Source organism: Vibrio sp. 10N.222.47.A9 (assembly GCF_963872585.1).
GTDB classification, from domain to species: domain Bacteria; phylum Pseudomonadota; class Gammaproteobacteria; order Enterobacterales; family Vibrionaceae; genus Vibrio; species Vibrio splendidus.
The window spans coordinates 1-57,671 of sequence record NZ_CAWNBB010000059.1 but is presented as its reverse complement, the minus strand read 5'-3'; the positions used below and the strand labels follow the sequence as shown (position 1 = coordinate 57,671).

55 protein-coding genes and 1 riboswitch (1 of these 56 running past the window's edge) are annotated in these 57,671 nt (G+C 44.0%); of the genes, 26 read left to right on the top strand and 29 right to left on the bottom strand.

The window, feature by feature from the left end:
- The 7 genes from AACT19_RS19895 to AACT19_RS19865 form a co-directional block, all read right to left on the bottom strand.
- A protein-coding gene (locus AACT19_RS19895; RefSeq protein WP_004730338.1) for a substrate-binding domain-containing protein crosses the window boundary here: on the bottom strand, positions 1-158 show its start. The gene continues 844 nt to the left of window position 1, outside the view; only the first 158 of its 1,002 coding nucleotides appear in the window; it begins with the start codon at positions 156-158; the stop codon falls past the left edge of the window.
- Positions 159-263: 105 nt separating this feature from the next.
- Positions 264-1,208 (bottom strand): ribokinase, encoded by a 945-nt coding sequence (rbsK, locus tag AACT19_RS19890; RefSeq protein WP_076648383.1) that lies wholly within the window; start codon positions 1,206-1,208, stop codon positions 264-266.
- Positions 1,209-1,400: 192 nt separating this feature from the next.
- The gene (rbsB, locus tag AACT19_RS19885) at positions 1,401-2,279 is read right to left on the bottom strand and encodes a ribose ABC transporter substrate-binding protein RbsB (RefSeq protein WP_009844904.1); all 879 of its coding nucleotides are present in this window, start codon (positions 2,277-2,279) and stop codon (positions 1,401-1,403) included.
- A 149-nt stretch (positions 2,280-2,428) separates the two neighbouring features.
- Positions 2,429-3,415: a ribose ABC transporter permease gene (rbsC, locus tag AACT19_RS19880; protein ID WP_004730344.1), complete on the bottom strand. Its 987-nt coding sequence runs from the start codon at positions 3,413-3,415 to the stop codon at positions 2,429-2,431.
- Positions 3,412-4,917, bottom strand: a complete 1,506-nt coding sequence (gene rbsA / locus AACT19_RS19875) for a ribose ABC transporter ATP-binding protein RbsA (protein WP_076648381.1) — start codon at positions 4,915-4,917, stop codon at positions 3,412-3,414. Before rbsA ends, rbsC begins: the two co-directional genes overlap by 4 nt.
- An 89-nt stretch (positions 4,918-5,006) precedes the next feature.
- Complete coding sequence (gene rbsD / locus AACT19_RS19870) at positions 5,007-5,426, bottom strand: D-ribose pyranase (protein ID WP_076648401.1); 420 nt, start codon at positions 5,424-5,426, stop codon at positions 5,007-5,009.
- A gap of 234 nt (positions 5,427-5,660) precedes the next feature.
- Positions 5,661-6,062 (bottom strand): winged helix-turn-helix domain-containing protein, encoded by a 402-nt coding sequence (locus AACT19_RS19865; RefSeq protein WP_076648399.1) that lies wholly within the window; start codon positions 6,060-6,062, stop codon positions 5,661-5,663.
- A gap of 389 nt (positions 6,063-6,451) precedes the next feature.
- Between AACT19_RS19865 and AACT19_RS19860 the strand changes: the two genes are divergently transcribed.
- The gene (locus AACT19_RS19860; RefSeq protein ID WP_017092018.1) at positions 6,452-7,072 is read left to right on the top strand and encodes a porin family protein; all 621 of its coding nucleotides are present in this window, start codon (positions 6,452-6,454) and stop codon (positions 7,070-7,072) included.
- A gap of 181 nt (positions 7,073-7,253) precedes the next feature.
- Here AACT19_RS19860 and AACT19_RS19855 read toward each other — a convergent pair whose 3' ends face one another.
- The gene (locus AACT19_RS19855; protein ID WP_076648379.1) at positions 7,254-8,297 is read right to left on the bottom strand and encodes an endonuclease/exonuclease/phosphatase family protein; all 1,044 of its coding nucleotides are present in this window, start codon (positions 8,295-8,297) and stop codon (positions 7,254-7,256) included.
- 191 nt (positions 8,298-8,488) lie between these two features.
- Here AACT19_RS19855 and bla point away from each other — a divergent pair, with 191 nt between their 5' ends.
- The 6 genes from bla (at position 8,489) to AACT19_RS19825 (ending at position 15,988) form a co-directional block, all read left to right on the top strand.
- Positions 8,489-9,352, top strand: coding sequence for a class A beta-lactamase (gene bla / locus AACT19_RS19850; RefSeq protein WP_076648377.1), 864 nt, complete (start codon positions 8,489-8,491; stop codon positions 9,350-9,352).
- A 257-nt stretch (positions 9,353-9,609) separates the two neighbouring features.
- Entirely contained in the window at positions 9,610-11,505 is a 1,896-nt protein-coding gene (locus AACT19_RS19845) for an extracellular solute-binding protein (RefSeq protein WP_076648375.1), read from the top strand.
- 12 nt (positions 11,506-11,517) lie between these two features.
- Positions 11,518-12,606 (top strand): microcin C ABC transporter permease YejB, encoded by a 1,089-nt coding sequence (locus tag AACT19_RS19840; RefSeq protein ID WP_004730359.1) that lies wholly within the window; start codon positions 11,518-11,520, stop codon positions 12,604-12,606.
- A gap of 31 nt (positions 12,607-12,637) precedes the next feature.
- Complete coding sequence (locus AACT19_RS19835) at positions 12,638-13,660, top strand: ABC transporter permease (protein WP_004730360.1); 1,023 nt, start codon at positions 12,638-12,640, stop codon at positions 13,658-13,660.
- Between the two features lie 9 nt (positions 13,661-13,669).
- The gene (yejF, locus tag AACT19_RS19830; protein ID WP_076648373.1) at positions 13,670-15,322 is read left to right on the top strand and encodes a microcin C ABC transporter ATP-binding protein YejF; all 1,653 of its coding nucleotides are present in this window, start codon (positions 13,670-13,672) and stop codon (positions 15,320-15,322) included.
- A 117-nt stretch (positions 15,323-15,439) separates the two neighbouring features.
- Entirely contained in the window at positions 15,440-15,988 is a 549-nt protein-coding gene (locus AACT19_RS19825; protein WP_012600784.1) for an RNA-binding S4 domain-containing protein, read from the top strand.
- Between the two features lie 117 nt (positions 15,989-16,105).
- On the opposite strand, the gene AACT19_RS19820 is transcribed toward AACT19_RS19825, so the two are convergent.
- Entirely contained in the window at positions 16,106-16,981 is an 876-nt protein-coding gene (locus AACT19_RS19820) for a LysR family transcriptional regulator (protein WP_076648372.1), read from the bottom strand.
- A 105-nt stretch (positions 16,982-17,086) separates the two neighbouring features.
- Between AACT19_RS19820 and AACT19_RS19815 the strand changes: the two genes are divergently transcribed.
- Positions 17,087-18,049, top strand: coding sequence for a nitrilase family protein (locus tag AACT19_RS19815; protein WP_076648369.1), 963 nt, complete (start codon positions 17,087-17,089; stop codon positions 18,047-18,049).
- Between the two features lie 165 nt (positions 18,050-18,214).
- On the opposite strand, the gene AACT19_RS19810 is transcribed toward AACT19_RS19815, so the two are convergent.
- The 10 genes from AACT19_RS19810 to AACT19_RS19765 all read right to left on the bottom strand — a co-directional run bounded on the left by AACT19_RS19810 (position 18,215) and on the right by AACT19_RS19765 (position 26,893).
- Positions 18,215-18,658, bottom strand: coding sequence for a F0F1 ATP synthase subunit epsilon (locus AACT19_RS19810; protein WP_076648367.1), 444 nt, complete (start codon positions 18,656-18,658; stop codon positions 18,215-18,217).
- A 14-nt stretch (positions 18,659-18,672) separates the two neighbouring features.
- A complete protein-coding gene (gene atpD, locus AACT19_RS19805; RefSeq protein WP_004730394.1) occupies positions 18,673-20,058 on the bottom strand; it encodes a F0F1 ATP synthase subunit beta in 1,386 nt (461 codons plus the stop codon).
- Between the two features lie 44 nt (positions 20,059-20,102).
- Positions 20,103-20,972 carry a F0F1 ATP synthase subunit gamma gene (gene atpG / locus AACT19_RS19800; protein ID WP_012600781.1) on the bottom strand — a complete coding sequence of 290 codons (870 nt, stop codon included), beginning with the start codon at positions 20,970-20,972 and terminating at the stop codon, positions 20,103-20,105.
- Between the two features lie 47 nt (positions 20,973-21,019).
- On the bottom strand, positions 21,020-22,561 hold the full coding sequence (gene atpA / locus AACT19_RS19795) for a F0F1 ATP synthase subunit alpha (RefSeq protein WP_009844932.1): 1,542 nt from the start codon (positions 22,559-22,561) through the stop codon (positions 21,020-21,022).
- Positions 22,562-22,570: 9 nt separating this feature from the next.
- A complete protein-coding gene (locus AACT19_RS19790; RefSeq protein ID WP_009844933.1) occupies positions 22,571-23,122 on the bottom strand; it encodes a F0F1 ATP synthase subunit delta in 552 nt (183 codons plus the stop codon).
- Positions 23,123-23,133: 11 nt separating this feature from the next.
- Positions 23,134-23,604, bottom strand: coding sequence for a F0F1 ATP synthase subunit B (locus AACT19_RS19785; RefSeq protein WP_004730401.1), 471 nt, complete (start codon positions 23,602-23,604; stop codon positions 23,134-23,136).
- A gap of 54 nt (positions 23,605-23,658) precedes the next feature.
- On the bottom strand, positions 23,659-23,895 hold the full coding sequence (atpE, locus tag AACT19_RS19780) for a F0F1 ATP synthase subunit C (RefSeq protein WP_004730405.1): 237 nt from the start codon (positions 23,893-23,895) through the stop codon (positions 23,659-23,661).
- A 46-nt stretch (positions 23,896-23,941) separates the two neighbouring features.
- A complete protein-coding gene (gene atpB / locus AACT19_RS19775; protein WP_017082381.1) occupies positions 23,942-24,712 on the bottom strand; it encodes a F0F1 ATP synthase subunit A in 771 nt (256 codons plus the stop codon).
- A 1-nt stretch (position 24,713) separates the two neighbouring features.
- A complete protein-coding gene (locus AACT19_RS19770; protein WP_004730409.1) occupies positions 24,714-25,115 on the bottom strand; it encodes a hypothetical protein in 402 nt (133 codons plus the stop codon).
- Between the two features lie 896 nt (positions 25,116-26,011).
- Positions 26,012-26,893, bottom strand: a complete 882-nt coding sequence (locus tag AACT19_RS19765; protein ID WP_004730410.1) for a LysR family transcriptional regulator — start codon at positions 26,891-26,893, stop codon at positions 26,012-26,014.
- A gap of 157 nt (positions 26,894-27,050) precedes the next feature.
- Here AACT19_RS19765 and AACT19_RS19760 point away from each other — a divergent pair, with 157 nt between their 5' ends.
- From AACT19_RS19760 to AACT19_RS19730, 7 genes are all read left to right on the top strand, one after another.
- Positions 27,051-27,449, top strand: a complete 399-nt coding sequence (locus AACT19_RS19760; protein WP_004730412.1) for a RidA family protein — start codon at positions 27,051-27,053, stop codon at positions 27,447-27,449.
- Positions 27,450-27,638: 189 nt separating this feature from the next.
- Positions 27,639-29,099 carry an aldehyde dehydrogenase family protein gene (locus AACT19_RS19755; protein ID WP_004730413.1) on the top strand — a complete coding sequence of 487 codons (1,461 nt, stop codon included), beginning with the start codon at positions 27,639-27,641 and terminating at the stop codon, positions 29,097-29,099.
- A gap of 233 nt (positions 29,100-29,332) precedes the next feature.
- Entirely contained in the window at positions 29,333-30,328 is a 996-nt protein-coding gene (locus tag AACT19_RS19750; RefSeq protein WP_004730415.1) for a membrane dipeptidase, read from the top strand.
- Positions 30,329-30,559: 231 nt separating this feature from the next.
- Positions 30,560-32,155: a BCCT family transporter gene (locus tag AACT19_RS19745; protein ID WP_004730416.1), complete on the top strand. Its 1,596-nt coding sequence runs from the start codon at positions 30,560-30,562 to the stop codon at positions 32,153-32,155.
- A 278-nt stretch (positions 32,156-32,433) separates the two neighbouring features.
- Positions 32,434-34,275, top strand: a complete 1,842-nt coding sequence (locus tag AACT19_RS19740) for a hypothetical protein (RefSeq protein ID WP_076648364.1) — start codon at positions 32,434-32,436, stop codon at positions 34,273-34,275.
- A complete protein-coding gene (locus AACT19_RS19735; protein WP_004730420.1) occupies positions 34,272-35,009 on the top strand; it encodes a DUF3726 domain-containing protein in 738 nt (245 codons plus the stop codon). Before AACT19_RS19740 ends, AACT19_RS19735 begins: the two co-directional genes overlap by 4 nt.
- A gap of 385 nt (positions 35,010-35,394) precedes the next feature.
- Positions 35,395-36,687, top strand: a complete 1,293-nt coding sequence (locus AACT19_RS19730) for an alpha/beta fold hydrolase (RefSeq protein WP_076648361.1) — start codon at positions 35,395-35,397, stop codon at positions 36,685-36,687.
- A gap of 228 nt (positions 36,688-36,915) precedes the next feature.
- On the opposite strand, the gene AACT19_RS19725 is transcribed toward AACT19_RS19730, so the two are convergent.
- The 6 genes from AACT19_RS19725 to AACT19_RS19700 form a co-directional block, all read right to left on the bottom strand.
- Positions 36,916-37,098, bottom strand: a complete 183-nt coding sequence (locus tag AACT19_RS19725; protein ID WP_004730424.1) for a hypothetical protein — start codon at positions 37,096-37,098, stop codon at positions 36,916-36,918.
- A 283-nt stretch (positions 37,099-37,381) separates the two neighbouring features.
- Positions 37,382-37,609 carry a PAS factor family protein gene (locus AACT19_RS19720; RefSeq protein ID WP_004730426.1) on the bottom strand — a complete coding sequence of 76 codons (228 nt, stop codon included), beginning with the start codon at positions 37,607-37,609 and terminating at the stop codon, positions 37,382-37,384.
- A 255-nt stretch (positions 37,610-37,864) separates the two neighbouring features.
- Positions 37,865-40,021, bottom strand: a complete 2,157-nt coding sequence (locus AACT19_RS19715; protein WP_076648358.1) for a c-type cytochrome — start codon at positions 40,019-40,021, stop codon at positions 37,865-37,867.
- The gene (locus AACT19_RS19710) at positions 40,018-40,632 is read right to left on the bottom strand and encodes a cbb3-type cytochrome c oxidase subunit II (RefSeq protein ID WP_004730430.1); all 615 of its coding nucleotides are present in this window, start codon (positions 40,630-40,632) and stop codon (positions 40,018-40,020) included. Before AACT19_RS19710 ends, AACT19_RS19715 begins: the two co-directional genes overlap by 4 nt.
- Positions 40,633-42,057 carry a cytochrome-c oxidase, cbb3-type subunit I gene (gene ccoN / locus AACT19_RS19705; RefSeq protein WP_017089926.1) on the bottom strand — a complete coding sequence of 475 codons (1,425 nt, stop codon included), beginning with the start codon at positions 42,055-42,057 and terminating at the stop codon, positions 40,633-40,635.
- A gap of 24 nt (positions 42,058-42,081) precedes the next feature.
- Positions 42,082-42,468, bottom strand: coding sequence for a c-type cytochrome (locus AACT19_RS19700; RefSeq protein WP_004730436.1), 387 nt, complete (start codon positions 42,466-42,468; stop codon positions 42,082-42,084).
- A 420-nt stretch (positions 42,469-42,888) separates the two neighbouring features.
- On the opposite strand from AACT19_RS19700, the gene AACT19_RS19695 reads away from it, so the two are divergent.
- Together AACT19_RS19695 and AACT19_RS19690 are read left to right on the top strand one after the other, a co-directional pair.
- Positions 42,889-43,356, top strand: a complete 468-nt coding sequence (locus AACT19_RS19695; RefSeq protein WP_017094567.1) for a hypothetical protein — start codon at positions 42,889-42,891, stop codon at positions 43,354-43,356.
- 9 nt (positions 43,357-43,365) lie between these two features.
- The gene (locus AACT19_RS19690; RefSeq protein WP_076648355.1) at positions 43,366-44,391 is read left to right on the top strand and encodes a diguanylate cyclase domain-containing protein; all 1,026 of its coding nucleotides are present in this window, start codon (positions 43,366-43,368) and stop codon (positions 44,389-44,391) included.
- A gap of 490 nt (positions 44,392-44,881) precedes the next feature.
- Here the strand turns inward: AACT19_RS19690 and AACT19_RS19685 are convergent, their stop codons facing one another.
- Both AACT19_RS19685 and AACT19_RS19680 read right to left on the bottom strand, forming a co-directional pair.
- Positions 44,882-47,311, bottom strand: coding sequence for a putative bifunctional diguanylate cyclase/phosphodiesterase (locus tag AACT19_RS19685; RefSeq protein WP_076648352.1), 2,430 nt, complete (start codon positions 47,309-47,311; stop codon positions 44,882-44,884).
- 3 nt (positions 47,312-47,314) lie between these two features.
- Entirely contained in the window at positions 47,315-48,346 is a 1,032-nt protein-coding gene (locus tag AACT19_RS19680; RefSeq protein ID WP_054541173.1) for an ABC transporter substrate-binding protein, read from the bottom strand.
- 359 nt (positions 48,347-48,705) lie between these two features.
- On the opposite strand from AACT19_RS19680, the gene AACT19_RS19675 reads away from it, so the two are divergent.
- The 6 genes from AACT19_RS19675 to AACT19_RS19650 all read left to right on the top strand — a co-directional run bounded on the left by AACT19_RS19675 (position 48,706) and on the right by AACT19_RS19650 (position 52,469).
- Positions 48,706-49,356 (top strand): LysE family translocator, encoded by a 651-nt coding sequence (locus AACT19_RS19675; protein WP_017081180.1) that lies wholly within the window; start codon positions 48,706-48,708, stop codon positions 49,354-49,356.
- Between the two features lie 279 nt (positions 49,357-49,635).
- The gene (locus tag AACT19_RS19670) at positions 49,636-50,436 is read left to right on the top strand and encodes a PhzF family phenazine biosynthesis protein (protein ID WP_076648349.1); all 801 of its coding nucleotides are present in this window, start codon (positions 49,636-49,638) and stop codon (positions 50,434-50,436) included.
- 143 nt (positions 50,437-50,579) lie between these two features.
- Complete coding sequence (locus AACT19_RS19665) at positions 50,580-51,083, top strand: YgjV family protein (protein WP_017080131.1); 504 nt, start codon at positions 50,580-50,582, stop codon at positions 51,081-51,083.
- Between the two features lie 61 nt (positions 51,084-51,144).
- Positions 51,145-51,459: a cupin domain-containing protein gene (locus AACT19_RS19660; protein WP_004730454.1), complete on the top strand. Its 315-nt coding sequence runs from the start codon at positions 51,145-51,147 to the stop codon at positions 51,457-51,459.
- Between the two features lie 127 nt (positions 51,460-51,586).
- Positions 51,587-52,066, top strand: a complete 480-nt coding sequence (locus AACT19_RS19655; RefSeq protein ID WP_076648346.1) for a GNAT family N-acetyltransferase — start codon at positions 51,587-51,589, stop codon at positions 52,064-52,066.
- Between the two features lie 106 nt (positions 52,067-52,172).
- Positions 52,173-52,469, top strand: coding sequence for a hypothetical protein (locus AACT19_RS19650; protein ID WP_076648343.1), 297 nt, complete (start codon positions 52,173-52,175; stop codon positions 52,467-52,469).
- Positions 52,470-52,610: 141 nt separating this feature from the next.
- Here the strand turns inward: AACT19_RS19650 and AACT19_RS19645 are convergent, their stop codons facing one another.
- A complete protein-coding gene (locus AACT19_RS19645) occupies positions 52,611-53,108 on the bottom strand; it encodes a fasciclin domain-containing protein (protein ID WP_017080128.1) in 498 nt (165 codons plus the stop codon).
- A 202-nt stretch (positions 53,109-53,310) separates the two neighbouring features.
- On the opposite strand from AACT19_RS19645, the gene AACT19_RS19640 reads away from it, so the two are divergent.
- Together AACT19_RS19640 and AACT19_RS19635 are read left to right on the top strand one after the other, a co-directional pair.
- Positions 53,311-54,294 carry a DUF2860 family protein gene (locus AACT19_RS19640; RefSeq protein WP_076648340.1) on the top strand — a complete coding sequence of 328 codons (984 nt, stop codon included), beginning with the start codon at positions 53,311-53,313 and terminating at the stop codon, positions 54,292-54,294.
- Between the two features lie 166 nt (positions 54,295-54,460).
- The gene (locus tag AACT19_RS19635; protein ID WP_004730462.1) at positions 54,461-54,955 is read left to right on the top strand and encodes a GNAT family N-acetyltransferase; all 495 of its coding nucleotides are present in this window, start codon (positions 54,461-54,463) and stop codon (positions 54,953-54,955) included.
- Positions 54,956-55,054: 99 nt separating this feature from the next.
- Here the strand turns inward: AACT19_RS19635 and AACT19_RS19630 are convergent, their stop codons facing one another.
- Complete coding sequence (locus AACT19_RS19630; protein WP_076648337.1) at positions 55,055-55,837, bottom strand: LuxR C-terminal-related transcriptional regulator; 783 nt, start codon at positions 55,835-55,837, stop codon at positions 55,055-55,057.
- Positions 55,838-56,004: 167 nt separating this feature from the next.
- Positions 56,005-56,104, top strand: a riboswitch (purine riboswitch).
- A 90-nt stretch (positions 56,105-56,194) separates the two neighbouring features.
- Here AACT19_RS19630 and AACT19_RS19625 point away from each other — a divergent pair.
- Positions 56,195-57,193 (top strand): adenosine deaminase, encoded by a 999-nt coding sequence (locus AACT19_RS19625; RefSeq protein WP_076648334.1) that lies wholly within the window; start codon positions 56,195-56,197, stop codon positions 57,191-57,193.
- Positions 57,194-57,671: the final 478 nt, after the last annotated feature.

Here is a 57,671-nt window from a genome sequence, read left to right as displayed (position 1 = left end):
CTGCGAGCCAATGCAGACGGCGCGTAGTTGAGTTCTTTGGCCGCACTGTTAACACGCTCAGCAATCTCTTCACTGACAAAACGTGATTTGTTCATCACATGGCTCACGGTAGACGTTGAAACTTTTGCAACCCGAGCGATGTCTTTCATTGTTGCCATATAAAATCCTTGTGGGAATCACTTTTCCACGTTGGGCGATATTCTGCCTGAAAACAGGGGCTTATGCTTGTTATTTGTTGTTACCGATTAACAGTCAAAATCAAGCTAAGCAGACAGTTGCTCTGCCAAAAACGCATCGGTTTCAGCACGGCTTGGAATCGACGTTTGAGCGCCAAAGCGAGTCACTGAAATGGCAGCGGCAGCGTGAGCAAACTTAATCGCGCGTTCTAATGGCATGTCTTCAAGCAAGCCTGTGACTAATGCGCCATTGAAAGTATCACCAGCGGCGGTTGTATCCGTTGCTTCAACGCGGAAGCCTGCGATTAATTCACCTTCGCTAGCTTCATTACCTTGACCACGATGACTCACCCACACGCCTTTCGCGCCTAGCGTGATCATTACCGTTTCGATGCCTTTAGCATGCAGAGCCAAAGCGGCCTGATGAGCAGATGCATTGTCCGTCACGGTAATGCCCGTCAGCACTTCTGCTTCGGTTTCGTTGGGTGTGATCACATCAACACAAGCAAGCAGTGAATCCGATAATGGACGAGCAGGAGCCGGGTTAAGAATCACTTGCGTGCCGCTCTTTTTTGCTACTTTTGCTGCGTATTCAATGCCTTCAATTGGCGTTTCAAGCTGAGTCAGCAGGTACTTAGCACCGCGAATCTTCTCTAGATGCGGTTCGATTTGGTCGCAAGTCAGCTTGTTGTTGGCTTCCGCAGAGAGACAAATGCTGTTTTCGCCCGTTGCTGATACTTGGATCATCGCGATGCCCGTCGGTGTGTTTTCTGCAACGATCACACCGTCGATGTTGATGCCATCTTTGGCGAAGTCTTGACGAATATTGATCCCAAATGGGTCGTCACCAACACAGGCGATAAAGCCAATGTCTGCGTTTAATCTTGCTGCAGCGACCGCTTGGTTTGCGCCTTTGCCGCCAGGGATGACCTGATAGTTACCGCCAATCAAGGTTTCACCCGGACGAGGGAACGAAGGAACTTGCAGTACGTGGTCAGCGTTAACGCTACCTAAAACAATCAGTTGAGTCATGATACGAGCCTTATGATATATCGTATTTGAAAATGCATGGGTCTTTCTCATTACGTAAATTGCTCGCCTTGTTAGACGGCTTATGAGAAACAGCGATGCACTGTCTGGGTTGGTTTAATAAGGCAGGGATAGGGGAATCCCTGCCTATGTGTCGCTCTATTTTTTTCTTTATTTAGTCGATATTGGATTCAATTACTTAGCGATGATTTTTAGAGGTACAGGTACGTACTCGTCTACTGTCTCGCCTTTCAGTACTTTGTCTGCCATTTCAACACCTAAAGAACCGATTAGATCAGGCTGTTGTGCAACCGTTGCGCCTAGTAGGCCGCGGTTAACAGCAGCGATGCCGTCTTCAGTGCCATCAAAGCCAACGATCATTACGTCTTTACCTGAAGCTTGAACTGCGCGAAGTGCACCTAGTGCCATTTCATCGTTTTGAGCGAATACTGCTTGTACGTCTGGGTTAGCTGCAAGCAAGTTTTCCATTACGTTCAGGCCTTTAGTACGGTCGAAATCAGCAGGTTGGCTTGCTAAAAGCTCTAGGTCGCTGCCGTTTACTGCGTTCATGAAGCCTTCACCACGTTCACGAGCAGCAGAAGTACCAGCAATACCTTCAAGTTGGATTACTTTCGCTTTCTCGCCTACTTTTTCCATGATGAAGTGACCTGCCATTTCGCCGCCGATTACGTTATCAGAAGCAATGTGGCTCACTACGTCACCACGGCTTGCGCCACGGTCTAGCGTTAGTACAGGGATGTTTGAACGGTTAGCAATACGAATAGCGTTAGATACTGCATCTGAATCTGTAGGGTTAATCAGGATTGCCTTAACACCACGAATGGTTAGATCTTCAATGTTCGAAAGCTCTTTGCTTGGGTCGTTTTGAGAATCAAGAACGATAAGCTTGTAGCCTAGCTCTTCCGCTTTCGCTTCTGCGCCATCTTTCATGGTTACAAAGAATGGGTTATTCAATGTAGATAGAACGATTGCCATTGTATCTTGCGCCTGTGCAGACACAGATACCGTTGTAGAAAGAAGAGCAGCAGAAATAAGAGTCGCTAATTTTTTCATGGTGTAAGTCCTTTGTGTAGGGTGAGCTAGGAGGTGAGTCCTAGCTCGTAGTTACATTATTTATAGATTCTAATATTTTAAGGTAAAACAAACTGTTACTTTTATTAAACTAGGGTGTTACTTGTATTAACCTAGAGTGTGAATAGGTTTTATTTGTTTTTGTTGTCGACTAATACCGCCAGAAGAATAACCACAGCTTTTGCAATCATCTGGTAGTAAGAAGATACGTCTAATAGGTTTAGGGCGTTGTTTAGGAAGCCGATAATCAGAGCACCAATCAATGTGCCCATGATGCGGCCACGACCGCCGGCTAAGCTTGTGCCACCAAGAACTACGGCTGCGATGGCGTCTAATTCATAACCCATACCTGCGGTAGGTTGAGCTGATGACAAACGAGATGCCACGATGATGCCTGCAACTGCTGCTAACAGACCACAGATTGCGTAAACGCCGATTTTTACTTTGTCTACGTCGATGCCTGATAGGCGAGTTGCTGATTCGTTGCCGCCCAGTGCGTAAACGTAGCGACCAAAGCGTGTGTGGTTAAGTAGGTACCATACTGCAGCGAATACCACGGCCATGATCCATACTGGAACTGGGATGCCCATTGCGTAGCCTGTACCGAACCAAGCAAACGCGTCTGCAGTGTCAGTAAAGCCAGTCGAGATAGGACGACCATCTGTGTAAACCATGGTTACGCCGCGCAATAGAGTCATTGTTACAAGCGTTGCGATGAAGGCTTGAACCTTACCCTTGGCGATAATCACGCCACTGATCGCACCCAATGCTGCGCCTGCTACTAGAGCGGTTGGCACTGCGATCATCACTGGGATTTCCATGCCAATCATGCTGGCTGCGAAAGCACCACAAAGTGCCAGTACAGAGCCGACACTCAAGTCGATACCCGCGGTTAAGATAACCAGTGTCATACCTACTGCGATAATGGCGTTAATCGAAGTTTGGCGTAGGATATTGAGGATGTTATCGACGGTGAAAAAGTTTGGGTTTAAGAATGAAACGACAACAATCAGGAAGATCAAAGCAATCAATGACTTTTGATCAATCAGCCACTCTTTGCTGATTAACGGTTTTTTCTTTGGAGCTTCAGTTGTTTTGCTCATGGTTTTAGTACTCATGCTGCGTCCTCGTTGATCTTTTTACCGACCGCACGCGCCAGTAATAATTCTTGGTTTGCTTCTTTAGCATCAAATTCACCGCTTACACGGCCTTCATGCATCACCATGATGCGGTCACTCATTCCTAACACTTCTGGCATTTCAGACGAGACCAAAATGATGCTCATGCCGTCGGCTTTAAATTTATTAATGAGTTGGTAAATCTCTTTCTTCGCACCGACATCGACACCACGAGTGGGTTCATCAAGAATCAGTACTTTTGGTTTGGTCATTAAGCCTTTAGCAATTGCGACTTTCTGTTGATTACCGCCAGAAAGGTTGCCAATGATTTGTTCGCGAGTCGGGGTTTTGATGTTGAAAAGCTTGATGAAGTCATCGACTGCAATCACTTCATCTTTATGTTGGATTTGACCTTTCTTAGTCAGCAGATCCAGTGCACATAACGACATGTTTTCTTTCACTGAAAGTCCTAGCACAAGGCCATCGCTTTTACGGTCTTCAGAGATGTAAGCAATGCCATTGGCCAAGCCGTCTTTCGGGCTTACAGGGTTGATGGTTTTGTTTTCTAGGTTGATGACGCCGCGCTCACTTGGAAGGGCACCGTAAATCACTTTCATCAGTTCAGTTCGGCCAGCACCCATAAGACCAGATACACCCAGGATTTCGCCGCGCTTCAGAGTAAAGCTCACGTCATGAACACCAGAACCCGTCAGGCCAATCACTTCAAGACAGGTTTCACCGTGGCTCTGGCCGATACGTGGATATTGCTCGTCCAACTTACGGCCAACCATCATTTCGATTAGGCCATCTTCGTCGGTGTCTTTAACTTCACACTGACCAATAAACTTACCGTCACGAAGTACCGTGATGTCGTCACAAATCTCAAAGATCTCTTTCAAACGGTGAGAGATGTAAACAATGCCGCAGCCTTCAGAACGTAGCTCGTTAATCACCTTAAATAGCGACTCAGTTTCGGTATCAGTGAGCGCATCGGTTGGTTCATCCATGATGATGACCTTAGATTCAAACGATAGGGCTTTTGCGATCTCTACCATTTGTTGCTCACCAAGGCTCAACTGACCTAAAGGTGTTTTTGAACTGTGTTTCACGTTAAGGCGTTTAAGTAGTTTGTCGGCTTCTTGGTACATCTCGTTCCACAAGATGCGACCCATGGTGCCCGTGATTTCACGACCTAAGAAGATGTTCTCGGCGATGGTTAACTCAGGAATTAGGTTCAGTTCTTGGTGAATGATACTAATGCCTGCTTGTTGAGAGTCACGCGGTCCTTTAAATGCAGCCGGTTTTCCTTGGTAAGCGATAGTGCCGCTGTCCAAGTGATAGATACCCGTAAGCACTTTCATAAGCGTGGATTTACCTGCACCGTTTTCACCCATTAACGCCATTACGCGTCCTGGGTAAACGTTGAGGCTTGCCTTATCCAGTGCTTTCACACCAGGGAAGGCTTTCTCAATTGAGCTAAGTTCTAAAATGGCTTGAGTCATGTCGGTTCCTTTACTCGGGGCCAGTTGTATTTGGTTGTGTCTATCTTTTTTCAGCAATGACGCTGGACTGTCGTTGCGTTTCGCATGAGCTAAAACGTTACGCCAGCTTGGAAAATAACATTTGCGTATGGTGTGCATTCACCAGTGCGAATCACCGCGCGGCTTTCATGCGTACGCTCTTTGAATTCTTCATGAGTGATGTAAGTAATCGAAAGCGGTTTGCCGCAACGCGCTTCTTCTGTCTTGACCAAATCAATCAGCGCAGCGTGATGGTCTGGGCTTACTTTCGCAAACTCTTCTGCGATTACAACGCCTTCAATTTGAGATTCATCCAGCATGGTTTTTACTGTCTGCTGAAAACTTGGAACACCGTGAGTCAAAGCAAGGTCTATGCGAGTCACATGATCCGGAATCGGCAACCCTGCATCACAAATCGTGATTTCATCTGTATGGCCAAGAGTCGCCACTAGGTAAGAGAGCTCAGAGTTTATTAGGGTACTTTTTTTCATATCACGACCTATCGAAAAATAACGTTTAATGGGTTGAGAACAACTCAAGAAAAAGCCATCGAAACGTTTCGATAGTGATAATAGTGTGTGATTTATCATTTGCACGTTTGATTGTTTTAGAGTGTGATAACGATCATCGAAACGTTTCGATGGGGCGTTTTTTGGTGATCGCAATCACTTTCATCGGCAATTAAGAAGGTAAGGCAACGTAACGTTAACTTAAGGCAAAGGGAGCTAAAGTTTATTCACCGGAACATTTTGAACAGATTCTATAGGGGAGGTTTTAAGGGGGGGGTCTATTGCTACATATCCAGCTTCATTTGTATTGGGTATGACGAACAACGTATAGCCATATCGAGGAATCGTAACAATTTTGATGTTAGATGCTCTCAAGCGAACAAAAACATTCCTTAAGCAATAAATGACATTGGTTAGTGCTTGTGTCGGCACCGTTTCGTTTCCCCAACATGCGTTCACGATGTCTTTTCTAGGGATGGGTTGTCCGGCGCTTTTCGACAGTAGACAAAGCACGGAAAACAAGTGGTGACGTAAATAGATCTTGTTCCCCTGTTTGTTAGTGATGTTTCGAGTATCTACATTAAGAGTTAGGTCGCCAAAGTGGATTTCGTTATTCATTGTTTTTCGATCTTTCTCATTCTTCATTGTGGAGGAGTGGGTTGGGATAGCAGATAAAGCGCGCGGATTATGCAAAATAACGTCACTGTTGAAAGTAAGCATGCGTAAGTCTGCACGAATAAAATCTAAAAATGGGATGGTTTGAAAATTGATGGGAGGTTTTTTTAAGAAATAGATAGATTTTATTTGTCGATTATTCATATGGTTATTTAGCTATAACTGATTGTGTTGTATGAGATTACAAAGTGATTATATTTTTATTTATTTTTTTGTTTTCTGTGAGATTAACCTGCTTGCTAATTCGACGGGGTGTCGGATAACTCTAACAAGATTGTGCAGCACAGGAAGGCGTAACAATCTTGATTTGCATTAAGTAAGGTCAAGCCGTAATGAACAAAAAATTTCTTCTAAGCATCGCAATGATGTCAGTATTTTCAGCAAACAACGTAATGGCAGCGGACAGCGGTTTCTACCTAGGCGGTGCAATCGGTACGTCTGGTGTGGATGACGGTGGCATGTTTGATTCTGTAAATGTACCCGTTAGCTTTGAAGCAGAAGACAACACATATCGTTTGATTGCAGGTTACAAATTTAATCGCATCGTTGCGATTGAAGCGCAATACACGGACTTTGGTGATGTTGTTGCTAAATCACCAGGTCGTAATGATGGTTTCACTTGGACACCTCAAATCTTTTCAGTAACGGCTAATCTTGGTTACACGTTTGATAATGGCGTTCGTCCATTTGGTACTATCGGTTTATCGACTATTGATCTAGACATGAAGCTTGCAGACGGCTCTCGCCCTTCAGAAAGTGGTTTTGATGATACGGGAGACGGCATCCGTATGGGTGTTGGTGTTGAATATACACCACCTACAATGTCTTCGTTGAGCTTTCGCCTAGCGTACGAAGCCGATGCTTTTGACATCGAAGATAACGACAACGGACACAAGACAGAAGAAACCGTTGTTCTGGACTCTTTTTACTTAGGCGCAATGTACACATTCTAAGTTTAACACCTTGCTAAACGGTAAATCGGTTCTAAATGGGGCGTCGGTTGGCTCAACCCGTTTGGCTAAAGTGGAAAGCCGCAGTTTTTGACTGCGGTTTTTTTCTGTCTGTTACAGCTTGCGTTTTTACATGTTCGGATTAGGTAAGACGCCTGTTTTAAAGCGAACCTGCATCGGGCAGTTAAGCTTCTCGAATATGAGCGGTTACAGCAACGATGGCATGGTCCGTACTGAATTGATCGTGTTCGAAGCTTGGATTGATGAGGTGATGATCGACCACTGTGTAATCAGACAATTCCATCAAACTTGAAGAGTTCTGACAATCGAATTCGTTCGACATCAAAATGTAATCCAGTACAGACCCAGAAGCTCCGTAATAATGGGTTGGTTTACGCTGTTCAAGCAAGTCTTGTTCATGCAATTGATGATAAATATCCCAGCTGTCTTTTAAGCGGAAGTGGGAAAGCCAATGCTTGCTGTTTTCGTCTCGGTTTATTGCGTAACTCAACAGCCCTTTAAACTCATCGTGGAATAATGGTTTATTAAAGTCACCCATCAACACAACAGGCTGATCGGTTTGGTAGCGATGATTGGTGATGTATTGATGCAGCATCTGAGCTTCAAGGCCACGTTGAACACTCGATAACCAAGAGCCAAGTTGTTCTTGGTGGAAGCGAGTGAGCGTGTCACTTTGTGGCTTTGCACCTTGCTGAGCGTTATCCGAATCGACAGATTCAGTTCTTGGCTCCGTCGGACGCTGTGATTTGAAATGCACAACATAACAGTCGGTTGAACCTAAATGAGGCAACGTAATCGTGGCATGAACAGGTGTTCGGTTGAATGAGAAGTTGTTACTAAGGTTGAACGCTTTCAGTAACTTCGAATCTGGCGTAACAGGCTGCACGTTTTCAATCGGGTAACGGGAAGCGATACCAACGACAGGTGAGGTATATAAGTAGTCATCCTCAACGTGTGCACTATCGACAACAGCAAAGTAAGGGTAGCCAAGTTCATTCATCAATTGCTCTAAAGACTGCGGGCTAAATATCTCTTGAAAGCCAATCACATCACAATCTAATGAACGAATCGTTTCAGCCATCCAGTGCTGTTTCTTCTGCCATTCATCGAAGCTGTAGATGTTCTCAAAATCATAGTAAGCATTCGGTGGTTCGAGGTAGTTCAAAAGATTGAACGTTGCGAATGTTATGTGGTTTGGTTTATTCAAGGTTGAATCCTATTGAAATCACTTCTTTAAGGATATCTAAAATACTGAGATATTGTTTGGGTTTAGTCAGTTATTTTCATTTGATCTAGCGAAGGTTGTCGCTTTCTGCTTGGATTTTCTCTGCTCGATGCTCTTTAGGTGTCGAGTTTAATTTTATCTACGATCAATCGATCGCTTTTTATGGTTTCACAATGAAAAAATATACCTCTCTCGCTCTTTTGCTGTTGAGCGCTTTCTTCTCTACATCGTCATTGAGTCATTCTTTGGATCCTGAGTCTATTGAGCAAATCGAGTCTCGTGTATCAGCGCGCATTGGTGTCGCAGTTTATGATTCCGCGACTGAGCAAACATGGAGTTATAAGGGCGATGAACGTTTTCCAATGATGAGCACCTTTAAAACTTTAGCGTGCGCGAATCTTCTTTATGACCATGAAAATGAAGGGTTATATTTAGAATCTAAGGTTGGGGTTAAATCTGATGAGCTTATTGCTTGGTCTCCGATGACTAAAGCGTTTGTCGGTAAAGAAATCTCACTCACAGGTGCATGTGCTGCAACCATGGAAATGAGCGACAACACGGCCGCTAATATAGTGTTAGCTGGTATTGATGGGCCTAACGGGTTAACAGAGTTTTTGCGTTCAATCGGAGACCGCGAAACGCGTCTTGACCATATCGAACCCGATTTGAATCATGCTCGTCCGGGCGATGAGCGTGACACCACGACACCAAACACTATGGTAAAAACGTTAAACGAATTGGTGTATGGCAACGTGCTATCAGAAGAATCTAAAGCTCAGCTAAAGACTTGGATGATGGATAATAAAGTCTCCGATGGGATGATCCGTTCGATTCTGCCGGATGGTTGGAATATTGCCGATAGGTCTGGAGCGGGCGCTTATGGCTCACGTGCTATCACGGCTATCGTGTGGAGTGAAACTCGCGCTCCGTTAATAATCAGTATCTCTCTTACAGAAACCGAGTTAACCATTCAAGAGCGTGACACTGTGATAAATGAAATTGGTCAACTCATCTTTGATGCGTATCGCGTACAGTAGTTAATACCACGTTCAATAGTTAATACCCACTTCACTATACTTCGCGCTAGTCACTGGTCCAGCTTCGGTGCTAGCGTGTTTTATTCTTTAGACTGAACCGAGTAATTTGTAAATAAACCGTCAGAGATGGAGTGCTGATGGTTTTATTAGTTATTACATGATGTTAGATTTGAACCTATACTTGATTTAACGGCATGCATTCAAAGCCGATTAATCAACTTGAATATCGAATTCATAACATTTGAAGGGAGAGTCAAATGGGAACAGTTTTTCGACGCAAAGCCTCGCAGCGCACTCAGTTTTTCAGGTCTAATTTAAATTCCTGTGCAGTCATGTTGCCGCTTATTGTTTTACACCCCTCCGTTACTTACGCTTCTGATACCCAATCCACTCCTGCTGTCACCGTTATTGAAACCACACAACTGGTTGGTTTTGGTGAAGCAAAATATCCAGCCGATTTTACTCACTTCGATTACGTTAACCCTGATGCGCCAAAGCAGGGCAAAGTGACCTATGGCAGCATAGGTACGTACGATAGCTTTAATCGATTCGGTTCCCGCGGCGTTGCTGCAAGTTACACCGGTGAGATTTACGATACCTTGATGTTTTCTCCGAGCGACGAGATTGATGCGTATTATCCATTGATCGCTTCAAAGGTTCGCTACGCCAGTGATTTCACTTGGATGGAAATCGACATCAACCCAAATGCTAAATTCCAAGATGGCGAGCCTATCACCGCGCATGATGTTGCCTTCACTTTTGACAAGTTTTCAAAAGAAGGTGTGCCTCAGTATCGTGTGTATTACAAAGAGATTAAGTCAGTAAAAGCGGTCTCTGATTTGGTTGTTCGTATTGAAATGAACAGTCCAAACCGCGAAAAACTGTTTAGCTTTGCGCAAAGCACTCGTGTATTGCCGGAACATTTCTGGAAAGACAGAAAACTGTCTGAGCCTCTAAGCGAGCCACCAGTCGGTAGTGGTCCCTATAAGATCATTAGCTATAAATCTGGGCAAAGTGTGACCTACGGCCTAGATGAAAACTACTGGGCAGCAGACCTATCAGTCAACGTTGGCCGTAATAACTTCAAGCAAGTGCAGTACGATTACTATCGCGATGACACGGTAATGCTGGAAGCGTTTAAAGCAGGGGAGTTCGATCTTCGAACTGAGAACTCGGCTAAGTTCTGGGCCAACTCTTACACTGGCGCAAACTTCGATAAAGGCTACATCATTAAAGAAGAGATCAATCATGAGAAGCCTGAAACGACTCAAGGTTTTGTCTTCAATATTCAATCTCCAGTGTTCTCTGATCCTAAAGTTCGTGAAGCGTTAACGTACGCGATGGACTTTGAGTGGATGAACAAGAACATGTTTTATGGTCAGTACAAACGGACTCGTAGTTACTTCCAAAACACTGACTATGAAGCGAAAGGCTTACCAAGCGAAGCTGAAGTTGAGTTGTTGTCTCAGTACAAAGATCAGATTCCACCGCGAGTGTTTACCGAAGAATTCCAACCTTCAGTAACCGATGGCAGCGGCCGTATTCGTAGCCAAATGCGTACCGCTTTCAAACTGCTGAAAGAAGCGGGTTGGGTATTGAAAGACAAAGTGATGACCAACGAAAAGACCGGCAAGCCGATGTCATTTGAGTTGCTGATTTACAGCCCAACTACCGAGCGTATCGCAACACCGGTTCAAAAAAACCTGAAACGCATGGGTATCGAGATGAAGATCCGTACCATCGATACCACTCAGTACATCAAGCGCTTGCGTGATCGTGATTTCGACATGGTGTCGTCTTCATTTTCCGCAAACCCTTATCCTAGCCCGAACTTAATGATTGTTTGGAACTCTAACTACATTGATTCTACTTACAATACTGCAGGTGTAATGGATCCGGTGGTTGACGCGTTAACAGAAGAAATTGCGCGTAACCAACAGCACCCTGAAAAGCTGCTTACGTTAGGTCGTTCGCTAGACCGTGTATTGCAGTGGAACTTCTACAATATCCCTCAATGGCACGTTGGTGAATATCGCGTTGCAATGTGGGACAAGTTTGAGCGTCCAGATGTATTGCCTAAATACGATTTAGGTATCGATACATGGTGGATTTCAGAAGAGAAGGCGGCTTTGCTTCCTGAAAAACGTCGCTAGGAGTTAGTTAGCATGGCCGCGTATATATTTCGGCGTTTACTGTTGGTGATCCCCACGCTGTGGGCGATCATCACCATCAACTTTTTCATCATCCAGATCGCTCCGGGTGGTCCGGTAGAGCAAGCCGTTGCTCAATTAGAAGGGCATAACTCTGGCATCATGGAGCGTTTTTCTGGTGGTGGACAAGAAGTTGATTTAAGCGAAAGTGACCAAGCGTCTGCCAGTGGCTATAAAGGCTCTCGCGGGCTTGATCCTGAAGTGGTTGAAGAGATCAAAAAGCAGTTTGGTTTTGATAAGCCGATTCATGTTCGCTACTTCGACATGTTGAAAAATTACGCGACCTTTAACTTCGGTGAAAGCCTGTTTAAAGGCGGCAACGTTATTGATTTGATCATCGAGCGACTGCCTGTTTCCATCTCCTTGGGGTTATGGAGTACCTTAATCATCTACGTGATCTCGATACCTTTAGGCATCATGAAGGCGATACATCACGGCTCTCGCTTTGATATTTGGTCGAGTGCGGTGGTGATTGTTGGCTATGCCGTTCCAGGTTTCTTGTTTGCGATTATCCTGATTATTTTGTTTGCGAGTGGTAACTACTTCAGTTGGTTCCCATTGCGTGGGTTAGTGTCGAGTAACTTCGACCAGCTCAATTGGTATCAGCAAATAGGCGACTATTTCTGGCACTTAGCTTTGCCTATTTTTGCGATGGTCATCGGTGGTTTCGCAACACTTAGCATGTTGACCAAAAACTCCTTCCTTGATGAAATCAATAAGCAATATGTAGTGACCGCGCGAGCGAAAGGTTTGGACGAGAGCAGTATTCTCTACAAGCATGTTTTCCGTAACGCGATGTTGATCATTATTGCCGGTTTCCCGAGCGCATTTATTAGTATTTTCTTCACGGGTTCTATGTTGATTGAAGTGATGTTTTCACTCGAAGGCATCGGCCTGCTCGGCTTTGAATCGACCATTCAACGAGATTACCCAGTGGTGTTCAGTTCTCTCTATATCATGACCTTGCTTGGTTTGGTGCTGAGTATTATCTCCGACCTGACGTATACCTGGGTTGATCCTCGAATTGATTTTGAAGCGCGTTAATGGCGAATGAATAAAAAGGTATTGATAATAAATGTTTAACAACCCTTTAGCTGAAGCTCGTTGGTTACGTTTTAAAGCAAACAAACGTGGTTTTATCTCCCTTTGGATATTTACCATCTTGTTTGGATTGAGCCTGTTCGCTGAGATCATCGCCAACGATAAGCCACTCTTGGTTTCTTATGATAATCAGTGGTTTGTACCTGTCATTAATGAGTATGCCGAGACCGAATTTGGCGGCGAGTTTGAAACCGAAGCGGATTACAAGGACCCGTATGTTATCGAACTAATAGAAGACAGCGGTTACATCGTGTGGCCAATCATTCCTTTTAGCTACGATACGATAAACTTCGATATTTCAGGCGCGGTGCCATCGGAACCAGATTCAGTGAATTGGTTAGGAACCGATGATAAAGGGCGAGATGTATTGGCCCGCATCATTTATGGGTTCCGTATCTCTGTTCTGTTTGGTTTCATTCTGACGATTGTATCGAGCGTGGTCGGTGTCGTAGTCGGGGCAACGCAAGGTTATTACGGTGGCTGGGTCGATTTGTTTGGGCAGCGCTTTATTGAAGTCTGGTCTGGTATGCCGACCCTGTTCTTGCTGATCATTCTATCGAGTTTTATTGAGCCGAACTTCTGGTGGCTGCTCGGAATAATGGTGCTCTTCAGTTGGATGAGTTTGGTGGGGATTGTTCGAGCTGAATTCCTACGCTGTCGAAACTTTGATTATGTAAGAGCCGCGCAAGCCATGGGTGTTGATGACAAACGCATTATGCTTCGTCACATGTTACCCAACGCGATGGTGGCGTCGTTAACCATGATGCCGTTTATCCTTTCAGGCTCGGTCACCACATTAACGTCGTTAGATTTCTTAGGCTTTGGTCTTCCTGCAGGTTCGCCTTCATTAGGTGAGCTATTGGCGCAAGGTAAAGCTAACTTGCAAGCGCCTTGGCTTGGTATCTCTGCTTTCGTCGTACTTTCTCTGATGTTGACGTTACTTGTCTTCGTTGGTGAAGCGGTGCGTGATGCTTTCGACCCACATCAACAGAAGTAAGGATAGGTTATGACTTCAAATACAGTTCCTACTTCAGGGTTAACAGCAGAGGCTGCTAATGAATCTCCAGTTCTGACCATTGATAAATTGTCGGTAGGGTTTGGGCGTAAAGACTCGATAGAACAAGTGACGCAAGATGTCTCTTTAGAAATATACAAAGGTGAGACATTAGCGCTGGTGGGCGAGAGTGGTTCAGGCAAATCGGTTACGGCTAATTCAGTACTGAAACTACTGCCTAAAGGCTCGTCACACTACTTGAATGGTAAGATCAATTTCTCTGGTACCGACATTCTGAATTGTTCTGAAAGGCAATTGCGAGGGATTCGTGGTGGCCGCATTGGTATGATCTTCCAAGAGCCTATGGTGTCGTTGAACCCACTTCATAGAGTCGGTAAGCAGCTGGTTGAAACTCTTTCTATTCACCGAGGAATGCGAACCAACAAAGCGCAAGCCTTGGCGATAGAGTGGCTTTCCAAGGTGGGTATTCGCTACCCAGAGCAAAAGATTTCAGCCTATCCGCACGAGCTATCAGGTGGAGAGCGTCAGCGTGTGATGATTGCGATGGCACTGATCAACGAACCAGAGCTGCTTATCGCTGACGAGCCGACGACTGCGTTGGATGTATCGGTACAAGCGCAGATTCTCGACCTGTTAAAAGATCTGCAACAAGAGCTGGGCATGGCGATGCTCTTTATCACCCATGACTTGAGTATTGTTCGTAAAATTGCTGACAGAGTAGCAGTAATGAAAGATGGTCGCTTGGTTGAAAGTAACGACTGCCAAACACTCTTTAATGCACCAGGTCACCCTTATACGCAAAAGCTTATCAACTCTGATCCGAAAGGCTTGCCCGTTTCAGTTTCTCCGGAAAGTGAACCTCTGCTCGATGTTAATCAACTTCGTGTTTGGTTCCCGATTACGGGCGGTTTATTCAAGCGAACCATTTCTCATGTAAAAGCCGTAACAGACATGGAGTTCACTTTGAAGAAAGGGCACTCAATCGGTTTAGTTGGCGAAAGTGGCTCAGGTAAATCGACAACCGGTATGGCGATACTCAAATTGGTGCAAAGTGAAGGTTCAATTACTTACGCAGACGAACAAATTCAAGGCTTAAACCGACAACAGATGCTACCGTTTCGAAGCCGCATGCAAGTGGTCTTTCAAGACCCATTTTCTGCGTTGAACCCTCGAATGTCAGTTGCTCAAGTGATTGGTGAGGGCTTGTTAGTGCATCAACAATTGGATGAGAATGAACTCGACCAACGCATTTGTGACGTCATGAAAGAGGTCGACCTAGACCCTGAAACTCGCCACCGTTATCCGAATGAGTTTTCTGGAGGCCAAAGGCAGCGTATTGCGATTGCTCGTGCTTTGATCCTTAAGCCAGAGTTTATCTTGCTTGATGAACCAACATCGTCACTCGACAGAACCGTCCAAGCGCAAGTCCTAGACTTACTTAAGTCACTTCAAGAAAAGTATGGCCTTACCTATTTGTTTATCAGTCATGATCTGAATGTCGTGAAATCCTTGTGTCATTACACCATTGTGATGAAAGCAGGCGAGGTAATAGAGAAGGGTGACACTGAGACTTTGTTTGGTAATCCCCAGCATGAATACACCAAGCAACTTGTGAGTCTTTCCAATGTTGGTGGTGTGTTATAACGAAGGTGTCAGCACTAAAACAAATAATGACCTGATCAATTCAACATGGTCATTTAGTTGTTTTAAGATTACACTGCGCCCAATATTTCAGAAGTACATATTTAGGTAGAGGTCACCATGGACCAAGAACATTACGAAGACGCTGATTACGAAGGCCAAGAGCTGGGCGAAGAAGGCGAAGAGATTGAAATTGAAGCAATTGGTATTGATGTTTCATCACAGCCAATCGAGCTCTACAAAGTGTTTAAAATTGCTAACCTAGTGAGTGGTGGCGGAGAAGCTAAACACATCATCTCTGAAGGCTACGTAGCGGTAAATGGTGAGCTAGAAACCCGTAAGCGTCGTAAAATGTACGATGGCGACTTCTTTGAATTCAACCAAGAATACTATGTAGTGGTGTGTGATCAGCCAGTACAAGAAGAATCAGAAAAGCCGAAAAAGAAAGAAGCGCCTAAAAAAGAGAACAAGGCGAAGAAAGGTCAGTCTAAAAAGGATTCTAAGAAGAAAGAATCTAAGAAAAGCAAAGCAGAAATGCTAAGCGCAACGGCTGAACCAAAGAAAGAGAAAAAAGAGAAGAAGAAAGAAAACAAACCGAAAAAGAAAGCGGATACGCCGAAGCCAACACGTGACGACAAAAGCGGCCGTAACTCGATTGAATTCTTCTAAAGTTATTACTTTGAAACGTAAGCACCGTTAGACCCAGGTTTTACGTTAAACAGATATCAAAAGGCTCACTATTTAGTGAGCCTTTTTTGTAGGTGTAAATTAGGTCCTGACCTAATTTTATTTTTGATGAGCCACAAACTCTACAAACCTATCCCTGAGTGGGTTTTCACTCTCTCCATTCCATATCAACCCGACAGGCCAAGTGCCGTATTCACCTTCTAACGCAATGAATTCTACATCGGTGTTACTAATGAACTGCGCACTGCTAGGCACAATAGTGAAACCGATATTGGCCGAAACTAACGCCAGCAGGGTAAGAATGTCGTCGGCTTCTTGTGTCTTTGATAAGTCGATTTTATTGGCAAGACAATATTGTTGAATCTGTCTGTCTAATCCGGGGCCACGCTGTTGGGCCAGCTTTAGATAAGGCCATTTCGATAACTCAGAGATTAAGTGATTTTTGCTTGGCGCTTGCTTGAGAAGATCTTTGTGTATCGCTATCACAAGGGAATCATTGAAAAGCGTTAGGCTATCTAAATCCGAAGTGTCGGGTATCCGATTGAAGCTGATATCGAGTTCGTGACTCAATAACTCATCCGCCTGCTGCTTAGAAGGGGTGTCATTCAAGGTGATGTGAACATTTGGCTGCTGTTGTTTATACGCAGCAATTAGTTTAGGCGCTTCATGATAAGTGGACACACCAAAGCCAATGTTCAAATGCCCCTGAGTCCCTTTTACTACCGAACCTGAAAGCTGCTCAAACGCCTGCATTGAATGAACCAAACGTTGGGCTTCCGGCAGCAACGTTTTTCCTGTGTGCGTCAGCTCTGCGCCATTTCTACCACGAGAAAACAGAGATGCCCCAATGTTGGATTCAAGTCTTTGAATCTTTTTAGTGAGTGCCGATTGAGTAATGTAGAGCTTCTCTGACGCCAAACGGTAATTGCCCGATTTAGCCAGCTGACAAAATGCCTTCAGTAGATCAAATTCCATTCAAAATGCTCATTGAATTGAGAATATTTTTCATTATATGGAATTGAATCGATTTTTTATACTAGGTTCATACCAATCAGATAAAGCGAAGCTTGAGGACGAATTATGAAGAAAGACATCAAAGTAGCGTCGGTTCAATTTAACCACCACGCAGGTGATAAGGCGTATAACTTATCGGTTATAGAGCAATATGTTCAAAAGGCTGCGGACAGTGGCGTGGAGATCGTCAGTTTCCCAGAGATGTGCATTACCGGTTATTGGCATGTGTCTGCTTTGTCTCGCGATGAAATTGAAGTGCTAGCGGAACCTGTACCGAGCGGTGAATCGACTCAAAAACTCATTTCACTGGCAACACAATTTGGAATCAGTGTTGGTGCAGGCTTGATCGAGCAGGGTACTGATGGCGAGCTATACAACACCTACGTGTTCGCCATGCCTAATGGCGAGGTGCAGAAACATCGAAAACTGCACACCTTTGTTAGTTCTCACATGAGCAGTGGAGACCAATACACGGTGTTCGATACGCCGCATGGCTGCAAAGTTGGTATCTTGATTTGTTGGGATAACAACTTGGTCGAAAATGTCAGGATCACTGCTTTGAAAGGGGCAGATATATTGATTGCGCCACACCAAACGGGCGGTTGTCATTCACGAAGCCAGAATGCGATGAAGCGTATTGACCCAGAGTTATGGTTTAACCGAGATGAAAACCCAGAAGCGATTCGTGCTGAAATGCAGGGCAAGAATGGCCGCGAGTGGTTAATGCGTTGGTTGCCTGCAAGAGCGCACGACAACGGTATGTTTGTGGTGTTTAGTAATGGTGTCGGCGTTGATATGGATGAAGTTAGAACCGGTAATGCGATGATCTTAAGCCCTTACGGTGAAATCATCACAGAGACCGATAGCGTTGATAACGATATGGTGATTGCGGAGCTAAAAGCGGAAGAGTTGGAGATGTGTACTGGCAGACGCTGGATTCGTGGTCGTAAGCCTGAGCTTTATCATTCACTCACACAGCCTCTTGGTCATGAACTGGGCCCGCACCAAGCGCGTTTTGCTGAGAAATAATGGTGTAAGCGTTGGTGAAAAAGGATGTATTAGGGACGGTTGAAAGGGAGGGGAAGTTGGAGGGGAGAGAAGGGTTCCTGATGTAGTCTACCCACTTAAATCATGTTTAAGTGGGTAGACTATTTACACATCAAGCACTAAGCATCAAACGTCTAAGTTCTATTCTCAGTGGCGAGTGCGAGAAGACGTCAGTTCTGATGCGCGAAGTTGAGCAACGGCTTTTGCGAGTTCAAGTTGAGCTTGTGCAAAATTGATGTCTACATTGCCCTTATTGATATTTTCTAGAGCTGCATATTTCGCTTCTTCTGCGCGAGCGCGGTCAATATCTTGGCCGTGCAAGGCAGTATCGGCTAACACCGTTACCACATCCGGCTGAACTTCCAGCATCCCACCAGAGACATAGAGCACTTGCCCCTCTGATTTAGGGTCTGTGACAAACACTGTGACGCCCGGCTTGATCTTACTGAGAAGCGGGGAGTGACCGGGGCGGATCCCCAGCTCACCGTCAGCGCCAGAAACGGCTAGGGCATACGCTGGACCTGAAAACAGCGTACCTTCCGCACTTACAATATTAAGTTGAAATGTATTATCTGTAATTCCGATAGACATGGTGCACCTGCCTCTTAGAGTGATTTTGCTTTGTTAAGCACTTCGTCGATAGAACCACAGTACAAGAATGCCTGCTCTGGGATATCGTCATATTCGCCGCCTAACAGGCCTTTAAAGCCTCTTAGTGTTTCGCTTAGCGGTACAAATACACCTTTCTGACCAGTGAACACTTCGGCTACGTGGTAAGGCTGAGTTAAGAAACGTTCAATCTTACGAGCGCGAGATACGGTCTGTTTGTCTTCAGTCGATAGCTCATCCATACCAAGGATCGCGATGATGTCTTTTAGCTCTTTGTAGCGTTGTAGCGTTGTTTGTACTTTTTGTGCAATGTCGTAATGCTCTTGGCCAACCACAAGCGGGTCCAATTGGCGAGATGTTGAATCCAATGGGTCGATTGCAGGGTAGAGGCCCAATGCCGCAATGTTACGAGACAGTACAACGGTCGCATCTAAGTGAGCAAAAGTTGTTGCTGGCGATGGGTCAGTCAAGTCATCCGCAGGTACGTATACCGCTTGAATAGACGTGATAGAGCCTTGTCTAGTCGAAGTGATACGCTCTTGAAGCACACCCATCTCTTCAGCGAGTGTCGGTTGGTAACCTACTGCTGAAGGCATACGGCCCAGCAGTGCTGATACTTCTGTTCCCGCAAGTGTGTAACGGTAGATGTTATCAATGAACAGCAGTACGTCACGACCTTCATCACGGAAGCGCTCAGCCATAGTCAGGCCTGTAAGTGCAACACGTAGACGGTTTCCCGGTGGCTCGTTCATTTGGCCGTAAACCATGGCCACTTTGTCTAGTACACCGGCTTCTTTCATCTCGTAGTAGAAGTCGTTACCTTCACGAGTACGCTCACCAACACCGGTAAATACAGAGAGACCTGAGTGGGCTTTTGCGATGTTGTTGATAAGCTCCATCATGTTGACGGTTTTACCTACGCCAGCACCACCGAACAGACCGATTTTACCACCCTTAGCGAACGGACAGATAAGGTCGATAACCTTAACGCCGGTCTCAAGAAGTTCAGTGCTGTTTGCTTGTTCTTCATAAGAGGGTGCTTCACGGTGAATTTCGTAGCTTTCTTTTTGACCGATTTCACCGCACTCATCGATGGGCTGACCGAGAACGTTCATGATACGGCCTAAAGTTTCTTCGCCCACAGGAACGGTGATTGGAGAACCGGTGTTTTCAACAGTTAGGCCGCGGCGCAAGCCATCTGACGTACCCATTGCAATACAACGAACGATACTGCCACCCAACTGTTGTTGAACTTCTAATACGAGCGAGCTTGCTTCCTCGCTAGTCACTTTCAATGCATCATAAACGCGTGGGCTGTTGCCGCCGCTGAACTCGACGTCTACCACCGCGCCGATAACTTTAACTATTTTTCCAACACTCATCTCTAAATCCTCAAATTCTATTCTTAACCCACTCTTTCCTGCCCTTAGACAGCTTGAGCTCCTGAGACTATTTCACTCAGTTCTTGGGTAATGGCAGCCTGTCGCGCTTTGTTGTATACCAACTGCAAATCATCGATGAGTTGGCCTGCGTTATCGGTCGCCGCTTTCATGGCCACCATTCGGGCTGCTTGCTCACAGGCAATGCTCTCGACGATGCCCTGATACACTTGCGATTCAATGTATCGATGTAACAGCTCAGAGAGGATGTCTCTTGGTGCTTGTTCATAGATGTAGTCCCAACGACGTGCTTTTTTCGCACCTCCATCGGCCTCAGAATCTGAAGGGTGGGGAAGCAACTGCAAGGTCGTTGGTTCTTGAACCATGGTGTTGATGAACTGGTTATACACGAGATACAAACTATCGATTTTTTCGTCGTCGTAATGCCCTAGCATCGCGTTAACCGTACCTAAAATGTCTTCTAATTTTGGCGCGTCACCAAGGCCTGACGTTTGCGCGATAACATTGCCGCTGCGTTGGAAAAATGAGATAGCTTTTGAACCAATCAAGGTCGTTTCTACTTCAACGCCTTTGGTACGCCACATCTCCATTTCTTCTAACACTTTCTTGAACAAATTCGAGTTCAAGCCACCACATAAGCCTCGATCGGACGAAATAATGATGTAAGCAACGCGTTTTGGTTCACGCTGTTGAAGGTAGGGGTGCTGGTATTCCAGCGACCCTGATGCGACATGAGAGATAACTTTACGCATGTTCTCGGCATATGGACGTGTTAGCGTCATATTGTCTTGAACTTTACGCATCTTACTTGCCGCAACCATCTCCATTGCACTGGTGATTTTCTGAGTGTTACTAACACTGCCTATCTTGGTGCGAATTTCTTTAGTATTTGCCATTATCTGCTCCTAATTTGTTTTGATTTCCAGCCAACAAACCGGAGCGTTTACCAAGCTTTCAACGCTACAAAGTCACCGAGAAGCTTTGCAAGAGCGCCATCAATTTCATCGTTGTAGTCACCATTAGCGTTGATGGTGTCGAACAACTCTGGGTTTTGACCTTTCGCGTAAGCAATCAATTCTTCTTCAAAACGCGCAATCTTGTTCAACTCTACGTCAGCCAAATAGCCTTTTTCTGCTGCGTAGATAACCGTTGCTTGCTCAGCGACAGACATTGGAGAGTACTGCTTTTGCTTCATCAGTTCGGTTACACGCTCACCATGGTCAAGCTGCTTACGAGTCATGTCATCTAAGTCAGAAGAGAACTGAGCAAATGCGGCTAACTCGCGGTATTGAGCTAACGATGTACGGATACCACCAGACAGTTTCTTGATGATCTTGCACTGTGCAGCGCCACCCACACGAGATACCGAGATACCAGGGTCAACAGCAGGACGTAGGCCTGAGTTAAACAGTTGGGTTTGTAGGAAAACCTGACCATCAGTAATTGAGATTACGTTGGTTGGTACAAACGCAGATACATCACCCGCTTGAGTTTCAATGATAGGAAGCGCTGTCAGTGAGCCTGTTTGGCCTTTCACTTCACCGTTCGTGAACTTCTCTACGTATTCCGCATTCACTCTTGCAGCACGTTCTAACAGGCGTGAGTGAAGGTAGAATACGTCGCCAGGGAAAGCTTCACGACCCGGTGGACGCTTAAGTAGCAATGAGATTTGACGGTAAGCGACGGCTTGTTTTGATAGGTCATCATAGATGATCAGTGCATCTTCACCGCGGTCACGGAAGTATTCGCCCATTGTGCAACCTGCATAGGGTGCTAGGTATTGAAGCGCGGCTGATTCTGATGCTGATGCGACAACAACGATGGTGTTTTTAAGCGCATCGTGGTCTTCCAGTTTACGAACAACGTTTGCGATAGTGGAGGCTTTCTGGCCAATAGCCACGTACACACATTTGATACCAGAATCTTTCTGATTGATGATCGCATCGATGGCTAGCGCTGTTTTACCAGTCTGACGGTCACCGATGATAAGTTCACGTTGACCACGACCGATAGGCACCATGGTATCAACGGCTTTATAACCGGTTTGAATGGGCTGATCGACGGACTTACGCTCGATTACGCCGGGTGCAATTACTTCTACAGGGTCGAGTCGGTCACAACTCACTGGGCCTTTGCCATCGATTGGCTCGCCTAATGTGTTCACTACACGGCCAAGAAGTCCGTTACCGACTGGTACTTCCAAGATACGACCTGTCCCTTTCACTTTCATACCTTCCGAGAGGTCAGTGTAGGGACCCATAACCACGGCACCGACTGAGTGGGTATCAAGGTTAAGTGCGAGGGCGTATTTGCCACCTGGAAGCTCGATCATCTCACCCTGCATGACATCTGCAAGGCCGTTAATGGTAATGATGCCGTCACGAACCGAGACTATGGTGCCTTCGTTGCGAGCTTCGGTGCTCACATTAAATTTCGAGATGCGATCTTTGATTAGATCGCTGATTTCATTTGAATTTAATTGCATAATTGTTACCTATCTCGCGTGAAGTTGATGGGCTAATCGGTTAATTGATGTGTTCAAAGAACCATCGATGACGGTTTCACCCGCCTTGATGACGATCCCGCCAACCAGCGAGTCATCAATAACCTGTTCCATTTCAACCTGACGTTCTAATTTCTTCTCAAGTGCAGCAGTGAGTGATGTAACTTGATCTTGTGTAAGCAATTCTGAACTGGTGACAGTGACAGGGATTACACGTTCATGTTCGTCCTTTAGGTCGCTGAACAAGTTAAACAAGTCTCTGATCACTGCAAGACGGCCATTCTCAGCCAAGACTTTAATGAGATTAATGACGTGGTCATCAACGAGTCCTTGGCAAACGTGAATGATGAGATTGACCAGTTCTTCAGATTGCTGTGTGTGAACACCTTCTGCTGATGAAATCTGTTTAGCGATCGTTTCTTCTTCCGCTACCGTCACAAGAATGGACAGCATTGAGTGCCACTCTTGTAACTTGTTTTCACCTAAAGCAAAGTCGAACGATGCTTTAGCGTAGGGATGAGCAATATTGGTGTAATCTGACATATTGCCTCCGTTTAGAGTTCGCTTATCATTTGATCAACTAACGCTCGGTTCGTTTCAGAATCTAGGTTTTTGCTAATCAATTTCTGTGCACTTTGAATAACAGCATCTGCCATATCCGCCTGAAGTTCACGGCGTAACTTTTGACGTTCGCCTTCTAGCTCAGCTCTACCTTGCTCTAAGATGCGTGCCTTTTCTTGCTCACCTTCTTGGTGAGCTAAGGTGATGATTTCGTTGCGGCGTTTTTTGCCTTGCTCAATCAGTTCGGTCACATTTTTTTTCGCATCTGCGACGAGTTGAGCGCCATTTGATTTTGCTAGTTCTAGCTCTTTCGCTGCATTCTCTGAGTGGCGTAAACCATCAGCGATTTCTTTTTGGCGCTCGTCTAACATCGCGGTGAGAGGGGGCCATACATATTTCATGCATAGCCAAACAAAAATCACGAATGAGATTGCTTGACCAAACATGCTGGCATTTAAGTTCATACCTTCCTCACTAAATCTTGATTATTTACAAATCGATCTTTTCAAAGCTTTTAATTAAGCCACGGCAAAGATGATGTATAGACCGATACCAACACCGATCATCGGTACAGCATCCACAAGGCCCATCATGATGAAGAATTGAGTACGAAGCATTGGAGTAAGGTCTGGTTGACGAGCAACACCTTCAAGGTATTTACCTGCTAAGTTACCAATACCAGATGCTGCACCTGCTGCACCTAAACCGATCAGTAATGCACCTGCTACATATAAAACTGCGCTTACGATATCCATTTGTATCTCCGATAAATAATGTGTTAGTTAATTTTTTAGTTATTAATTAGTGGTGTTCTTCTGTTGCCATTGCTAAGTAAACAACGGTAAGTACCATAAATATAAATGCTTGTAAGAATACGATTAATATGTGGAATAAGGCCCATGGAACACTTAGTGCCCATTGCATCCACCAAGGCATTAGTGCGATAAGGATGAATATCATCTCGCCTGCATACATATTTCCGAATAATCGTAAGCCTAGTGATATTGGCTTTGAAATTAATGTTATTAATTCAAGAACAAAGTTAACAGGATATAAAAGAGGGTTATCAAATGGCTGAGTAGTTAGCTCTTTGATAAAGCCTTTCAAACCTTTATTTTTAAACGTATAAGTTAACAATAAAATAAACACACCGAGTGCCATCGACATTGGGATATTTACATCCGCTGTCGGTAGGTCTCTAAAGTGTTCTAAACCCATTACACGAGTTAACCCTGGTATTAAATCTATAGGCAATAGGTCGACTGCATTCATTAACAACACCCAAACAAAAGTGGTTAATGCCAGTGGCCCTATTAATTTATCCTCCGCTTGAAAAATCTCTTTGACTAGGTTGTTAACGAAATCAAAGATAAGCTCGATAAAACATTGAAAACGACCTGGAACACCGCTAGTGCCCTTGGTCACTACATATCGAAAAGCTCCAATAAACAGTAAACCCGTGATCCAAGATACCAACATTGAGTCAATGTTGAACGCCCAGAAACCATCACCTGTAGTTAAGAAGGTTAAGTGATGCTCTATGTATTCGTGAGCGGTAGTGACTTGATCCATACTACACGTACTCCGATCTTGTAGAGGCAGTAATAAATGGTGTTAAGAAGTACCCAATCATTGTGAAAATATACGCGTATAATATTACTGGGTTATCCAATTTAAAAAACTGGAATGCCAAGATAAACATTAAGAACGTATAGGTTATTTTCACGACACGACTCATTTGCATTAAGTCACGTAAACTATAATTAGGATTCTTGTGCACCTTAAGGCTTGCATATATAAAACCAAACAGCGGTGGTAACATCGCGATTACGACACCCAAAGCTGAAGACTCCATATCTACTTTATTACCAAAAAACACTTCATATAAAACTACACCGACGGCTAATACTATTTGGCAGAGAACAACTCTTTTAGCAGCAACAAGGATGTCGCTACTTATCCCATTAAGCCTCATAATAAAACCTTATATTTAACAGTGTAAGTCAATATAAAACACAGTTTGAATATGTTTTGTTACTAGCACTTACTTGTTAATAGCAATTTGACTTGTTAATAAACCTTTACTTGTTAACAAAGAAATAATCTTTCTGGCTTTATATCTCCTGACGAAATTAAACGTTAAAAACTAACTCGCTATCGTTTCGACAAAATATAAACTACGCCTAAAATTATGTGATCAAAACGACAAATATCGGCATCAATAATTCCATTTTTGAAATAAGTGTTTTTCATTTATGAAAGTAATAGTTCTATTATTAAATCCATGAATATTTAAAATGCTTTGTTTATAGCGAGAAAAGGGAGGTTTTACCCAGAAAATTAGAGAGAAAAAATATTAAGATATGACGTTATCAAATAAGCATATTCAATGACTTAGAGTCTTTTCTAAATGTGATGACGGGTTGGTATTCGAAGCGGGGTATAACCAAGATTTTGTTGAGATTGGAAGGTTTCGTTTGTGCAGTGAAATAGCAGTATGGTGCTCCTTATCATTAAGCTAATATTTTTTAATATCGTTATCATATTTTCATTATTGATGTATTGGAACGCAAATCAACACGCCCAGCACCGGGTTCAAGATGAAAATTTGATGAAAAATGCATCACCCAACCACTGATGCAACAAGATCTAGGGTCAATGATGAGGGCGAGGAAACATACGTGCAGATGGAAAGTACGGGTTAATTGACTCAAAAATAGAGGTATCGCTGAGGTTGGGTCGAATTATTATCGGACGAATTCGTAGAGCATCGACCCAGAAATCACAGTTTCAATACAGAAATAATCGGAATCTAAAGATGTTTGTCGTATCAATAGGCCTATAGGAAGCGCCTTCATTCATGTTTCTCTATTACTCTTCATAGCTTAGGTATTGAATACATAAGTCATGAAAGGCTTGTGCTTGTGGCGAGATCGTACGGTCAGCCAATCTGAAAATACCGATCTGACGTTGTAAGGGTGGGTCAATCAATGGGATCCACACCAAACGGGTTTCATTGGTCGGGAAAGCCAGCTTAGGTAGCGTGGTCACGCCTATCCCGAGTTCTAACACCGAAAACAACGAAGTGATGTTCTCTACTGAATACAGAGCCTGTTCGCTGAGCATTCGTGCGGGTGTTGGGTCAAGTAGGGTACAAGTACCGTTGCGAATGAAGGGTTGTTTTAACAAAGTTTGCCATTCTATTCCCTCTCGTTGAGAGGCGATGGGGTTGTCTTTGAGACAGACCACACCAATAGGGTCAGAGAGCAAAGGCGTGAAATCGATGCTCTCTTCTTCTAGATGGGAGCTATTTCCGAGTGCAACATCCACCTCTCCAGAGAGTAATCTCGCTTCCACACCTGCCGCATTATCGTCAATTAAGCTGACCTCAACATTGGGGTACTTTTCGCAAAAAGCCCCTAAAACACTAGGGATTAGTTTTGCGGCTACTGAAGGGACACTCGCTATTCGAACTCGCCCTTGTTGGCCAGCTGCTGCAGCACGGAGGTCGTTATCTAATGCCTTGTAAACATTTAAGAATTGAATGATTTTTGGTAAACATATTTCGCCAAAAGGTGTCAGCGTCGATTTGTTGCCCGTTTCAAACAGTGGTTGGCCGAGAATTTTTTCTAGCTCTTTTATCGATGTTGAAAGTGCCGCTTGCGAGCGATTTGCTCGGTGAGATGCCGCTCTAAATCCGCCTTCTTCGACCACTAAAACAAAATGTTTTAACTGTTGTAGCTTAATACTCATGACAGGAATCCTTCTCTAGGCCTTGCTATACCTTACTTTTTTAAAGGTGATAGATTTTATTTATCAAATGCACAAAATTTACCGTTAGATTTATCAGTCGTCAAGGTGCAGTATTTAACCATCTTGAAACATAGTTGTTACAAAGTTGGATGGAATCGTGAACGCACAAACTAAAAAACACCCAGTAAAAACCGAGCTTTTCGCTTCAAAAGCACCACTAGAGTGGGCAATCGTTAATAACGGCACTCTATACACAGCGCAGATTCCAATTGATGAAACTGGCGCAGTAGTAGAAGGCGGTATCGAAGCGCAAACGCGTCAGACTTTTAACAACCTTGTTCATACGTTGGAGTGTGCAGGCGAATCTATGGATTCAGTGCTGCAAGTTCTGATTTACGTGACAGACCGTGAATATCTAAAAACGGTCAACAGCGTATACGGAGAATACTTCAATGCACCTTATCCAAACCGTGCTGCGGTCGTCGTTGCAGGGTTAGCAAGAGAAGAAATGTTGGTTGAGTTCGTGGTTTACGCATCAGCCTCTCAACCTGAATAAAGATACTGTGAACTGAGGCAATTTGCGGATTAAAGCTATTTGTCTGTAAAGATCTTTATTGATACAAGCGTCTTGGTTCAGTTTTAGATACAAGATTTAAACGTTATTTCTTATATAAATTAACGTTTTATTCATTAATCAGATGGTTGCCAGGCTCAAACGCAACCTAACCGTTACAAGGACAGAATGATGACTCAATTACAGAATGTTCAAGCAGAAAACGCACTTTACATTGGCGGCGAATGGCAAGCGGGTGTAAGCACCGTTGCGAACATTAACCCATCAGATATTTCTGAAAACATCGGTAACTTCGCACAAGCAAGTGCTGACCAAGTTCAACAGGCGATTTCAGCGGCAAAGCACGCTCAACCAGAGTGGGAAAAAACGCCGATTGAACGTAAGCAAGCAGTACTTCAAGCGATTGGTGACGAGCTAATTGCACGTTGTGATGAGCTAGGTACGTTGCTTTCTCGTGAAGAAGGTAAGCCTTTTGCTGAAGGTCGTGGCGAAATTTACCGTGCAGGTCAGTTCTTCCAGTACTTTGCGGCAGAAGTACTTCGTCAAATTGGCGACAACGCAGAATCAGTACGCCCTGGCGTTTCTGTTGAAGTGACTCGTGAAGCGGTGGGTGTTATCGGCATCATCTCTCCTTGGAACTTCCCGACAGCGACTGCTGCTTGGAAAATCGCTCCAGCGCTTGCTTTCGGTAACAGTGTTATTTGGAAACCAGCAAACCTAACACCAGCAAGTGCGGTTGCATTAACTGAAATTATCCACCGTCAAGGCATGCCAGCAGGCACGTTCAACCTTGTTCTAGGTAGTGGTTCAAAAGTAGGTGATGCACTGATCAACTCTAAAGAGGTGAACGGTGTGAGCTTTACTGGTTCTGTTGATACAGGTCGTAAGGTTGCGGCTGCTACAGCGCCAAACTTCGTTCGTTGCCAACTAGAAATGGGCAGCAAGAACGCACTTGTGGTTGCAGATGATGCTGATATCCAAACAGCCGTTGATGCAACGATTGCAGGTTCATTCTCTGGCGCAGGTCAAAAATGTACAGCATCTTCTCGTCTAGTGGTTATGGATGGCATTCACGACCAATACGTTGAAGCACTAATCAAACGTATGAGCGAGCTGAAAGTGGGTCACGCACTAGAAGACGGCGTGTTTATGGGCCCTGTTGTTGACGGCAACCAACTTGAAGCAAACCTAGGTTGGGTTGAGAAAGCACGTCAAAGCGGCGGTGAACTAGCATTCGGTGGCGAACGCCTAAGCATGAAACACGAAGGTTTCTACATGTCTCCAACGCTGTTCTTAAACACTAAGAACGATTGGGAAGTGAACCAAGAAGAAGTGTTTGCACCAATGGCAAGCGTGATTCGTGTCGCTGACCTAGAAGAAGCGATTGCGACAACAAACGATACTCGCTTTGGTCTAACGGGCGGCATTATTACTCAAAGCCTACGTACTAGCGCAATGTTCAAGCAACAAGCGCAAACAGGTTGTGTGATGGTGAACCTACCAACAGCAGGCACCGATTACCACGTACCGTTTGGTGGTCGTAAAGAGTCTAGCTTCGGTCCTCGTGAGCAAGGTCAATACGCGAAAGAGTTCTACACAGTGGTGAAGACAGCTTACCAGCGTCCTTACTAAGCAGCTTTCTATATAAGAATTGGATAGCTGAAGATATTAAGTCTCTAGCTATCCAGCTATCGAATTGGCCTGATTCACAGAGTCAGGCCAACATCCAAACCCAATTACGCTCAATCAATGTAGATTTCAAAGACTGAGCACCCAGTAAGTGATTTAACCCATTTTTGAAAACATGTTATTTGAGCGTGTTTTCAAAACCGAGCTAGAACACTGAGCTTTCAATAGGAGTGGTTATGTACCAGCAACGGATTGTTATAGATGGATTGCAATACTGCAATTGGAACAGAGAATATTTCCAAACACTAAAGGCGAGCGGCATTACAGCAGTTCACGCTACCGCGGTTTACCACGAGACAGCTCGTGAAACCTTATCTCGCTTTGCTGAGTGGAATCTAAGATTCGAGCAAAATGCAGATATTATCATGCCGATTCATTCAATGGCTGATGTTGAAACTGCAAAAGCGACGGGAAAAGTCGGCATTTTTCTAGGTGCTCAAAACTGTTCGCCAATCGATGATGAGATTGGTCTTATCGAAGTGATGCGTCAGCAGGGTCTTTTGATCATGCAGCTTACTTACAACAACCAAAGCTTACTGGCGACGGGTTGTTATGAGCAGAACGACACAGGCATCACGCGCTTTGGTAAACAGGCTATCGAAGAGATGAACCGAGTGGGCATGATCATCGATATGTCTCACAGCGCTGAACGCTCAACACTTGAAGCGATTGACCTGTCTTCTCGTCCTATTTGTATCAGCCACGCGAACCCTACGTTTGCTCATGATGCATTACGAAATAAATCAAACGATGTGATTAAAGCCCTAACCGCACGCGGTGGCTTAATCGGATTCAGCTTATACCCATTCCACCTACCAAACGGCAGCCAATGTACGTTGGAAGATTTCTGCCAAATGGTTGCAACGACTGCTGACATGGTTGGCGTAGAACACCTAGGTATTGGTAGTGACCTATGCTTAAACCAACCTCAAGCCGTTCTTGAATGGATGAGAAATGGTCGTTGGTCTAAAGCAATGGACTATGGTGAAGGCTCTGCAAACAACTCAGGTTGGCCAGATGCGCTGCCTTGGTTCTGTGGTAGTGCGGGTATGGAAAACATCTATAACGGATTGATGCGCCATGGTTTCAGCGAGTCTGAAGCTGGGCAAGTCTTGGGAGAAAACTGGTTTAACTTCTTGAAAGATGGCCTAGAGCCTCAAAGCAAGGGTTAAGTGTTTTTTCACTAGCAATCATCGAATTAGCAGCCTTCTAATAAACGTTCATTTAGACGTGCTGTTTTAACCAATTTCACTATTCAAAAGGAACAACGGTCTATTTCGCAACGCGGTAACCCAAACATGGATTAGCCTGCCCAACACAAAAAACAATAGGGCAGGTGTTAAATACACCTCTTGTAGTCATCATTAAAGTGACAGCTGCAAAGAAACCTCTGGAGTCAGAGTATGTCTGATTTAACCAATAGCGTGAAATCTTCAAACGTAAATGCGGGTCAAACAAACACAGCAAACAATAATACACAGTCTGAATCTACTTCAGACAAATTAGGACTAACCAACCCAGCACTATGGTACAGCGGCGGCTTTATTGCTCTGTTCGTAGCCCTTGCTTTGTTTGATGGCGAGCTGTTATCAAGCCTAGTAAACACGGGTTTTGCTTGGTCTGTAAAAGTGTTCGGCCCTTATTGGCAAATGCTTCTTCTTCTGACTTTTCTTATTGGTCTTGGCCTAGCGGCAGGGCGAACAGGCAAGGTTATCCTAGGTGGCATCGATAAGCCTGAGATGGATGGCTTCCGCTGGATGGCAATCATCTTCTGTACACTACTTGCGGGTGGCGGCGTATTTTGGGCGGCAGCAGAGCCTATCGCGCACTATGTGAGTCCACCTCCGTTGTATGGCGCACAAGAAAATGCACAACAAGGCGCGGTGAATGCTCTATCACAATCATTCATGCACTGGGGTTTTCTTGCATGGGCAATCGTTGGTAGCTTAACGTCTATCGTGGTTATGCACCTTCACTACGACAAAGGCTTACCGCTTAAACCTCGTATTCTTCTTTACCCTGTATTGGGCGAAAGAGCTCTGAAAGGCCATACAGGCGCATTGATTGATGCATGTTGTATTGTTGCAGTAGCAGCGGGCACCATCGGTCCGATTGGCTTCTTAGGCTTGCAAGTCAGCTACGCTCTAAATGAACTGTTTGGTATTCCAGATGGCTTCACGACTCAGCTAATCATTATCTTGTTCGCTATCGTGCTTTACACATTGTCTGCATTAAGTGGTCTTAATCGCGGAATGCAAATGCTAAGCCGTTACAACGTAATTTTAGCAATGGCATTGATGGTCTACATCCTTATCTTCGGACCAACGAACTTCATCTTCAATGGCTACATCCAAGGTGTAGGCAGCATGATAGATAACTTCATCCCAATGGCAACATACCGTGGTGACGAAGGTTGGTTGAGCTGGTGGACAGTATTCTTCTGGGGTTGGTTCTTAGGTTACGGCCCAATGATGGCAATCTTCATCGCACGTATTTCACGCGGCCGTAGTATTCGCCAGTTGGTTTCAACCATCAGTCTTATTGCACCGTTCGTAACATGTTTCTGGTTCACCATTGTTGGCGGTTCTGGCCTTGCGTTTGAAATTGCAGACCCAGGCAGCGTAAGTAAAGCGTTCGAAGGCTTTAATTTACCTGGCGCGCTACTGGCAGTAACTCAGCAACTACCAATGCCAATGCTTATCTCTATTCTGTTCTTGATCTTGACGACGATCTTCATCGTAACGACAGGTGACTCAATGACTTACACCATCAGTGTGGTAGTCAGTGGTGAGACAGAGCCTAACGCAATTATTCGTACTTTCTGGGGTGTGATGATGGGGGTAACAGCATTGATTCTGATTTCCCTAGGTTCAGGCGGAATCTCTGCGCTGCAATCGTTCATTGTAATCACAGCGGTACCGGTGTCCATAATCTTACTGCCATCGCTTTGGAATGCGCCTCAAATCGCAATCAAGATGGCGAAAGAACAAGGTTTTTAAAGAACAAGTTTTTTAAAGAGCAGATTTTGTAAAGAAAAGGGCTCTGTAAGACAAGAGCTCTGTAAAAAAGAAACTGATTGAATAAGAACAAATCAGCCTTCGAAAGAAGGCTGATGCAAAAATTCCGAAAGGAACAGCAAAACCGTACTGGTGAAGATACACCGGACGGCAAAGTATTTAGGTCAATCGATCTAGTCAGGACAAATAATAAGGGGCGAGCTCGCTGGCCCCACATAACGTGAAAGCTAACCAGCATACTGTAATAACGAATGCTTCAAATGACGGCAACGATCGGTTCTGAATGGCTAGCAAAATCCTATAACTATAAGGTGGTGAGCAAAATGGATGCACATCGTTCTACCTACACTGAATCAGCATTACGTGACGCAACGATCGTCATGGCACCGGAAAGGCTAGGTGCGATGCACCAAACACGCATCAGCTTCGTGAGAACTCTGATTCGTAAAATGGCGCAGCAAGAGTGGAAAGTGACGAAACATGAGTGGCAATTAGACGCTCAAGGTTTTGGTCATGTTATCTATAAGCTAGCGACGCCAAACCATGTTTATCATTTGGTTGTTTTTTGCGATGAAATTGCAGATGACGAACGAAATGACCGTGTAATTGCTGAAAAGTGGGACGTAACGTTTGCGCTTGTTCTTGGTGATGTTGATGTCACCCTACTTGAAAGACTTCGTGCGAATGTACCGCTTCAAGAAGCCGGCCGTAATCCAAATAACGTACTTGTTTTAGCGCGTGCAAACAAAAGTGTACGTGTGTTTGAACACATCGTGAGTCACTTGGCGAAAGGTGTTCAACCAACGCCAAAAGAACTCGCTGAAGTAGGCTACATCCTACGAACCACTGCCGTTTATGGGAATGGCAAATTTGGCATTGCAGACTTTAAAATCTTAGAGAAAAATGAAGATTTTAATCAGTCATTTAGTGCGCAAATGTGTGCAGTTTATATGCTGCGTGAGTTCAGCCTAGATTGGGTTCATTACCTAGCCGAACAACAGGGTGGTGAACAAGCGATTACCTTGCATCGAGGATTACAACGTTACCTTGGTGTTGGTAATGCGACTGGTTTAGGTATGGCGCCATACCTGATTAACCACCCTAGTATTGTCGATCAGTGGATGACAACCCGTGAACATGCATTGGCGGACGTGTTGTGTAGTCAGACTGATACGGCGTTGATCGAGCCACTACGTACCTTAGTTAAAAAAGCGATTTGTCATTTAGAACAAGTCGTTACCATCAATGAAACACAGCAAGAGCTGAACAAAGCCGCTGTTGATGATTTGAAGCACACAGAACAATCATTAGAAGCTTCTGTCAGCCTGTGCGATACATGGGCACAGTTAGTCGAACAATCTAAGCACATGAGTATGGAAGCCCAAGAAATCCTTATCTCATGCTTGATGGAATTGTACCCAGAATTAGTGGACGCCCATCAAGAGCAAATGAATTGCAGCGAAACACTGTCGCTTCCTAGCGGCAAAAAGATTCAAGATCTTCTTGTTGTACTAGAAGAGAAGTATCGCTGGGCGATCACGACCGACTTTACAAAAGCAGAGAACAACTACTGGTTCTGGTATCGCTCTCAAGACAAAGAAGAGCCAAGACTCGGTGTTCGAGGTGAAGAGCTGGGTGAAGAGCGTGAACTGCCGTTGGATATTGGCCGTCAAGCTTACCGTTTGTACCATGCTTTATTGCAATTCGCGCCTGAGCTTTCATTGGCTGAGTTCCTTGTTAAACAGCCGCAACACCGTGCAATTGCGCGCCGTGTGTGGACGCTAGGTAACAAAGCGATGGGCGACATTCAAATGAATGTGCTTCATCAAGATTCGCCACCAATGCACTTACTGCGTTGTAAGCTAGCAATGTTTGGTGCGACTAAGTTTGATCCTCGCTCAGACCGTTGGGTACGAGTAACGTTTTTCCAAGGCGCACCGCTGCTTGATGAGATTCATCAGGACGAATGGGTGTTCCCAATATTACCAAGTGAAGCTGAACTGTCTGGTTCGCAAAATGTTTCAATTCACAGCACACCAACTCACAGTACACCTATTCACAGCACAACGGCGAAAGGCCAACATGGAGGTAAATCGTTATGATCGTTTCTCACAATGAACTGGTAGCGGCCGTCAATAAAGCCTTTTTAGGTATGCGTCGTACATGTGGTGAAGCTGATGTGATAGCGAACATGGTGGCAGATTTACAAATGGTCGGTTTGGATGGTGTTCGTCATTTTAACAGTGCGAGCAATTTCATCGGGCTAGAAGACGACCGCCCTGTCGATATTCAAGTGCGCAGTGATAATACGGTTGAAGTCGATCTGCACAAGGCGAGTTTGGCGTGTCATCTTCCTGTGATTATGGACTACTCGATTGAAAAAATGGTTGGTAAGAAGACGCTTAAAATTGAGCTAAATAACTGCCACAACCGTTGGTTGGCGTATAGCGAGCTTGTAAAGCTGGCTGCGAAAGGTATCGCGTGCATGGCACGTTGGGATAACGGCTCTAACCCTAAGAGCACTTTGTATGTGCTTAATCGTGGTTGCGTTGCACCAGAACTGTTTTTATCAGATTTGCCACTGGCATCGGTCGAACATATCCACAATATGACCATCGAACTTTCCGTCCAGGATTTCGATATCGAACGTTTGTCAGATGGCTACCAAACACACATTGAATCGGAAGCGCTTTTTAAAACTCAAGAGAAAGCGTGGAACGATGGCATTGAGGTGGATGATGGAGAGTGGGCGGCACTGAAAGAGACCGCTACCGCAATCTTAGTTCAGAGCAGCGAACGCTCGACTCAAGGTGCCGGTGAACTGACGGCTTCATAGTCGCTCGATTTATTAGGTTCATTAGAACTAACAGGTTCGATAGATTAACGGCAAATAAGCGAGTTAGTTTATCAACACAGATAAAACCAAAGAGCTTAACGTATCCTCACCTCGTTAAGCTCTTTTTATTTGCCTCACGCTTTGGATTTTCTTTACCTCATTCATTTACTCTCTCGCTGGATCAACCTCTTCTAAACTGACTGTTTTGACACACGCTGTTACCCATTGAGAGGTAATTGAACATTTAAACGAAGCACCTTCACATTCATGTTAAACAAACGGTTTCATTTACAAGCTACTATGCGTATCTTGCTCATAAGGGTGCCAAAGGGCGCCATTTTTATTCGTACCAATGACTTTAGAATCAGATAAAAAGGAATGAAGCGTGCAAGCTAACTTTATTGATGGAACCACCCTGTATCGTCAGCACTCTTTCGAGTTGCCACTTGATTATCAAGCCAAAGATGGACAACAGATCCAAGTCTTCGCACGTGAGCTGGTTGATCTCGCTAAAGATGCGCAAGAGCTGCCGTGGTTGATCTACTTTCAGGGCGGCCCAGGCTTTCCTTCTCCACGTGTTAGCGGGCAATCGGGTTGGTTAAAGCGTGCATTGCAAAACTACCGTGTTCTGCTTCTGGACCAACGTGGTACAGGCAACAGCACGGTTATCAGTCATGAAACGTTGGCGCACCTTTCTCCAGAACAACAAGTCGAGTACTTAACGCATTTCAGAGCCGACAATATCGTTCGTGACGCTGAAGCGATTCGTGAGCAGTTTGGTGTTAAACAATGGTCTACGATTGGCCAAAGCTTTGGTGGCTTCTGTACACTGAGCTATTTGTCACTGTTCCCACAGAGCTTGCAACGTTGCTACGTGACGGGCGGTATTCCTTCTATTGAACGCGAAGCTGACGATGTTTATCGTGCGACTTACAAGCGTGTCGAAGATAAAAACAGAGTCTTCTTTGCTCAGTTCCCACAAGCACAAGCTATGTGTCGCGAGATCTCTGATTACCTGCTCAACAACGATGTGAGACTGCCAAACGGTCAGGTGTTTACAGTTGAACAGTTCCAGCTGATTGGTATTAACCTTGGTGGCGGAGAAGCGAATCTGCCGATGTATTTCACATTGGAGAGTGCGTTTGTAGAAGTGAACGGAAGCAAGCAGTTAAGCTACAGCTTCTTAAATCAAATGCAGCAAGAGCAGGGTTACCTAACGAACCCAATCTACGCTATTTTGCATGAATCGATTTACTGCCAAGGCACTGCGTCAAAATGGTCGGCTCACAGAGTTCGTGAACAGTACCCACACTTTAACTACCAATCGGGTAGCGAGTTCTGGTTTACCGGAGAAATGGTGTACCCATGGATGTTCGACCAACTAGAAACGCTGAAGCCATTACGTGAAGCGGCAAACATGTTGGCTGAGAAATCAGATTGGGGTTCTTTGTATAACGCAGAGCAACTGAGCAAGAATACGGTTCCGATGGCATGTGCGGTTTATGCGGATGATATGTATGTAGAGCTGGATTACAGCCGTGAAACGCTAGCCAATATTCCAAACTCAAAAGCGTGGATCACTAACGAGTACGAACACAATGGCTTGAGAGTCGATGGCGAAAGAATTGTCGATAAACTAATGACGATGGTTGAAGCGTTAGAAAACCTGCCAAAATAATTAGACGATTTACGTTAAAGCTGTTTACGTTAAAGCTGTCTACGTTAAGAGCTATGTACGTTAGAGGCTATCTACGTCAAAAGCTATCTACGTTAGAAACAAGAAAACGCTGCATCCGTGCAGCGTTTTTTTTATGTCATCAAACTCTGTTTTTCTCAGTATCGTATTGATAACTAAAGCGAGTAAAGCAGAGAATTTAAGAACCGGGAGGGATAGTTCCTAAACTCATTAAGGTTGGATGACGATATCTTGATTTTCAGTGGTCGATAAGCTGGCGCGGTTCTGTTCGATAAGTTGAGCCGCATAAGAGGGAGTCACAGCTTGAATTTCGCCTTTTGAACGAATAGTTAGTGCTTCCCACGCATGATCACGGTATTTGCCTGTTTGTGTATATTCAATAAGTACTCTCATGATTCTTCCATCCGATGTGTGGTTAACGTGCTACTAACATTAGCGCCATTGTTGAGGTTGCACACCTGTTAAAAATGGAACATAAGATTAACCAAATGAGAATGCGTGTAGCTTGAAAAATAGGCCCAACTGCACTTATCTTACTTAACCGCGTTTATCGCAACTAACCGTATTTATCGTAACTAACGACGTTTATCGTAACCAACCGTCCTTATCGTAAATAGCGTCCATAAAAAAACGCTGCACAATGGCAGCGTTAAAGTTGAGATAGGTTGAAGGTTGTTTAGCTGTTTTCTAAGCCAACAATCTTGCGTGCAGACATCACTGCACTATCCAAGTCGGTCAATCTACCAGCACTTGCTGGACCAAGAACTGATGAATACAAAGCCAACTGCTTCTCAAATGATAAATCTAATTGGTTATATAGATTTTGGCGGATTTGAGCGTGTTGCTGTGGCTTTGCGCTCGACAGGCCTTCCAACGTATCGTAGATGAGTGTAGTTGTATCCATAACTGTCCTTAGTACATCTTTAGAAAATTTTGCATATTATGCACTTGGTGTCATCTTTGTTCTGCGAGATTGATCGCATTATGTGCAGCTCTGCTTAATTGTGTAATCAGTTAGTTACAATTGTGTTGTACGGCAAAGTATCGAAAACTCGGGTTATGGCAAAAAGAAAAGGAGACGCACTGGTCTCCTTTGGGTTTATTAATCAATGTTAAAACTTACTTATTACTTGCTGAGCTAATCGAATACGTCGAGAACCTAGCGAATGTTAATGTTCTTATCTCGATTTTCGTACATTTCAGGTGTGGTGTGTAATCCTCCAGCGTAACCTGCTGCTTCAAGTGTCTCTCTTACCTCTCGAACGTGCTCCGCTGTGACGGGTTCGTTTCTGTCTCCAAGGTTTGAACGCACAAACGTGATTAACTCAGCCAAGCGTTGATCCGATAAGACATCCTCAAAACTTGCCATCGGCATGAAGTTTCTGTCTTTGTCGAGATAGGTGGGTTGTAGGCCGCGCACGGTTACCGCAATAGTGTTGAATGGGTCACTGTGCATAATGATGCCGTTGTTCAACAATGTCGGGGCGATTGGGTCTCGTCCTTTACCATCGTCACCATGACAGGCCCCACAGGTTTGACGATACGTGGTGTAGATTTCACTGCTATACGCGGCTTCATCAAACCCTTTAGGCTGTAACTGAACGGCATCACTGGCAATGGTGTTGTTGATGTCACCGCTGAGTAGGTAATAAGACATCGACTCAATATCTTCACGTGTCATCAAACTTAGGCTGTTTTTCACTACGTCAGCCATGCCCGCAAAAGCAGTCCCTTTGTCTGAGTGACCTGTGTGTAAGAAATCGGTCAGTGTCGCTTCATCCCAACCATCAACATACAGTTCGTTGGCCGTGATATCGGGTGCATTCCAACCGTCAATCAAGTTACCTTGGAAGATACGTTCAGGTATCAGAGCTTGAGCAATGTTTCTTGGCGTGTGGCACTCAGAGCAGTGACCAAGTCCTGCAACCCAATATTTGCCTTGTTGCCACTTATCGACGTTTTCGACCTCCGTTTTAAGCTCTTCAGGCACTTGGTAGTCAATCGGATCGGTATCCATGAACACAATGTTCCAGCCAAGCAAACCTAAGCGAATGTTGGATGGAAACATCATGCTGTTGTCATCATTGCGTCGTGGCACGGCGGTGATTGACTGCATGTATTCCCACAAATCCACCATGTCTTGGTTTGTAAGGTGCTGATATGACGTGTAGGGCATTGCAGGGTATAGGTAACCATTCTTACCTTTACCTGCAACTAACGCGGCTCGGAAGTCATCAAAGTCATAAGTCCCAATCCCTTCGGTGGTGTGTGGCGTAATATTGGTTGAATACACGGTGCCGAAAGGGGTCACAAACGGTAGGCCGCCAGCAAAGGGTTCGCCACCTTCTGCACTATGACAAGCTACACAGTCACCGGCATACGCTAGGTATTCACCACGTTCAACAGACTGAGCTTCTAGGTTCGCGAGTCTTTGTTGCTGCTCTGAGCCCGCATGTCTAATGTAAGCACCCAGTGCGAGTATTTCGTTCTCGGTGAGCTGCTCATCAAACGCAGGCATTAGGTTGTTCAAGCCTTTGTTGATAGTGTGTTGTATCTCTTCAATACTGCCGCCGTGCAACCAAATATCGTCTGAGAGATCAGGCACGCCAATCTCTGGGTTCGCAACAGAACCATCAGCGTGACAAGACGAGCAGTATTTTACAAACAGCTCTTTGCCGACTTTAACTTTTACTTCTGGAACATCGGTATGGCGTTGATTGAGGGAAGCTAAGTAGTAAGAAACCTTAGCCACTTCGTCGGGGCGCATGATTTCGCTCCAACCTGGCATAGCACCGTTCCGACCTTTGGCGATCGAATGAATAACAGCTTCATCACTGCCACCATAGAGCCACTCTTGGTCGATCAGGTTAGGAAAGTGCTTTTGTCCCTGAGCGTTATCTCGGTGACAAGCAGCGCAGTGAGTTTGGAACAGAATCCTACCGCTGTTCACGATCTCTGGGACTGCAGCTAATCCCTCTAACGTAGTTTCGCTGGTGTGTGCAAATTGCTCATTGAGAGTGGTGGATGGTGAACTGAGCTTATCATCGCTTTGTTCCCAATCGACTAATCCTTCCCATTCGCCAAGCCCGGGGTAGAGCACCAAATAACCAGCAGACAAAAGAAATGCGACCGCATAGCTTACAAACAACAGCTTAGGTGGAGGCGCATCTTTCTCTTCAATACCATCAAAGGTGCCAATGGTGTGGTCGTGATCGGCCTTGTGATTGCTACGCCAGTATTTAACGACAACAGACACCATCAGAATAAAGAATATTAAGGTTAAGAGTACCGCCCATAGATTCCAGAATGTGCTCATTGTGATACCTCCTGTGACGTATCTTTACCCAGGCTTTGTAAATAGCGAATCAGAGCTTCACCTTTGGTTTTGCCTCTTACTTGCAATCGGGCGTCACCAATTTCTTGATCGGTATAAGGCACACCTAAGGTACGTAAAACTTCCATTTTTGCGCTGATATCATCGCCTGTAAGCGTTTGTTCAAACAGCCACGGGTAAGAGGGCATGATCGATGTAGGAACGACTTTTCTAGGATCAGTTAGGTGAATAACATGCCACTGGTCAGAATACTTTCTACCTAAGTTAGTGAGGTCAGGGCCGGTACGTTTAGAACCCCACAAGTTAGGAAATTCGTAAATATCGTCGGCTTCTTTATTCGGGCGACCATTACGTTTCACTTCTGGCTCTAGAGGTCGAACCATTTGGGTGTGACATACATGGCAGCCTTCACTGATGTAGATGTCTCGCCCTGCCAACTCAATCGGTGTGAGTGGCATTGCTAAACTGCCTTTGGCAATATCGTCTCCGCGGACAATGCTTGGCACTACCCAGACCAACAAAGAGAAGGAGGCAACGACAACGGTGGTCAAAATTAAAATGACGATTGAATGTGTAAAGTCTTTACTCATCATTTAAGCCCCCTCATTAACGGTGTGTTTAGCGTCGTGTACTACTGGCATACGAACCGTTTTGTACAAGTTGAATGCCATTAAGAACAACCCAAGTACAAACAGTGCACCACCAAAGAAACGCATGAATAGCCAAGGTGCTTTAAAGTCCATCGCTTCTACAAAACTGTAAATCAGTTCGCCATTTTCATTTTGAGCGAGCCACATATAACCCTCTCCGATGCCTGCGATCCAAAGTGCTATCGCATAGATGGCGACGCCAGCATGAGCGAGCCAAAAGTGCCACTTAATCAGTCGTCGTGACCAAAGATCGGTTTGGCCCCATAAGCGTGGAATGAAATAGTAAAAAACCGCTATCCCTGACATTCCAACCCATCCAAGAGCTGCGGAATGTACGTGACCGATGATCCATTCGGTGTTGTGTGCCACCATGTTGAACCAGCGAATAGCGAGTAGGGGACCTTCGAATGTCGCCAAGCAGTAGTAAAGAATTGCTGAGAAAAAGAATAAAAGAATGTAGTCGGACTTCAGCTTTTCTTTGTTTTGTAGAAGGGTCATTGCGCTATTGAACGCACCGGCCCAAGAAGGGAGCCACAGGATCAAAGACATTACAATGCCGATGTTCTGAATCCAGATGGGAACAGAAGAATAAACCAAATGGTGCGTTCCAGCCCACGTGTAAAAGCCGACCAAGCCCCAGAAGTGGATCACAGACAATCGGTAAGAATAGATAGGTCGGTCCGCTGCTTTGGGTATGAAATAGTAATTCATACCAATCACACCTGCGGTCAGTAAGAAGCCGACGGCATTATGCCCCCACCACCACTGAACAATCGCATCTTGAGCCCCTGCAAACACAGAGTAGGACTTCATCGCCAAAACTGGCATCGCGAGGTTGTTCACAATGAAAATCATTGCAACGACAATAATGAATGCAGCAAAGAACCAGTTAGCCACGAAGATGTGGCTGACCTTTCGTTTAGCAAGGGTGCCAAAGAACAACACCGCATAAAGCACCCAAACCAGCACGATCATTAAGTCGATTGGCCATTCAAGTTCCGCATACTCTTTTGAGCTGGTGTGGCCTGCGGGTAAGGAAATGACCGCAAGCAACAGGATGAATTGCCATCCCCAAAATACCATCCATGAAAGGCTTTTATTGAACAACTCACAATGGCCTGTTCGCTGGGCAATGTACAAAGATGTCCCCATCAAGATGTTCACGACGAACCCGTAAATCACCCCAGAGGTATGTAGCGGGCGCAGTCGACCAAACTGGAAATATTGAGAATCGAAGTTTAAGACTGGCCAATACAATTGCGCGGCGAGAATCACCCCGATGATCATACCTACGATTGCCCACACTAAAGACGCGATGATGAAGTACTTAACGACCTTAATGTTGTATTGCGGTGTCACTTGTTCCATAACAAGGCTCCTTGCCTAAAGCTTTTATTCGCTGACTGAATTTGATTCGTTGAGTGAGTTTGAATCGTTGCCGAGCATTGAATAGAAATAGGAAATGTCGCGGATGTCTTGGTCTGAAAGTGTGTCGGCTTGTTGCTGCATGAGAATTGCCAACCCACTGGTTCTTTCCCTTGTCTGATAGTCTTTTAACGAGGAGATGAGATATCCCACCTTTTGACCGCGAAGGTTCGGGTAGGGGTCTTGCGTTGAGATGCCGTCAACGCCATGGCAGGTCATGCACACCTTTGCTTTCTGCTTACCTAACTCGAATTGTTCTTGATTAACGTCAGCAGAAACAGGAAACATGACCAACGTCATTACTAGGGTTGAAAGTGTCGTCATGGGGTTAAATTTTTTTATATTCAAACTCATTCTCGATTCCCTTGATTATGAAATGAGTAAGCTTTTTAAGAGCGACACACGATACCTGCTGGTGGAATAGAAGCGACAGATATCAGACAACTAGGCTCTCAAAGCTGCTTACGTTCGATTAAAGGTTATGCAGCAACAAGCATTCTTGCTACTTACTGACTCATATTTATTGTTAATTTTGATGGTCACTACGTATTCAGTGGCTGGATTGGATTACTCATTGCCTTTAAAAAACCGGGATTACTGGTATGAACGCTAATTAAAGTCTTATTTAGAGGAGGGAAGGTGTTGTTCGCACCTGGTTACAGGAATGAAACGTTATCTCAGAAAGAGTCGAACTGCATTATTGAGAAAATAGGCAATGTCTAAGCAAGTCAAATGACCAATATGAACTAGACTCAATTTAGTGACCTTTTTAGAATGGAGTTTAAAATGAGAGCTGCACTTTTGTTTATACTTTCACTGTGTTCATTTTCTATTTTTGCAGCATCCGAACTCACAATATTCGATCACCTAGGGCAAAAGCATCAATTCAGTCGAGAACAACTGCTATTGCTCCCTCAAAAAGAAATTACCACCTCATTACCTTGGCTGGATGGGGAATTGGTTTATAGCGGTGTGGCCTTACAAACGGTGCTTGAAACAAAGGACTTACCCATGGCCTCGCAGGTCACTTTTGTTGCACTAAACGACTATAAAATAGCGGTGCCCAAAGAAGACTTTGACGATTACCAGCCGATCATTGCAATTAAACAAAATGGCCAATTTATGTCAGTCAGAGAAAAAGGGCCGTACTGGTTGATATATCCACTTTCTTCGACTCCAGATATAGATAATACAGACTTCCATGCCAAGATGATCTGGCAGATACGCGATATTCATTTGTAAGGACTTAGTATGAAAAAGCTGTTGTCATTGACTGCCATCAAAGTCGTCGTGTTATCTTTAGCGGCAGTGGTGCTCACCGTTAATATCTACAGTGTTACCCGCATTAACGATATTAATAAGAGTTTTTCTACACGACAAAATGAGGCAACGTGGTTCGTCTTTCAATTGGTGAAAGAATACGCCAATTTCTTGATGGTAAGCCGTTCTGAAATCATTGATTATGATGAGTTATGGTTAGCGTACGATATTACGTGGAGCCGTTTTGACATATTGATTAACAGCACTGAGTCTTCCAATTTCATCAAGTCAGCAAACTTTAAGCCCTATTTTACAGCGGAATTTGATAAATTTAAGAGCTTGGAGCCCTCGATTAAACTGGTCAGCCAAGGGTTGTTGCCCAAGGAATCGTTACAGAAAAAGGTCGATATTTGCTACCACACACTCGTAGATTTTATTAACGACAAATTTCGATTACAAAGCCCTGTAATTGAAGAAAATACCTCAATGGTTGATAACTTAGTGACAGTTCATCGAATCAGTAGCGCTTTTCTTGTTGGCATCTTGTTGTTGACTGGGATTATTTTTTATATGGATTTTTCTATCAAAAGAAAGCTCTACTCTACGGATTTTATTACAGGGTTTCGCAATCGAATTTCATTGATGAAATTTGTTAAGAATAGCTACTCTAAGGACAATAACTTTGATCTCTATTTTGTCCGTATCAGAAACCTTACCGAAATTAATCAAAAGTATGGTCTTGAATATGGTGATCTTGTCGTTAGTTCGGCCGCTAAATCTCTGACCGCTAAGATACCAGAAAGTACCATTTCATTTCGAAGCAGCGGAAGCCAGTTCTTATTTTTTATTCCGGACCATTTGTACGCGAGTGATGAAATTCAGGACAAGTTTAACGACGTGCTCAGTGATTACATATCTGCGGGTAATTTGGAGTTAATGATTGATGCGGTAGTAAGGCATAAGAAGAACATAAGTTCCAAAGACATGATGGAGTTGTTGACCAGCATGCAAGGTTAAGTTCTTAAGAATGTCTTAATGTCTTAATGTCTTAATGTCTTAGTTGCTTAGTTGCTTAGCTGCTTGGTACTGGCGCACTTCGCAGTTGAATTCGGGGCTTAGCTTAGTAAATCTATTTGCTATTGCCTGCTAGTTCTTGTTAATGCTTCCCAGTTTCCCAGTTTCCTAGTACTTGTTACGGCTTCCTAGCACTTGTTGAGCTCCACCTTTATCTATCCTTCCTTCTTATACATATTTAATACTACAAGCCTTATCCGAGCCAATGAACGTAGTCATTAGTTTGGGTAGCGCTTTTATTTGTTTACTTAATGTCAATCTCAAGATATTTAACGTGTATTGCGGCCGTAGATATTGGCTCATTTGAGACGTTATTATAGGTTGTAAAGGGGTGGGGAAGTGGCCGTTGTTAATCAAATAACATGATTATTAAGGCGCATGGCAATTAATTCGCATAGTAATCAAATCGCATAGTAATTAAATCGAACAATTATTATTTATGATTAAGCACAACAACCCTTTCGTTAGTGCTTGGTTCTAAAAGGGCTTGCTGATCCAGAATAGTTTGCGGATTGTGGTCGCGAACAAATTCAATGAACTCGATGTAAGTGAGTGGTTGGCTGAAAAAATAACCCTGTATTAGGTCGCAGTTGGCTTTTCGAAGGTGATGATACTGTTCGAGAGATTCGACACCTTCGCCAACAACGAAGGTGTCACAAGAGTGCCCTAAGTTAACCATGGACTCGACCATCTTGCGGTCAGCTTTGTCGTGGACGATATTATCGATAAAGCTCTTGTCTATTTTAAGTTCATCGACAGGGTAGTGAAGAAGTTGGTTAAACGCCGTGTAACCCGTACCGAAGTCGTCGAGGGAAACTTTTAAACCTAAGCTTCTGATGCTCTCAATGGTCTGCACAGTAAGTTTGCTGCTTTTAACGTAACTGGTTTCGGTAATTTCTATAATGATGTTGCCCGGAGGAACTTGATAACGTTCGAGTACCTTTCGAATATTGTCGGCAAAGTTACGGTTGTAGAGCTCCATCGCCGAAATGTTAATGGACAAGGTGCCTTTGTATTGGTGAATCTCCGACAGTTCTTTATAGCTTTTGATTGCGGTACTAATGACCCACATGTCGAGTTTGGATATTAAATTACTTTTCTCTGCGGCTGGAATGAACTCATCCGGCCCAGCCTTTATATCAAATAGAGCAGGGCAGCGAATCAGACATTCTGCTCCGTCAATCTGAAGTGTTTTAGCATTGAAAATAGGCATAAAGCGAAGTTCAAAGTTATCACTCGCGCAGCACTCTAATAGCCTTTTCTCGATAACATCATGCCTTTCAAGTGAATGAAGTAGCTCTTCGCCGTAAACAATCCGGCTATCTCCGTCACTGTGATCCTTAGCATTAATCAACATCTCATCAATACATCGGTGCCATATCTCCTCGAACTTAGGAGTATCGACGGGTAGTACACCAGTTGCAATTGAAAGCCTGAACCCATAGTAATCTAGGAAAGTCGTACCCGTTAGGGTGTTGTTAATGTTCTCAATTTCTTCGTTTATTGATTGGTGTTCACCCATTTCCAATATGGCAATGAATTGGTTTCCTCCAAGCCTTGCGATTGAATAGTCGCTGCAACTAAAGCCGAAAGAGGATTGTTGATTCTGCAGGGTTTCTCTTAGTGTTTTGGCTAGACTAACGAGTACATTGTCGCCCACCTTTGCACCGTATAAATCATTGATTTTACGAAAGTCGATAATGTCCCAGCAAACCAAGTAGCAGTGTGGGCTCCTTGAGCTTTTTATACGTACATCGAGGTGTCTAATAAATGAGCGTCGGTTCGCTAATTTGGTTAATTGATCGAATTCGGCTTCGAATTTCAATTCCGTTAGTGAGTCAATGTAGGCGTTCTTAAGTCCGTCGATCTCACTTTGTCCGGATGACCGTTTAAAGTATCTGAGTTTGAGTCCACCAATGGAGATTTCGTGTAACAAGTCTTTGAGTGGACGGACTAATTGGTAGCGTACGACCATGTGTACGATGAGCATAATAATGAATAATATCGTTAAGCCACCAAGTAAGGTCTCCTGAGCGATGAGGGATTTTTCGTGATTGAATTTCTTTTCACGAATATTGACTTGAGCGAGGAAGTGACGACTATTCATTTCGACTTTGATTCTGTCTTTGGTTTGTTCAAAGGACTTAATAACGAACTGTGTATTTTCAATATGTTCGGTATCTGATGACGGTTCAATCAGAAGTTGCATGTTGTCATCGTCGTTGTATTTGGTGAGTAAGTTAGACAACTGCTTTAATGGACCGTCTGCAATCAATATGTATCGATTGACACTGTCATTTGCACGTTTATCTTGTGGGAGTAAGTAAGGATCGATAGCTGCAACATAAGCGTATCTGAGCTCACCACTCACTGATATATAAGAGAAGCCTTCATGAGATAGCTCGTTTTTATTAATCAACGAAGTATAGATGTCGAAGACTTTCTCATAGATGTTGTCGGGGATCTTTAACCCTTCGAAAGGGTCTGCTCGTAAAGTAGAGAGTGTTAATTTGAATTTAGGATCGACGACATAGATATTACGTTGACCAAACTGATTAACGTGACTCTGGTTTAAGACACGAAGCACTCTTTTTTCCAGCAGGGACAGGGTTGTGTAGTCACCCGGGTTTTGAATATATCGCAAGAACTGTAGGGATGAACCAATATCTTTTACTAGCAAAGATAAGCCCAGTTGTTCGTATTCAGCCGCCACGAGCGCGGTGTTCACATCCGATTGTACTTCGTCTAAGTACATGTGTTTCGCGTGGTTAGAGGCCAAGTTGTAAGTCACCATTCCGCCTATTGCAAATACGAACAATAAGGTAGGAATGAGAACAAAGTAGAGCTTCTTTAATACTGGCATTAATTATCTCAAACTGTCGACAATGCGGTTACGAATTTGAATGCTATTGGGTTCGAGTTGCTGATACAGATAGCTGCGTTCTAAGACCTCTTTGCTAGGGAAAAGCTCCGGATCATTTTGGTATTCTTGTGTTGTTAAGGCTTTTGCTTTTGAGCTTGGAGTTGCAAACCATGAATCCATTGCGTTTTGAGCTGCGATCTCGGGTTGCGACAAGAATGATAAAATCGTTGTTGCTTGTGCAGACAACTCTCCGTTATTAATCGCAGCAATGCACTCTAACCATAACGTGGTGCCTTCTTGAGGCACAGCGTAGGACCAAGAGGCATCAGGCTCCAAATCATTGAGTACATAACTGTCACCAGAATAACCGTAGGCAAGGTCGATGTTAGCAAGACGTTCGGGTTGGCGAATATAGTCGATGACGTATTCGTTGCTTTCTAGGTGTGGCTTTTGAGCTTGCAGGGTTTTATAGGCAACGCGAAGTTCCTGCTCATTATTGGTGAATGGATCAAATTGATTCGCTAACAGTGCAGTACTCACCAAATCCGTAGGTTCGTAATACATACTTATGCGGCCACTGCTGTTCGTGTCTGGTTCGAGAATAGCGTTCCAAGAGGTGGGAGTGTTTACTTTGTCACTTCGATATAAGATTCCCGCAGTCCCCCAAGCGTAGGGAATACCATATTCGCCACATCCTTCAACCCACCGTGAATCTATGTTACCAGCAATGGATTGTTGTAACTCACTGAGATTATGAAACAGGTTCTGCTTGGCTAACGCATTGAGCTTTACACTTTCTATAATGACGAGCTCAAATGCGCCACGACGTTCGCTTAATAGCACTTCATCTCTGATCGACTCATCAGAAAAAAACTGCTGTTTCAAAGAAATGCCGTACGTGTCGCTTAGTTGGGTCACGACGCTATTGGATAGAAATTCGTCCCAATTGTAGAGATAAATATCATTCTGTTGGCTAAACGCTGTGCCAGTTAAAAAGGATGATGACGCAAGAACTGAAACATAAAATGCTTTCACTGACGGATTCCTTTCCTACTTTGCTTAACTAAATCGTAGCCCAAATTTTGCGACCTGCTTCAAATTTACGACTCTTATTTTAGTACAACCTAATATATTCGATGCGCCCACTTACTTTCAGCCCGAAAATTAGGGAATAAATGAGCCTTTATAGAAAACACCGAGCTAAATCATGGCTTAGCGGTCTAAATATTAAAAAGCGTGTTATTTGGGCCGTCTTTTACCTAACGAGACAGTTGAAAACGTGTTGTCTGTCTGATTCTCTTAGTATCGAAACCCTAATAATTAACCCAAAACGCTAATTGTAGGTTAATTATGCAATAATAATGCATTAAATTTTACAATGAGGACATTGGTTTATGGATGCGGGTTTAGTTGGAATTTTTGTTACCGTGGCGATTGCTCACTTTCTAGCGTTATTGAGTCCCGGGCCAGACTTTGTGATTGTGGTGAAGAGTGCTGTTCGAAATAAGGGAAGAAAAGCATTAGGCGTTGCATTCGGTATTGCCAGTGCGAATGCGGTTTATATTGCTTTGTGCTTGGTTGGAGTAGGGTCGATTCTAGCGGCATCCGTTTCCGTTATGATTGTACTGAAGATCATTGGTGGTGTGTTTCTTGTTTATCTTGCTGTGCAAGCGATAAGAGCGAAGAAATGTAATTACAGCAATATGGATGTTACCGAAGGAGATAGCTTCAACCAAACGACTTTTCTTAAAGAATTCGTCACGGGTTTTCTATCAGGAATCCTTAATCCCAAAAACCTTTTGTTCTATTTGAGCTTATTCACGGTTGTGTTGAACAATGACATTGGCTTCATGTTTAAGTTGGGGTTAGGTATTTGGATGACGGTGGTTGTATTTGTATGGGATGCGGCGATCATCTTCCTGTTATCTACACCTAAAGTTCGTCAAGAGTTTACACGTGTTGCTTACTATATTGATAAAGTGACAGGAGTCATGCTGGGTCTGCTTGGCTTGACCATTGTGAAATCTGCTCTGGTACGTCAGTAGAATTCACCATTGCTGAGTAACCTTACGTTTGTGGCACGATACAATGCCTATGTGCCGCGAATGTGTGCTTGTTTCCTACCAGGCTGATACGTTTTATCTCTTGTCTGCCCGATAATAAACCTTCTGCTTAATCCGCCTATTATTTTCATAACTCTTTGTTTATCATTCCTTACTTCTTAAATAAGTATTAATTATGTTGCTGTTGAACACTTGTAGCACGGGGTGTTTGTGCTTATTGTAGGCAACAATATTTATCCAATATAAGAGCTAGGAACCATTGTGAATTTAGATATATATCAAGTGGACTCGTTCACAACTCAAGCTTTTAAAGGAAACCCAGCTGGGGTCTGCATTTCTCAAGATCTACTTGATGAGTCACTCATGTTCTCAATCGCTGAAGAGATGGCGGTATCTGAAACTGCTTTTCTTGCGCTTAACACTATGACGCTTAAATGGTTCACTCCAGAAGTAGAAGTAAAACTGTGTGGGCATGGCACATTGGCAACCGTTCATGTAATGAAAGAGCAAGGGTTGGTTAAAACAGGTGACAGTGTTGTGTTTAACACCTTGTCGGGTGAGTTATCTGCCACAGTTTGTGAATCGTCTATCGAACTTGATTTCCCTAGTACTCAGTTGTCATTGAACTCAGAAGCTAATCTCACATTACTTGAGCACTTTGGTTTAGAACCGCACCAAATCGTTTCATTCCGAGAGTTTGATTCCAAGCAGTTAATCGAAGTTTCCAGCGAGCAAGTGTTATTGGCTCTCTCACCTAACTTTGATGCTTTAAAGAGTATTAAAGGGCGAGGCGTTGTTGTGACGGCACTTTCATCAAATTCTAAACTCGATTTTGTTTCTCGTTATTTTGCGCCATGGGTTGGGGTTAATGAAGATCCCGTTACTGGGTCGGCACATTGTGCATTGACGCAGCACTGGGCTGAAAAGCTAAACAAAAGCTGCTTCAGTGCTTATCAGGCGTCTCGTCGTGGTGGGTATATGTCGACAGAGCTATTAGCAAACGGGCGAGTAAAGTTAATCGGTTCTGCGACCACTGTGATTGCTGGCGTGTTGAATCTTTAGGTTTTTATAGAAGTTCTAGATTTTCATAGAAGCTTTGGAACGCTGTTTGCTCTGTTTTGTTGGAACCGCCTAGTACGTTTTATTCGACTGTTCATAGTTAAAAGAGGCGGCTAGGGCGTAATGTTATTATTGAAGGAATCACCGTGTCAGATTTTTATCTTTCTCAAGTATTAGTCGCAATTGCTATTTGTTTCGATCTTCTGTCTTTTCAGTTTAAAGAGAGAAAGAAAATCGTTACCTGTCTGTTCTTTGCAGGCGTGCTTATTTCGAGCCACTTTATTCTTCTCGAACAATGGACAGCGGCGAGCTTAATGACGATTGCCACTATTCGCTATTTGACGAGTGTATTTTCTACATCGTCTAAGTTTAAATATTTGTTCTGTTCCATGTCAGTGGTCGCAACGGTTGTGACTTACTCGGGGCTGACAAGCATATTGAGTTGCTTTGCTTCCGTATTTCAAACCTTTGCAGCCTTCAATAAAGATGACCGCCGATTAAGAGAGTTGATGATCATCGGAACCAGCTTCTGGTTGGTTCATAATTACTTAGTTGGCTCGCCAACAGCGGTTCTGATGGAAGCCCTGTTTATCTGCAGTAACTTGGTGGGCTATTACCGTTTTTATTTCAGAAAGAGTGCTGCTGCTTAGGTTTTACAGTGCAGTTAAAGTCCAGGTTGTTAATCAATTCAATGTTAGCTAGGAGAGCTTGATGCCAAACATTTACAATGATGTTCCTTCATCAATACCCAATGAAATATTCAATGACCTGATTGCCAACGACGGTGTTCGAATCGAAAGGATATTGTCGCATGGACATAGCTCACCAGAAGAGGGTTGGTATGACCAAGATGAGAATGAATGGGTGATGGTGATTGAAGGTAAAGGTGTCATCGAGTTTGAAGATGGACGCGTTGTTACTTTATCAAAAGGGGATTACATCAACATCGCTGCACGAGAAAAGCACAAGGTCATTGGTACGGACAAAGACATGGTGACGATCTGGTTGGCTGTGTTTTATCGTTGATGTCTTGTTCTAAAGCTGAGGCTGTTGAGTGCAGGTTACAGAGCCTGTTGAGCTTGGACTATTGAGCCTGCTGATTCAGCTGTCTATTTGCACCTCTGAAAGAACTTAAGACAAAAAGGAGTATGTCGTGGTTAGAATTCGAAACTATCAAGTGAGTGATGATAAAGCACTGTGGGAGATCTTCTTTCATACCGTACGTAACGTGAATGTTCGAGATTATTCTCAACAGCAAGTAGAAGCTTGGGCACCCAGTAGCTTTGACTTTGCGTTATGGCAAAAGCGTATGAATGGTTTACAACCCTTTGTGGCTGAACTCGATGGTTGCGTAGTTGGCTATACTGACCTGCAACCAAGTGGCTTGATTGATCACTTTTTCTGTCACCACGAATATCAAGGGAAGGGGGTAGGGAAAGCCTTGATGGAGCATGTTTTCACTGTGGGTCGAGTTCGTGGTATATCGAGATATTTCTCTGAAGTAAGTATTACCGCAAGGCCTTTCTATGAGCATCTTGGTTTTAAGGTGGTGAATGAACAGGAAGTCGAAATGCGTGGCGTAAAGCTGACCAATTACGTGATGGAAAAGGTTGTGCCTTCAGACGAACGGTAATCTCATTTTTGTTACAGTTTTCACCTGTTTTTGGTTCTCTTCTTAAAGAAAAATCATCACTTTAGCGATAATATTCACTGCAACTAATTTGAGTGAAGGAAGTTACGTGGGAATTGAAGCTTTAGCGTTTGTGATGGACGCATTAATAACCGCATGCTGCATGTATATCGCCTCCAAAATGTCTTTCGTGGTCGCAGACTTTAAATCCCTTCTTACTATTGCTGCAATCGTTGCTTTGGTGTCATTGATTCCGACAGTGGGCTGGGTGTTAGGGTTGATTCTGTTTGTGTTCCTACTCGGGAAAGCGACGCACTCTAGTATTGGTGATTGCATTTGGGTGGTGGTCTTCACGAAGGTAGTGTCGATGGCGGCATTTCTAATATTCGGCCGCTTGTTTGTGTAACTCGGGTTCTTGTCGATATAGTTCTTGTTGATATAAAGGCAGCCTCGGTTGGCTTAAGACCGTTATAAACTTTTTAATTAAAAGATGAAGAGGGTGTGACCTGTCACACCCTCTTAAAACCTTTGACCGATGTTGTATTTCTTATTTAGGCAACAGCACAGCGTCAATCACATGGATAACACCATTGCTAGCCTCAACGTCTGGCATAATAACTTTGGCGTTGTCTATCATTACGTTGCCGTCATCTATCGCTATCATTACCGCACTGCCTTGAACCGTCACTGCACTATTTAACTTCATAACTTCAGCTGCCATGATTTTACCTGGTATTACATGGTATGTGAGCACTGCAACTAGTTTGTCTTTGTTTTCTGGCTTCAACAACATGTCGACCGTTCCTTCTGGTAACGCAGCAAATGCCTCATCAGTGGGGGCCAATACGGTGAAAGGGCCTTCGCCTTTCAATGTATCAACTAAGTCCGCTGCTTTTACTGCCGCCACTAAAGTATTGAAAGAGCCGTTTTCCGCCGCAACATCAACGATGTCTTTCTTCATCTCGTGGTGGTTAGCGTGAGCAAAAGCCGTAAAAAGAAGCGTCGCAACTAGCACTGATGTGGTTTTGATTAATTTGTTAAACATATTGTCTTCCTTTGAGTTTTGTCCGTTATTTTCGAGAAGTACTACGAAAGCTTAAAAGCGATAGATCAACTTATTGCACCTTTGAACCTATTTTTTAGATACCCAATTCGTCAGTTGAATAAATGTCTCCGTTAAATAGTTGTTATAATTTCAATTTAATACATATAGTTAACGGGTGATTATTCAATTAATGGATGTGAATATGAGGTTTGTTTTACCAGTTGTATTTTCGGCATTCGCTTCAATGCCAGCTTATAGTGGCCTTGCACCAACGGAAGGTTTCAGTGGTAACTTTAGTGTCTTGACGGGTGTATCTTCTGACAGCAGTAACTTGAGCACCGAGCAAGACGCGAATCAAGCAACCAACACCAAGGAGGGGGACAGCGAAAATCAAGGGCTACTCGGTTTTTTGGGTACGGTTCAATATACCTTTGGTGAGTCACTGACTCATCAAGTGTATGCGGGTACCACTCGAGAGGATATTGCAACAGGTACCATTGCTTTTGAGATTGGTTATCGACATCAGCTATCTGGAGGCACAATATTGGATTTTTCTGTTCTTCCTACGCTTATCTCGGGCAAGGCTTGGACGGATCCGTATGCTGTTGGCGTTAATCGAAATGAAACGGATGTGAAAGGTAATGTAGGACGACTGCAGCTCACGAATATCGGTGGAACTGGTTTTCGAACGGATCTCGCATTTGGGCAATCTGATGTTGATGAAGAGCTATCTGGTAGCCAAGTCTTATCTCCGGAAGATGCTGTGCTGCTGGATAGGGAAAGAACCTATGTGTACGCCAAAGCAGGGTACCGCTTTATCTTGCCAAACCAAGCAGGTCTATTTGTTCCTTCAATGGTGTATTTCCACTCAGACGCAGAAGGAGGAGCACTCAGCTTCGATAGTTATGGTATTGAATTAAACTACGCGAAGAGAGTCGGTCGCCACGGTTTTGTTGTTACCCTAGATGCAAGTGATCGTGAATATGATGAGTCGAATCCAATTTACGGGCAAGTACGTGAAGAGAATGAATTCGGTGCATTCTTAGCTTATGAGTTTGGTGGCTTAATGGGTTATGAAGATTGGTCGTTTATTTCATTACTCGGTGTAAGGTCGATTGACTCTAAGATTGACTTTTACAGCTCTGAACAAGCATTAGCGAGTGTTGGTGTTGACTACAAATTCTAATATTCACACTACGTCAACAAAACTAATCAAAGCAGAAGCTTAAGAGCAGCCTTTCTATTTGTGTAATTATTTCGAGCACTTACACCTTCAAAGGTTGTAGGTGCTCGTTGCTATCCGTAATATGAAAATTAGCTTATGGACAAAAATAATATGATAAGGAAGCGCTTTGGAAATACAAATTAGACATCTTGAACCCACCGATAACCAAGATATTTTTGATATTTATCGACATTCGTCAGTATTAGAGAATACCTCACAAAAGCCTTTTCTTAGCTCTGATCAAGTGGAGCGACTGTTTGGTCACTCAGACCATTTCACTTTAGTTGCGGAGGTTTCTGGCAAGGTCGTAGGTCACATTACTTTATTCATGACCACGAAGGTGAGAGACAGACATTGCGCTGGTCTTGCGATAGCGATTAATCCGGAGATGCATGGCAAAGGGGTCGGTAAGGCTTTAATGCTAGAAGCGATCAATCAAGCCGATAACTGGCTAAACCTCGTGCGTCTTGAGTTAGAGGTTCATGCAGATAACCACTCCGCGATTGCTTTATATGAACGAGTGGGTTTTCAGTTAGAAGGCGCGAAAAGGCTGAGTACATTCAAAGCGGGTAAGTATATCGATATGTTACTGATGTCGAGAATTCGACCGGATTATCGTTGAGAGTGACTTAACTCAGTTTAGTTGAAATTGGCCAATAAGATAGTGATTAAACAAAGCCCTTAAATCATTGCTTTTTAGGGCTTTTATACGAATATAGCGTTATTTGTTGTCGATACCGAAACCATTGCGCAGCGCAAATTGAATCAGTTCGGTATGGTTGTCGAGTTCCAAAATATCCAACATGCGGTATTTGTGTGACTCAATGGTTCTAGGGCTCAAAAAGAGGATCTCCGCACATTGCTTAGCGGTATAACCTTGTGCCAATTGAGTTAGAACCGCACACTGCCTTTTGGTCAGCAATAATAGCTTTTCACTCTCGTTAATATTATTGGTTTCATCGCTGGTGACACTACGAGTCATTTTGGAGTGCTGCCAAAAACAGAGCCAGATGTCACTCAGCAATTTGATTCGCTTCATGTCAGCCTCTTCAATTGGCTTATCGTAACGACTGAACCGTGAGAAGCCGATAGCTCCCCACTGTTGACCAAACAGCGAAAGGCTTACAATCCCATGCCAATGAGCACCTTCTTCATAAAGTACACGTAACGGGTCGAGTTTATGGTTCTTTAGTGTTTCCTCAGGGAACAACTGCCAACACTCTTTTGAACGTAAAAGCTTTAGGTAATCAAGATAATTGCCTTTTAGAAAGCGTTCCATTTCAAGCGGTGGAGTATCTGTTTGGGATACGGAAATACTTTTTCCTGTATCCAGAAGAATCATTGAGTTTGGAAACAGGGTAAGCCTGTCGAGCTTAAACCAAGCGAGCGCTTCTCTTGCCAGTAAGAAAAAAGTGCTATCGAAATCTTTGGGTTGGCATGCGGTCAAAGTGTTGGTTTGGTGAGAGAGGAGATCCTCAAAGCTCGCGAATGGGTTATCTTTCATATTGACCGTCTTTTGTGGTTTTAGACAAAATAGCGGCAATAGCTAAAGTGTGTCAACCTAATGTTGGAATGATGTTCGGAATAAAGTGTGGCGAGTATTCTTAAATGCTACTGAGTAATTTATTAGTTTTATGGAGAAACGATTAGTGAAATTCACACTGAACTCTGTATAGTAGCAACCGTTTGCTTCGTATAACCCCAATGATATGGTTTGGGGGTCTCTACCAGCTCCCGCAAAGTGCTGATTACGAAGGGTTTAGATCACAATTGTGTTCTTACTCTTTGTAATGGCGTTCAAGAAAACCTCCTGTCTATTATTCAGAGTAAGTGCACACCTAAAATCCATAGTAGGTGAAATATGAACGCATTTATTCAAGGGCTCCCAAAAGTAGAGTTGCATTTACACATTGAAGGTTCGATCGAACCTGAGTTACTTTTCCAACTTGCTCAACGCAACGGCATTGATTTGCCTTATTCATCCCCAGAGCAGCTAAGACGGGCATACGAATTTGATGACCTGCAGTCATTTCTGGATATCTATTATCAAGGTGCGGATGCACTTCGCACAGAACAGGATTTCTACGACTTAACATGGGCTTATCTAGAACGCTGTAAAGCCGACAATGTTATCCATACTGAAATTTTCTTTGACCCTCAGACACATACCGATCGTGGCATTGCATTCGACACCGCAATTAACGGCATTCATCGTGCGCTTGAACAGGGTCATGAAGAGTTGGGCATCACATCTCAAATCATCGCATGTTTTCTGCGCCATTTATCTGAAGAGAGCGCCATTCAAACGTTCGCCGATGTGTTGAAGCATCAAGACAAGATCATCGGAGTTGGCCTAGACTCTTCTGAATTAGGGCACCCACCAGAGAAGTTCAAGCGTGTATTCCAGCAAGCGAAACAAGCAGGCTTCTTAACGGTGGCGCATGCAGGAGAAGAAGGGCCTGCTCAAAATATTGTCGATGCGATTGAAATGCTCAGCGTGAGCCGAGTGGATCATGGTGTGCAGTGTATGACCGACGAAGCTCTGATAGCCGAATTGATTGAAACCAAAATGCCGCTGACCGCGTGCCCTCTGTCTAATATTAAATTGCGTGTATTCGATGAGATGGAAGACCACAATATTGTTGAGCTGTTAAGGCGAGGCGTAGCGGTGACGATTAACTCGGACGACCCTGCATACTTTGGTGGTTATATGTCGGATAACTTTAACGCGGTGAGCTTAGCTCATGAGATGACGGAGCAAGAGCTTGCTCAATTTACTTTAAATGCAATAGAAGCGAGCTTTATTGAAGAATCATTGAAACAGCAATATCGTGATGTTGTTGTGGCGTATCTCGCTTAAGTCAAAAGTTTCAGTATGAAGCTAAAGGCGAAGTTTAGGGTATAGGTGAATGCGAACGAGCTCTCGGCATTCTGCGATTTAGAAAGCTTAAACGGCCAACAAGTGTTGGTCGTTTTTATTTTGGTTCTCAAGCGGGTTTTGAGCTAGATAAGTGGCTTAAGACATTAAGAAATATGATTTTATTTGGGTAAAAACATCTTGTCCTAAGCTTTAATGAACTACATTTAAACGAGGTGTAGATATACAGTGTCACGCTGTATTGAAATAGAGATTAACTTAAGCATAAGCATAAGCATAAGCGTATAAAAGCAGACACAGAGATTGTCTGAGGAGGAACAAACTGTTGTTAGATCCAACAATCAGTGAACAAATACAATGGCCGTGTGAATTGTCTGCGGACTTGATAGAAAGCTTGCTTGATATTGCCGTTTTTAAATCGGGTGTCGACAGCTTTGAGATGGCTTTGTTGCGTAATTCA

Coding starts and splice junctions, on each gene's coding strand:
- atpE (WP_004730405.1), bottom strand. CDS start 23,895: ATGGATATCGTAAGCGCAGTTTTATATGTAGCAGGTGCATTACTGATC.
- AACT19_RS19755 (WP_004730413.1), top strand. CDS start 27,639: ATGACTCAATTACAGAATGTTCAAGCAGAAAACGCACTTTACATTGGC.
- AACT19_RS19745 (WP_004730416.1), top strand. CDS start 30,560: ATGTCTGATTTAACCAATAGCGTGAAATCTTCAAACGTAAATGCGGGT.
- AACT19_RS19820 (WP_076648372.1), bottom strand. CDS start 16,981: ATGGAATTTGATCTACTGAAGGCATTTTGTCAGCTGGCTAAATCGGGC.
- AACT19_RS19815 (WP_076648369.1), top strand. CDS start 17,087: ATGAAGAAAGACATCAAAGTAGCGTCGGTTCAATTTAACCACCACGCA.
- AACT19_RS19835 (WP_004730360.1), top strand. CDS start 12,638: ATGTTTAACAACCCTTTAGCTGAAGCTCGTTGGTTACGTTTTAAAGCA.
- AACT19_RS19725 (WP_004730424.1), bottom strand. CDS start 37,098: ATGAGAGTACTTATTGAATATACACAAACAGGCAAATACCGTGATCAT.
- AACT19_RS19860 (WP_017092018.1), top strand. CDS start 6,452: ATGAACAAAAAATTTCTTCTAAGCATCGCAATGATGTCAGTATTTTCA.
- atpG (WP_012600781.1), bottom strand. CDS start 20,972: ATGGCAAATACTAAAGAAATTCGCACCAAGATAGGCAGTGTTAGTAAC.
- AACT19_RS19765 (WP_004730410.1), bottom strand. CDS start 26,893: ATGAGTATTAAGCTACAACAGTTAAAACATTTTGTTTTAGTGGTCGAA.
- AACT19_RS19695 (WP_017094567.1), top strand. CDS start 42,889: ATGGAGTTTAAAATGAGAGCTGCACTTTTGTTTATACTTTCACTGTGT.
- AACT19_RS19690 (WP_076648355.1), top strand. CDS start 43,366: ATGAAAAAGCTGTTGTCATTGACTGCCATCAAAGTCGTCGTGTTATCT.
- rbsD (WP_076648401.1), bottom strand. CDS start 5,426: ATGAAAAAAAGTACCCTAATAAACTCTGAGCTCTCTTACCTAGTGGCG.
- atpB (WP_017082381.1), bottom strand. CDS start 24,712: ATGGATCAAGTCACTACCGCTCACGAATACATAGAGCATCACTTAACC.
- AACT19_RS19750 (WP_004730415.1), top strand. CDS start 29,333: ATGTACCAGCAACGGATTGTTATAGATGGATTGCAATACTGCAATTGG.
- atpA (WP_009844932.1), bottom strand. CDS start 22,561: ATGCAATTAAATTCAAATGAAATCAGCGATCTAATCAAAGATCGCATC.
- AACT19_RS19790 (WP_009844933.1), bottom strand. CDS start 23,122: ATGTCAGATTACACCAATATTGCTCATCCCTACGCTAAAGCATCGTTC.
- AACT19_RS19715 (WP_076648358.1), bottom strand. CDS start 40,021: ATGAGCACATTCTGGAATCTATGGGCGGTACTCTTAACCTTAATATTC.
- rbsK (WP_076648383.1), bottom strand. CDS start 1,208: ATGACTCAACTGATTGTTTTAGGTAGCGTTAACGCTGACCACGTACTG.
- rbsB (WP_009844904.1), bottom strand. CDS start 2,279: ATGAAAAAATTAGCGACTCTTATTTCTGCTGCTCTTCTTTCTACAACG.
- atpD (WP_004730394.1), bottom strand. CDS start 20,058: ATGAGTGTTGGAAAAATAGTTAAAGTTATCGGCGCGGTGGTAGACGTC.
- AACT19_RS19735 (WP_004730420.1), top strand. CDS start 34,272: ATGATCGTTTCTCACAATGAACTGGTAGCGGCCGTCAATAAAGCCTTT.
- AACT19_RS19630 (WP_076648337.1), bottom strand. CDS start 55,837: ATGAAAGATAACCCATTCGCGAGCTTTGAGGATCTCCTCTCTCACCAA.
- AACT19_RS19685 (WP_076648352.1), bottom strand. CDS start 47,311: ATGCCAGTATTAAAGAAGCTCTACTTTGTTCTCATTCCTACCTTATTG.
- AACT19_RS19810 (WP_076648367.1), bottom strand. CDS start 18,658: ATGTCTATCGGAATTACAGATAATACATTTCAACTTAATATTGTAAGT.
- AACT19_RS19645 (WP_017080128.1), bottom strand. CDS start 53,108: ATGTTTAACAAATTAATCAAAACCACATCAGTGCTAGTTGCGACGCTT.
- AACT19_RS19700 (WP_004730436.1), bottom strand. CDS start 42,468: ATGAGTTTGAATATAAAAAAATTTAACCCCATGACGACACTTTCAACC.
- bla (WP_076648377.1), top strand. CDS start 8,489: ATGAAAAAATATACCTCTCTCGCTCTTTTGCTGTTGAGCGCTTTCTTC.
- ccoN (WP_017089926.1), bottom strand. CDS start 42,057: ATGGAACAAGTGACACCGCAATACAACATTAAGGTCGTTAAGTACTTC.
- AACT19_RS19660 (WP_004730454.1), top strand. CDS start 51,145: ATGCCAAACATTTACAATGATGTTCCTTCATCAATACCCAATGAAATA.
- AACT19_RS19710 (WP_004730430.1), bottom strand. CDS start 40,632: ATGATGAGTAAAGACTTTACACATTCAATCGTCATTTTAATTTTGACC.
- AACT19_RS19825 (WP_012600784.1), top strand. CDS start 15,440: ATGGACCAAGAACATTACGAAGACGCTGATTACGAAGGCCAAGAGCTG.
- AACT19_RS19675 (WP_017081180.1), top strand. CDS start 48,706: ATGGATGCGGGTTTAGTTGGAATTTTTGTTACCGTGGCGATTGCTCAC.
- AACT19_RS19720 (WP_004730426.1), bottom strand. CDS start 37,609: ATGGATACAACTACACTCATCTACGATACGTTGGAAGGCCTGTCGAGC.
- yejF (WP_076648373.1), top strand. CDS start 13,670: ATGACTTCAAATACAGTTCCTACTTCAGGGTTAACAGCAGAGGCTGCT.
- AACT19_RS19785 (WP_004730401.1), bottom strand. CDS start 23,604: ATGAACTTAAATGCCAGCATGTTTGGTCAAGCAATCTCATTCGTGATT.
- AACT19_RS19770 (WP_004730409.1), bottom strand. CDS start 25,115: ATGAGGCTTAATGGGATAAGTAGCGACATCCTTGTTGCTGCTAAAAGA.
- AACT19_RS19865 (WP_076648399.1), bottom strand. CDS start 6,062: ATGAATAACGAAATCCACTTTGGCGACCTAACTCTTAATGTAGATACT.
- AACT19_RS19740 (WP_076648364.1), top strand. CDS start 32,434: ATGACGGCAACGATCGGTTCTGAATGGCTAGCAAAATCCTATAACTAT.
- rbsA (WP_076648381.1), bottom strand. CDS start 4,917: ATGACTCAAGCCATTTTAGAACTTAGCTCAATTGAGAAAGCCTTCCCT.
- AACT19_RS19625 (WP_076648334.1), top strand. CDS start 56,195: ATGAACGCATTTATTCAAGGGCTCCCAAAAGTAGAGTTGCATTTACAC.
- AACT19_RS19845 (WP_076648375.1), top strand. CDS start 9,610: ATGGGAACAGTTTTTCGACGCAAAGCCTCGCAGCGCACTCAGTTTTTC.
- AACT19_RS19840 (WP_004730359.1), top strand. CDS start 11,518: ATGGCCGCGTATATATTTCGGCGTTTACTGTTGGTGATCCCCACGCTG.
- rbsC (WP_004730344.1), bottom strand. CDS start 3,415: ATGAGTACTAAAACCATGAGCAAAACAACTGAAGCTCCAAAGAAAAAA.
- AACT19_RS19640 (WP_076648340.1), top strand. CDS start 53,311: ATGAGGTTTGTTTTACCAGTTGTATTTTCGGCATTCGCTTCAATGCCA.